Origin of the sequence: Ruminiclostridium cellobioparum DSM 1351 = ATCC 15832 (assembly GCF_000621505.1) — a bacterium.
Lineage (GTDB): Bacteria > Bacillota > Clostridia > Acetivibrionales > DSM-1351 > Ruminiclostridium > Ruminiclostridium cellobioparum.
In genome coordinates this window covers 1-57,671 of record NZ_JHYD01000003.1, presented here as the reverse complement: position 1 = coordinate 57,671, position 57,671 = coordinate 1, and the positions used below count along the sequence as shown (strand labels likewise).

55 protein-coding genes (1 of these 55 running past the window's edge) are annotated in these 57,671 nt (G+C 39.7%); 10 read left to right on the top strand and 45 right to left on the bottom strand.

The window, feature by feature from the left end; all coding sequences use genetic code 11:
- The 18 genes from T344_RS0104235 to T344_RS29605 form a co-directional block, all read right to left on the bottom strand.
- A protein-coding gene (locus T344_RS0104235) for a B12-binding domain-containing radical SAM protein (RefSeq protein WP_027627670.1) crosses the window boundary here: on the bottom strand, positions 1-1,192 show its 5' portion. It extends 110 nt beyond the left edge of the window; the window shows 1,192 of its 1,302 coding nt (coding positions 1-1,192); its start codon is at positions 1,190-1,192; the stop codon falls past the left edge of the window.
- Between the two features lie 5 nt (positions 1,193-1,197).
- Complete coding sequence (locus tag T344_RS0104230; RefSeq protein WP_162178021.1) at positions 1,198-1,713, bottom strand: beta-ketoacyl synthase N-terminal-like domain-containing protein; 516 nt, start codon at positions 1,711-1,713, stop codon at positions 1,198-1,200.
- Between the two features lie 40 nt (positions 1,714-1,753).
- Positions 1,754-2,920: a beta-ketoacyl synthase N-terminal-like domain-containing protein gene (locus T344_RS0104225; protein ID WP_027627668.1), complete on the bottom strand. Its 1,167-nt coding sequence runs from the start codon at positions 2,918-2,920 to the stop codon at positions 1,754-1,756.
- A complete protein-coding gene (locus tag T344_RS0104220) occupies positions 2,913-3,356 on the bottom strand; it encodes an ApeP family dehydratase (RefSeq protein ID WP_027627667.1) in 444 nt (147 codons plus the stop codon). The genes T344_RS0104225 and T344_RS0104220 overlap by 8 nt, the downstream gene beginning before the upstream one ends.
- On the bottom strand, positions 3,353-3,601 hold the full coding sequence (locus tag T344_RS0104215) for an acyl carrier protein (RefSeq protein WP_027627666.1): 249 nt from the start codon (positions 3,599-3,601) through the stop codon (positions 3,353-3,355). The genes T344_RS0104220 and T344_RS0104215 overlap by 4 nt, the downstream gene beginning before the upstream one ends.
- Before the next feature lie 4 nt (positions 3,602-3,605).
- Positions 3,606-4,577, bottom strand: a complete 972-nt coding sequence (locus T344_RS0104210; protein ID WP_027627665.1) for a beta-ketoacyl synthase N-terminal-like domain-containing protein — start codon at positions 4,575-4,577, stop codon at positions 3,606-3,608.
- A 2-nt stretch (positions 4,578-4,579) separates the two neighbouring features.
- Positions 4,580-5,794: a beta-ketoacyl-[acyl-carrier-protein] synthase family protein gene (locus tag T344_RS0104205; RefSeq protein WP_027627664.1), complete on the bottom strand. Its 1,215-nt coding sequence runs from the start codon at positions 5,792-5,794 to the stop codon at positions 4,580-4,582.
- A 41-nt stretch (positions 5,795-5,835) separates the two neighbouring features.
- Positions 5,836-7,005 (bottom strand): thiolase family protein, encoded by a 1,170-nt coding sequence (locus T344_RS0104200; RefSeq protein ID WP_027627663.1) that lies wholly within the window; start codon positions 7,003-7,005, stop codon positions 5,836-5,838.
- A 49-nt stretch (positions 7,006-7,054) separates the two neighbouring features.
- Complete coding sequence (locus T344_RS27565; protein WP_051571574.1) at positions 7,055-8,362, bottom strand: B12-binding domain-containing radical SAM protein; 1,308 nt, start codon at positions 8,360-8,362, stop codon at positions 7,055-7,057.
- Between the two features lie 12 nt (positions 8,363-8,374).
- Entirely contained in the window at positions 8,375-9,304 is a 930-nt protein-coding gene (locus T344_RS0104190; protein ID WP_027627662.1) for an NHL repeat-containing protein, read from the bottom strand.
- A gap of 13 nt (positions 9,305-9,317) precedes the next feature.
- Positions 9,318-10,223, bottom strand: a complete 906-nt coding sequence (locus tag T344_RS27560) for an SDR family NAD(P)-dependent oxidoreductase (RefSeq protein ID WP_051571572.1) — start codon at positions 10,221-10,223, stop codon at positions 9,318-9,320.
- A gap of 65 nt (positions 10,224-10,288) precedes the next feature.
- Entirely contained in the window at positions 10,289-10,549 is a 261-nt protein-coding gene (locus T344_RS27555; RefSeq protein WP_034860605.1) for an acyl carrier protein, read from the bottom strand.
- Positions 10,542-12,086 carry an NHL domain-containing protein gene (locus tag T344_RS29615; RefSeq protein WP_051571570.1) on the bottom strand — a complete coding sequence of 515 codons (1,545 nt, stop codon included), beginning with the start codon at positions 12,084-12,086 and terminating at the stop codon, positions 10,542-10,544. Before T344_RS29615 ends, T344_RS27555 begins: the two co-directional genes overlap by 8 nt.
- 51 nt (positions 12,087-12,137) lie before the next feature.
- Positions 12,138-14,696, bottom strand: a complete 2,559-nt coding sequence (locus tag T344_RS0104170) for a PEP/pyruvate-binding domain-containing protein (RefSeq protein ID WP_027627661.1) — start codon at positions 14,694-14,696, stop codon at positions 12,138-12,140.
- 45 nt (positions 14,697-14,741) lie between these two features.
- The gene (locus T344_RS29610) at positions 14,742-15,449 is read right to left on the bottom strand and encodes an HAD family hydrolase (RefSeq protein ID WP_051571568.1); all 708 of its coding nucleotides are present in this window, start codon (positions 15,447-15,449) and stop codon (positions 14,742-14,744) included.
- Between the two features lie 63 nt (positions 15,450-15,512).
- On the bottom strand, positions 15,513-16,325 hold the full coding sequence (locus tag T344_RS0104160; protein WP_027627660.1) for an Fpg/Nei family DNA glycosylase: 813 nt from the start codon (positions 16,323-16,325) through the stop codon (positions 15,513-15,515).
- A 539-nt stretch (positions 16,326-16,864) separates the two neighbouring features.
- A complete protein-coding gene (locus T344_RS0104155) occupies positions 16,865-17,146 on the bottom strand; it encodes a YciI family protein (RefSeq protein WP_027627659.1) in 282 nt (93 codons plus the stop codon).
- Between the two features lie 38 nt (positions 17,147-17,184).
- Complete coding sequence (locus tag T344_RS29605; protein ID WP_027627658.1) at positions 17,185-17,997, bottom strand: ankyrin repeat domain-containing protein; 813 nt, start codon at positions 17,995-17,997, stop codon at positions 17,185-17,187.
- Positions 17,998-18,223: 226 nt separating this feature from the next.
- On the opposite strand from T344_RS29605, the gene T344_RS27535 reads away from it, so the two are divergent.
- The 3 genes from T344_RS27535 (at position 18,224) to T344_RS0104135 (ending at position 20,531) form a co-directional block, all read left to right on the top strand.
- Entirely contained in the window at positions 18,224-18,640 is a 417-nt protein-coding gene (locus T344_RS27535) for a helix-turn-helix domain-containing protein (protein ID WP_027627657.1), read from the top strand.
- Positions 18,641-18,785: 145 nt separating this feature from the next.
- On the top strand, positions 18,786-19,652 hold the full coding sequence (locus T344_RS0104140) for a transglutaminase-like domain-containing protein (RefSeq protein ID WP_027627656.1): 867 nt from the start codon (positions 18,786-18,788) through the stop codon (positions 19,650-19,652).
- 12 nt (positions 19,653-19,664) lie between these two features.
- A complete protein-coding gene (locus T344_RS0104135) occupies positions 19,665-20,531 on the top strand; it encodes a helix-turn-helix domain-containing protein (RefSeq protein ID WP_027627655.1) in 867 nt (288 codons plus the stop codon).
- A gap of 286 nt (positions 20,532-20,817) precedes the next feature.
- On the opposite strand, the gene T344_RS27530 is transcribed toward T344_RS0104135, so the two are convergent.
- Complete coding sequence (locus T344_RS27530; protein ID WP_242842026.1) at positions 20,818-21,123, bottom strand: hypothetical protein; 306 nt, start codon at positions 21,121-21,123, stop codon at positions 20,818-20,820.
- 364 nt (positions 21,124-21,487) lie between these two features.
- Here T344_RS27530 and T344_RS0104125 point away from each other — a divergent pair, with 364 nt between their 5' ends.
- Positions 21,488-22,168, top strand: coding sequence for a DUF421 domain-containing protein (locus T344_RS0104125; protein WP_027627654.1), 681 nt, complete (start codon positions 21,488-21,490; stop codon positions 22,166-22,168).
- A gap of 97 nt (positions 22,169-22,265) precedes the next feature.
- On the opposite strand, the gene sufU is transcribed toward T344_RS0104125, so the two are convergent.
- The 7 genes from sufU to T344_RS0104090 all read right to left on the bottom strand — a co-directional run bounded on the left by sufU (position 22,266) and on the right by T344_RS0104090 (position 30,069).
- Positions 22,266-22,694, bottom strand: a complete 429-nt coding sequence (gene sufU, locus T344_RS0104120) for a Fe-S cluster assembly sulfur transfer protein SufU (protein ID WP_027627653.1) — start codon at positions 22,692-22,694, stop codon at positions 22,266-22,268.
- Positions 22,681-23,913, bottom strand: coding sequence for a cysteine desulfurase (locus T344_RS0104115; RefSeq protein WP_027627652.1), 1,233 nt, complete (start codon positions 23,911-23,913; stop codon positions 22,681-22,683). The genes sufU and T344_RS0104115 overlap by 14 nt, the downstream gene beginning before the upstream one ends.
- Positions 23,903-24,991 carry a SufD family Fe-S cluster assembly protein gene (locus T344_RS0104110; RefSeq protein WP_027627651.1) on the bottom strand — a complete coding sequence of 363 codons (1,089 nt, stop codon included), beginning with the start codon at positions 24,989-24,991 and terminating at the stop codon, positions 23,903-23,905. The genes T344_RS0104115 and T344_RS0104110 overlap by 11 nt, the downstream gene beginning before the upstream one ends.
- A 9-nt stretch (positions 24,992-25,000) precedes the next feature.
- Positions 25,001-26,407 carry a Fe-S cluster assembly protein SufB gene (gene sufB / locus T344_RS0104105; RefSeq protein WP_027627650.1) on the bottom strand — a complete coding sequence of 469 codons (1,407 nt, stop codon included), beginning with the start codon at positions 26,405-26,407 and terminating at the stop codon, positions 25,001-25,003.
- Positions 26,407-27,159 carry a Fe-S cluster assembly ATPase SufC gene (sufC, locus tag T344_RS27525; protein WP_084331104.1) on the bottom strand — a complete coding sequence of 251 codons (753 nt, stop codon included), beginning with the start codon at positions 27,157-27,159 and terminating at the stop codon, positions 26,407-26,409. Before sufC ends, sufB begins: the two co-directional genes overlap by 1 nt.
- A gap of 2 nt (positions 27,160-27,161) precedes the next feature.
- Positions 27,162-27,656, bottom strand: a complete 495-nt coding sequence (locus T344_RS27520) for a MarR family winged helix-turn-helix transcriptional regulator (RefSeq protein WP_162178019.1) — start codon at positions 27,654-27,656, stop codon at positions 27,162-27,164.
- A 367-nt stretch (positions 27,657-28,023) separates the two neighbouring features.
- Positions 28,024-30,069, bottom strand: coding sequence for a beta-galactosidase (locus T344_RS0104090; RefSeq protein WP_027627649.1), 2,046 nt, complete (start codon positions 30,067-30,069; stop codon positions 28,024-28,026).
- Between the two features lie 140 nt (positions 30,070-30,209).
- Here T344_RS0104090 and T344_RS29600 point away from each other — a divergent pair, with 140 nt between their 5' ends.
- The gene (locus T344_RS29600) at positions 30,210-31,037 is read left to right on the top strand and encodes an AraC family transcriptional regulator (RefSeq protein ID WP_051571564.1); all 828 of its coding nucleotides are present in this window, start codon (positions 30,210-30,212) and stop codon (positions 31,035-31,037) included.
- Positions 31,038-31,062: 25 nt separating this feature from the next.
- Here T344_RS29600 and T344_RS0104080 read toward each other — a convergent pair whose 3' ends face one another.
- From T344_RS0104080 to T344_RS0104040, 7 genes are all read right to left on the bottom strand, one after another.
- Complete coding sequence (locus tag T344_RS0104080) at positions 31,063-31,938, bottom strand: carbohydrate ABC transporter permease (RefSeq protein ID WP_340140757.1); 876 nt, start codon at positions 31,936-31,938, stop codon at positions 31,063-31,065.
- 3 nt (positions 31,939-31,941) lie between these two features.
- A complete protein-coding gene (locus T344_RS0104075; protein ID WP_027627647.1) occupies positions 31,942-32,826 on the bottom strand; it encodes a carbohydrate ABC transporter permease in 885 nt (294 codons plus the stop codon).
- A 100-nt stretch (positions 32,827-32,926) separates the two neighbouring features.
- Positions 32,927-34,273, bottom strand: coding sequence for an ABC transporter substrate-binding protein (locus T344_RS27510; RefSeq protein ID WP_051571562.1), 1,347 nt, complete (start codon positions 34,271-34,273; stop codon positions 32,927-32,929).
- 84 nt (positions 34,274-34,357) lie between these two features.
- Positions 34,358-36,043 carry a response regulator transcription factor gene (locus T344_RS0104065; protein WP_027627646.1) on the bottom strand — a complete coding sequence of 562 codons (1,686 nt, stop codon included), beginning with the start codon at positions 36,041-36,043 and terminating at the stop codon, positions 34,358-34,360.
- Entirely contained in the window at positions 36,036-37,817 is a 1,782-nt protein-coding gene (locus tag T344_RS29595) for a cache domain-containing sensor histidine kinase (protein WP_051571560.1), read from the bottom strand. The genes T344_RS0104065 and T344_RS29595 overlap by 8 nt, the downstream gene beginning before the upstream one ends.
- A 463-nt stretch (positions 37,818-38,280) precedes the next feature.
- Positions 38,281-39,207: an alpha/beta hydrolase gene (locus T344_RS0104045; protein ID WP_027627645.1), complete on the bottom strand. Its 927-nt coding sequence runs from the start codon at positions 39,205-39,207 to the stop codon at positions 38,281-38,283.
- Between the two features lie 133 nt (positions 39,208-39,340).
- Positions 39,341-39,595 carry a helix-turn-helix domain-containing protein gene (locus tag T344_RS0104040; protein WP_027627644.1) on the bottom strand — a complete coding sequence of 85 codons (255 nt, stop codon included), beginning with the start codon at positions 39,593-39,595 and terminating at the stop codon, positions 39,341-39,343.
- Between the two features lie 92 nt (positions 39,596-39,687).
- On the opposite strand from T344_RS0104040, the gene T344_RS30230 reads away from it, so the two are divergent.
- Together T344_RS30230 and T344_RS0104030 are read left to right on the top strand one after the other, a co-directional pair.
- Positions 39,688-39,909 carry a helix-turn-helix domain-containing protein gene (locus T344_RS30230; RefSeq protein ID WP_027627643.1) on the top strand — a complete coding sequence of 74 codons (222 nt, stop codon included), beginning with the start codon at positions 39,688-39,690 and terminating at the stop codon, positions 39,907-39,909.
- Positions 39,910-40,036: 127 nt separating this feature from the next.
- Positions 40,037-41,686 carry a transposase gene (locus T344_RS0104030; RefSeq protein WP_027627642.1) on the top strand — a complete coding sequence of 550 codons (1,650 nt, stop codon included), beginning with the start codon at positions 40,037-40,039 and terminating at the stop codon, positions 41,684-41,686.
- 211 nt (positions 41,687-41,897) lie between these two features.
- Here T344_RS0104030 and T344_RS0104020 read toward each other — a convergent pair whose 3' ends face one another.
- The 12 genes from T344_RS0104020 to T344_RS0103955 form a co-directional block, all read right to left on the bottom strand.
- On the bottom strand, positions 41,898-42,674 hold the full coding sequence (locus T344_RS0104020) for a DUF2310 family Zn-ribbon-containing protein (RefSeq protein WP_027627641.1): 777 nt from the start codon (positions 42,672-42,674) through the stop codon (positions 41,898-41,900).
- Between the two features lie 20 nt (positions 42,675-42,694).
- Entirely contained in the window at positions 42,695-43,036 is a 342-nt protein-coding gene (locus T344_RS0104015) for a hypothetical protein (protein WP_027627640.1), read from the bottom strand.
- A gap of 117 nt (positions 43,037-43,153) precedes the next feature.
- Positions 43,154-43,612, bottom strand: a complete 459-nt coding sequence (locus T344_RS0104010; RefSeq protein ID WP_027627639.1) for a hypothetical protein — start codon at positions 43,610-43,612, stop codon at positions 43,154-43,156.
- A gap of 103 nt (positions 43,613-43,715) precedes the next feature.
- On the bottom strand, positions 43,716-44,993 hold the full coding sequence (locus T344_RS31485) for a hypothetical protein (RefSeq protein WP_027627638.1): 1,278 nt from the start codon (positions 44,991-44,993) through the stop codon (positions 43,716-43,718).
- Between the two features lie 186 nt (positions 44,994-45,179).
- Positions 45,180-45,758 (bottom strand): hypothetical protein, encoded by a 579-nt coding sequence (locus tag T344_RS0103995; RefSeq protein WP_051571559.1) that lies wholly within the window; start codon positions 45,756-45,758, stop codon positions 45,180-45,182.
- 180 nt (positions 45,759-45,938) lie between these two features.
- Positions 45,939-47,234, bottom strand: a complete 1,296-nt coding sequence (locus tag T344_RS0103990) for a hypothetical protein (RefSeq protein ID WP_027627636.1) — start codon at positions 47,232-47,234, stop codon at positions 45,939-45,941.
- Positions 47,235-47,409: 175 nt separating this feature from the next.
- Positions 47,410-48,594 carry an RNA-splicing ligase RtcB gene (locus tag T344_RS0103980; protein WP_027627635.1) on the bottom strand — a complete coding sequence of 395 codons (1,185 nt, stop codon included), beginning with the start codon at positions 48,592-48,594 and terminating at the stop codon, positions 47,410-47,412.
- Positions 48,595-48,672: 78 nt separating this feature from the next.
- A complete protein-coding gene (locus T344_RS0103975) occupies positions 48,673-49,797 on the bottom strand; it encodes a slipin family protein (protein WP_027627634.1) in 1,125 nt (374 codons plus the stop codon).
- Between the two features lie 587 nt (positions 49,798-50,384).
- Positions 50,385-50,720: a low molecular weight protein tyrosine phosphatase family protein gene (locus T344_RS0103970; RefSeq protein WP_034860603.1), complete on the bottom strand. Its 336-nt coding sequence runs from the start codon at positions 50,718-50,720 to the stop codon at positions 50,385-50,387.
- Positions 50,720-51,781: a WYL domain-containing protein gene (locus tag T344_RS0103965; RefSeq protein WP_027627632.1), complete on the bottom strand. Its 1,062-nt coding sequence runs from the start codon at positions 51,779-51,781 to the stop codon at positions 50,720-50,722. The genes T344_RS0103970 and T344_RS0103965 overlap by 1 nt, the downstream gene beginning before the upstream one ends.
- Entirely contained in the window at positions 51,765-53,057 is a 1,293-nt protein-coding gene (locus T344_RS0103960; RefSeq protein ID WP_027627631.1) for a WYL domain-containing protein, read from the bottom strand. The genes T344_RS0103965 and T344_RS0103960 overlap by 17 nt, the downstream gene beginning before the upstream one ends.
- A gap of 117 nt (positions 53,058-53,174) precedes the next feature.
- Positions 53,175-53,756, bottom strand: coding sequence for a hypothetical protein (locus T344_RS0103955; protein ID WP_027627630.1), 582 nt, complete (start codon positions 53,754-53,756; stop codon positions 53,175-53,177).
- 237 nt (positions 53,757-53,993) lie between these two features.
- Here T344_RS0103955 and T344_RS0103950 point away from each other — a divergent pair, with 237 nt between their 5' ends.
- The 3 genes from T344_RS0103950 (at position 53,994) to T344_RS0103940 (ending at position 57,351) form a co-directional block, all read left to right on the top strand.
- Positions 53,994-54,767: a nucleotidyltransferase domain-containing protein gene (locus T344_RS0103950; protein WP_027627629.1), complete on the top strand. Its 774-nt coding sequence runs from the start codon at positions 53,994-53,996 to the stop codon at positions 54,765-54,767.
- A gap of 30 nt (positions 54,768-54,797) precedes the next feature.
- A complete protein-coding gene (locus T344_RS0103945) occupies positions 54,798-55,799 on the top strand; it encodes a nucleotidyltransferase domain-containing protein (RefSeq protein ID WP_027627628.1) in 1,002 nt (333 codons plus the stop codon).
- Positions 55,800-56,235: 436 nt separating this feature from the next.
- On the top strand, positions 56,236-57,351 hold the full coding sequence (locus T344_RS0103940) for an RNA ligase RtcB family protein (RefSeq protein ID WP_027627627.1): 1,116 nt from the start codon (positions 56,236-56,238) through the stop codon (positions 57,349-57,351).
- Positions 57,352-57,671 lie beyond the last annotated feature (320 nt).

The window sequence follows — 57,671 nt, the reverse complement described above, 5'->3', positions numbered from 1 at the left end:
CAACAGTCATCTGTGCAGGCTTTATAACAACATTCCACAGAGTATAGCTTCCCCAGTGCTTTGACAGAATTCTTTTTTCTTCTTCTAGCCTCGAATAGAATCCCGAACCCGGAAATGGTGTGGGTACGGAAATCATCGCTCCATAAAGGTTGTTATCATTTGTAAAATCAACAACCCTCTGGAACACGGATTTGTCATCGTTATCCAGTCCTACGATAAATGTTCCCCATACACCGACACCATACGATTGAATCTTTTGTATTGATTCTCCATAGGATGTCAGGCGGTTATATTTCCACTTCTCAATGTTTTTTAATGAATCCGGATTAATACTCTCAAAACCAATGACAAGCTTTCTGCACCCTGAATCAAATAATTTTCCGAGTACTTCATCATAATCGGCCAAGCTGATATCCGTGTGGGTCATCCACCGGAAGCCGCCGCCTTTCATTGCATCCAGAAGTTCCAAAGAAAAACTGCGGTTTACAAGCATATTATCATCAGTAAAATATATATGCGGATTCTTCTTTAGGCTCTTGACAATTTCTATTTCCTTCATAACTTTTTCAACACTTTTGTGACGGTACTTTGGGCCATAAACCTTGGTTGATGCACAAAACTCACAATTGTGAGGGCAGCCTCTGGAAATTTGAATAGGAATGGTTCTGTACTTGTCCATTTTTAATAATTCAAATTTTGGAGTTGGTACTGTTTCCATGTCAATAACATGAGTATTTTTATATATTTGTTTCGGATTATTTCGTTTATAGTCTTTAATAAATTCAATCCAAGTGATTTCACCTTCGCCGATAAATACGGTATCAAAGTATTGAAGTGTTTCTTCAGGAGAGTTGGTCGGATGCATTCCTCCGCACACCAGATATGATCCTCTTGCCTTAAAAATTTCTGCCAGTTCGAATGCTCTAGATGCCTGCTGAGTCATAAATGACATTGCAACAATATCATAATCGCCCTCAGATGGTATGCTTTCTATTTCCTCATCTATGTATGTGATTTCTTCAAAATAATCCTCAACAATAGCTGCAATTGTCAACAACGGCGAGTTAGCACAGGACATTAGTTCCTTTAATGACTCAATACCGTTTAAGTCCTCATATATTTCCGCAGTTGATTGGTTTTCCTTGTTCGTACCCATGGCCACGCCTTTGGGTGATATCAATGCTAATTTCATTATGTTCACCTACCGTTTCTTGTGTAACCTTTATATCGGTCAATTAATCTGAACCTTGCGGTTACACCCCTTTCCATGGCTGTTTTTTCTTTTTCCACCAGTAATCCAAAGCCGGCATATCCCTCATCAACTTTTAACACAATAACCCGGTCAGAGCTTCCTTTTGTAATTTGTATCGAAGCATACAAAATTGCTTGCGCAATGCTCCCCCTATGGTACTTGGCTACAGTAGGCCCTTTTATCTGAAATGTAGAAGCAGCTCTGGATAATGATGTACTAAGCATTATATTCGGAAACTTGCTGGGATTAATTCCAATATGCCCCTTTTCCTTCACCTGCATATTCAGTTCCCTTACTGAGGAAAAAGGCCCTGTATTGGTAGTAAGTATCATACCCGTTCTTTCATGTACATCATTTTCTGATTTTGCGTTTTTCAATAGCTGATCAACAGCAATAACCGCCATTTGGGTAAAATAATCCATTACTCTTAAATCCCTATGCACAAAATCAATATTTGTCAAATCCTTTTCCAGAATAAAGCTCATTGCTGAAATTACAATCTCATCCATGACTCTCCTCATTTATACTTTTACATATTACGACAATATTCGTTCCGCCAAATGCAAAAGCATTTACCATTACAGTGTTAATTGTCTTTTTTACCGCTTCAAAAACCAACGGAATCTCAAAATTCTCATCTATCGTTTTCAGGTTTGTAACACTGGGGACTTCACCGTATATAATGCTTCCTATAGCAGTTGCTATGCCAAAGGCCCCGGATGCCCCTCCCGTATGTCCGATTGCTCCTTTCGGAGTTGTTACATGAATATGCTCCAGTTGTTCATTAAAATAGGTCCTTATGATTGCTGATTCCACCCTGTCATTCTGTGCCGTTCCGGTACCATGTGCTACAATTAGGTCAATATCATCCTTACTCAGCCCAGACGATTGAACAGCTTCATCCATAGCCCTGATAATTTCAAGTCCGTCAGGCTTCAGCTGCACAACATGATACGCATCATTTGTCATACCAAAACCTGTAACAGCACAATACACCTTTCGGTTTTTATTCAGATCAGGGGTATTTCTTTCCATTGTGAAAAATGCGGCTCCTTCTCCAACAGATATTCCCTTTCTTTCCCTGTCAAATGGTCTGCACCCATCAGGGTCTATGGCATTCAACCTTTGAAACCCCGCATACGCTGCCTGAGACAGGATATCTAATCCTCCTGCAATCACCAGATCAGTATCAGTATATCTCAATAAGTCAACCCCGTAACAAACTGCCTGGCTCCCTGCACAACACGCATTTGCAATATAGATAATTTCACATTTAAGTCCCAGTCTTCCGCAAAGCCTTTCACCCAAAGAAGAGAGATAATGAATATCCTTGTCCTCAAAGTATAACTGGTCTGTCAGCCCCAGTCCCGAACCAAATACAAGACTTATATTACTCAGGCTGTCTGTATCCAGTCCCCTATCAGCAATTGCAGAGCGTATTGCACACTCACCCATATTGAGAATTATTTCTTCCGGCCGGTAGTCCAAAGAACACTCTTCTACCTGCATACCCTTTGGATTAACCGCCTTTAGTGAATCAAATACTTTTATATCCCGATATACGTCCGTTTTTTTTATCAGGCCGGTAAAAAAATCCTTAAGCGTCAATCCAAGCGGTGATACAAGTCCTACCCCGGTAATAACTACTTGTTCTTTTCTATTATCCATCTTTTACTACTCCAAATGATAGCTGACCTTCCGCAGCTATCTGCATATCTACAAGTATTTGTGCCTTAACCAGACACAGTTTCTGTGCCTGCTTAATTATTTCAACTTCAATCCGGATAGTATCACCCGGTCTCACCGGCTGCATAAATTGTAACCGTTGTATTCCACCAAGAGCCAGAAACTCCCCTTCAGCCATCTCACTTTGTTCACCGGATAACGTGCATAAAATGGATGCAGTCTGAGCAATACATTCAATCATAAAAATTCCGGGATATACAGAGTTTTTAGGAAAATGAAGTGCAGAAAAAAGTTCTCCTCCAGATATGCACTTGATAGCTGTAATGCGTTTACCCAACTCCATATCCAGTACCCTATCAACAAAAACAAAGGGCGTTTTCTGCTTTAAAATCCCGCATATTTCATCATACTTTATCATTCGGCCCTCACACTTGGGATATATTCCATTGAAACCTTTATAACATTATTCAGTGTGGTCATTTCCTGTAGACGCTCAGGCTCTATGGTTATCCCATACTTATTTTCGATTGCCGCAAGAATTTCCAATGCCCTTAATGAATCCATACCAAGGTCATCCATAAATGATGCATCGGGCAGCAATTCTTCCGCACTAACCCCTACAATTTCTGATACAAGCCCTTTTATTTCCTGTTCACAACTCATTGTATTACCCTCCTATTTTTTTCAATATTATTACAGAACATTTTATATCATCAATATTAATGAAAATATTGATTCTACCGTCTTCACATTTATTCTTATTCAGTGATGTTACTATCTGTATTACACCACTGGCACCCATCCAGTCGGTTTCAAGCTGTTCAAGCCTATCCTTTATATGCAAACTGTCTTGTAAACCGCCAATTAACTCATTATCCACGCTTTTGTCCAGATATGAGCCATAGTAAACCTTCTGAATATCACCAAATGTTAAATCACGTTCCTCCAGCATCCCAACAACAAGTTCTGCAATTCTATGACTTGTCTGTGAGGCTCCGATATTTATTGTTGAATATCCCAGTATTTCCGCTGCAATAGAAGAAGTATCGTTTATGGTATCTTCTGTCTCCATGACAATAAATCCACCGGCTTCCCCCTGCCTGCTTCTTCCCTTATGCATCAGCTGCTGCATCTCTGTAATCACTTCCGCACCTCCTGCTACCGCCGCAGGCACAGCCTGTGAATGTACATACAAATACCCGAGCCCCACGGCGTCCAAGCTTGACATGATGCCGCTGCAAACAGTATATATTGGACCTGATATTGCCAATTGTATACCAACCTGGCATGCCGGAGAGTTTAGTACCGTACTTGGAAAAAGGCTTGGATTTACACTTAGTGCACCAGTGGATACCGATACCATATCAAACTCATGAACACTTTCCAAAGCCCCATATATAGTACCGTAAAAAAGCCCGTATTCCCTGTCATTGTTCCTGTCCATTTTCAGATTGCATTTACCGGTTGCCGAAACTGCCGCCGCAATGGAGAGCCTGCTTACTCTGTCTACACCGCGAAGCTGCCTGCCGGAAATGGATAGTTCGTACTCTTCATCCAAAATTTTAAAATTGTTATTACTATCCGGGGTTGTTCCGGTAAAGCCTCCTACCCCTGTTATGTATACTTTTTTTCCACTCATTGCTACCACCCCTTCCGTACGATGAGACTGCTGTCCTGTCCGCCAAAAGCAAACGAATTGGACAGAATACATTCCAGCTTTGCTTCTCTTGGTTTATTGGGAACACAATCTACCGGGCATTCCGGATCAGCCTCTATAAAATTAACAGTAGGCAGTATTATTTGACGCTCAAGCATCAGAATGGAGGCTATCAATTCAAGGGCACTTGCAGCACCCATTGCGTGACCTAACATTGATTTAATGGAACTGACAGGTGGTACGTAATCCTGTCCGAAAACCTTTATAACTGCCTTTGATTCAACCTTGTCATTTGCAGGTGTACCTGTACCATGAGCAGAAATATAATCAATATCTCTCTTTGAAATACCCGCATCCCTGATTGCATTTTCCATGGCTCTGGCAGCTCCATCCCCTTCCGGGTGCGGCGCTGTCATATGATACCTGTCGGATGTAAGGCCGACACTAAGGATCTCTCCCAATACCCTGGTACCACGAGCCTTTGCATGTCTTCCCGCTTCCATTACAAACATCCCACAGCCTTCTCCCACGACAAGTCCCTTTCGATTGCTGCTGAACGGCCTGCACTGATCCGCAGTCAGAGACAATAACCGTTGAAATCCTGTAAATGCCACTCTTGAGAATACATCTACACCCCCTGCAATCACAACATCCGCAATATTCCACTCAAGCAGGCGCTTACCAAGTGCTATGGCGTAATTACCTGCGGCACATGCGGCAGGTACTACATAGACAGGTCCCGATGCACCGATTGCCTCCTTTACCGCTTGTCCGATTATATCGGTGCGATAGCTGTCTAACAATGATTGAGGAATTGCATTTATACCATCTTCATGCCTGATCTCAGAGATTTTTTCTTCTACCTGTATTTCACCCATTGTTGTTCCTATGCAAATTGCGACGCGGGCATCTGAAATATCAGACTTTGAAAGTCCTGAGTCTTTAATGGCAGAAATTGCCGTCCGTATTGCATAGCAGGATGTCCTTCCGTATTTCTCCAACATCTCACTGGTTAAATCTTTACTCCAAGATTCATCCATTATCTTCGCACCAATTTTAATCCTGAAATTCGGATTATCTTTGAAATTCTCGATTTCACCGTATGTAATCTTACCATTCATAAGGGTTTCCCAAAACTCCTCACTTCCCAAGCCTGCCGTTGATAATACTCCCATTCCCGTTATAACGCAATTGTTCATAGCCTCACCTCATGTAAATTTCTGTTTCCTATCATTCAGATTTAACTCAAGCCAAAGAGAATAGATTGACCCATACCGCCTGTTGAATTCAGTGCAACCAACCCAAATTCACTCTGGAGCCTCTGCATGGAATGTAACAGGGTAACACACATCCGCATACCGGTACATCCGCCCGGATATCCCAACCCTATACTTCCTCCCTGAATATTTAACCTGTCATCAGCAATATTCATAATATATTGGTTTGCAATCGCAATTCCCGCAAATGGCTCATTAAGTTCTACAAATTGAATATCCTTGATCTCCATTTTCAATTTCTTTAAGAGCTTACCAGCTGCAGCCGATGCACCCATGCCGATATTTTCTCTATCAACTCCGACAATGGAAGAACTAATAATTTTGGCTATGGGTTTTATACCTTCCTTACGCGCCCGATCTTCTGACATGATAATCATGGCCGCTGCACCGTCTCCGACATGTGAAGAATTAAACTGGGTAACAGTTCCATCCTTCAAGCATATTGAACCCTCATTCATCACTGCTTCAATATCTATGTTTTCAAGGATATTTTCATCTCGGCGAACCGATTTGATTACCCCTTCAAACTCAACATCAATAGGTAAAATTTCTTTATTAAAGTAACCTTTATCATATGCATGTGCCGCCTTTTGATGACTTCTGCAAGCAAACTCATCCTGCTCCCTGCGGCTTATCCCGTATTTTCTTGCTAGCACTTCCGATACAATATTAACCTGAGTTTCATCATAGTTCTCATCTATTGAATCAAAAGAAGGCAGCTGATTTCTAAGCATGGCTTTTATGTTTCGTTTCAGTATGCCGATTGAATTAGAGGATTTGCTCATACAATCCACGCCACCTACTAATACAATCTCGTGATCTCCTGTGGCGATAGCATTGGCCCCCTGTACCAAAGCCTCTGAAGAAGCATTGCAATGGCAGTTTATTGTCACCCCGGGAATAGTTTGGGGCAACCCTGCATCAAGCAAAGACTTCCGGGCAACGTTATAGCTATTAGGAGGATAGCTGCAGCCTACATACACACAATCAATAAGGCGGCTTTCGATATCTGATGAAGTAACCACCGCTTTCATACAATGTGACATAAGTCCCGCTTCACTAAAACTTGAAAAACTCCCCGGAACTCTGCCTATCGGAGTTCTCAGTGCCGAAACAACAACAGCATTTTTCATAATTACCTCCACTCCGCTGCACTAGCGACTCTACCAGCTTCATTTTGCATTATGTACTTCCTTTTATCTTATTTTTTTCATTAAGAACATTCTTAAAATAGTTTAGGACATTTGTTATTCTTTCTTTTGAATTCAAATTTTGGTAAAGTTTGAAAAATTTCTTTTCAAAATCTTCTTTTTTCATATTGTTGAAGTCAAATGTCAATTCAAACCCGTTATATCTTGACCAGTCAGTATCAAAAAGCCTGTTGATTTCTTTGTATCTTTTATATAGTCTTGTTCCCGGAAAAGGTGTAAGGATTGTAATATTTGTGGCATATAGATTTGTCTCCAATACAAATTCCTCTATTTTGTCAAATACGTCTTCCTTGTCATCGTCCAGCCCAATTACAAAGCTGCCTACTACTCCAATGCCATAAGACTGAATTGTCTCAATAATTTTTTTGTAATCCTGGCATCTTTTCATCTTCCATAAGGAAGGATTAATTTGAATAAGATTTTCAGCCGTCAGGCTTTCAAAACCAATCAAAAGCCTTGAACACCCTGATTTCGCAATTACCTCCAAAAACTCCCTGTCATCAGCTATGTGCGCATCTGTAAAGGCATACCACCGGACATTCAAGCTCCTAAGGAGGTCTAATATTCTGAGTGAATACTCCTTATCCAGGAACATATTATCATCCGTAAAAAAGATAAACGGCTTTGGCCTGACACTCAATATTGCTTCAATTTCTTTATACACCTGCTGTATGGATTTTCGCCTGTATTTTTTACCATACAGTTGTGATGAAATGCAAAATTCGCATTGGTGAGGACACCCTCTTGACAACTGTATCGGAACGCTTTTATAGTCATATGCTCCAAGCAGATCATATCTTGGAGAGGGACTTAAAGCTAAATCCGGATAAGTTTCGGCTGCATATACCTTTTTGAGTGCTCCCTTTTTCAAATCCTTTAGGAAAATAGGAAATGTTTCTTCCGATTCACCTATAAATACGGAATCCGAATGCTGTAAAGCCTCTTCCGGCAATACAGAAACATGCGGCCCTCCCATAACTACCTTCGTACCCTTTTTGCGTAGTCCGTCTGCTAAAAGATATGCCTGGTTGGCTTGAGAGGTTGAAGGTGAAAACAGCGCAAGCTCATAGTCGCCGTTTATTTCCGTGTCATAGTTCAAATCGATATAATCAATAGAAAAGCTTTGGGGCAACATACCCGCAACCGTTAAAAGGCTTAAGCTCGGACAGGACCATAGCCGTTTTCGTGATTTGAATTCCCATGTTTCCTCCCACTGGCTGTCCTCAAATTTATCACTTGAGATAATTGTATTCCTGGGTACAATCAAAGCAGTTCTCATTTTTACACATCCTTAAATAGAGTAATCTGCACTGTAGGCCATGGATTTATTTGAATCAACCCAGTAAAGCCGGCCTCTATCAGGTGTTACAAGCGCGCTAATGTAACTCAGCTCGTCATTTATGACGAAACGTTCAGAGAGCGTTTTCCATATCTCATTATCCAGAACTACCGTCTGCTCCCCTGTTTTTGCATTAATACAGTAAATACGGTTCTTCTCACTTATAAATATATTACCGTCAGGGTCGATAGTCATTGCAACCGGTGTATCCATACGAACTTCTTTGCTCTGAGGCTTTACCGTTTGAACCTTTCCGGTGACAAAGTCTATATACCGTATCAGATTATTTCCCTGATCAACAAAGTATAATTTGTCATTTCCATAGAAAACACCATAGGGTTTATTTATCTTCGCCAGCTCCAACTCACCGTCTTCATAGCCTGAATCCATATCACCGGTTAATGTTGATAGCTTTCCATCCTTATCTATTTTCCTAAGCCTGTTATTCAAAAAATCGTTTATATAAATATTATGCTCGGTATCAGTGGTCACTCCCCCAGGCATATTTAGCATGGGTTCCAAAATTTCCTTTCCTGAATCATCAATAAAGCTATTAACGCCTTTTATTACTGAAACCCACATATCGCTGCCTTCTTCCAGAAGTAATATGTCATTATTTACAATATCCGCTATCAGTATGCCTTTTTGGGGACTAATCCCTATGCCTAACGGTTGCCCTATCCTGTCTGCCTTATATGGCTGCCTTATTTGAACCGGGAGTACTCCCTTTTCTCCTGTATCCGTATTAAGCCAGCGAACATTTTGTTTACGCATATTTGCTATGTATATTTTTTTATGGACAGGTTCATAGCAGATTCCTGTCGGGAATTTCAAATCGCCTTCAAGCTCCGATAATACTCTTACCGATGACCATTTAAACATTTAAATCTCTCCTTTAACTGTTTATTTGTTTAAAAACATTACGCATAAATTTTCTTGCAGAATGTATGCTTGATGATATGTGCGTACTATTTTTCATATCAGATATTTTTTCAAGGTTTTCAGCAATATCTTCGATACTTACGGTATCATTGCTAAAATATACTCCATTACTCCAGAATATACCGATCCTTCCGTAATATCCTGCCCCTGCCGCATAAAGGCATCCTGAAAATGTACATTCCTTTGAACATAGGTAAGCGACCATGGGGGCCACCTTTTCAGGCTTAAGAAATTTGTGGAAATCAGGATTAATGGATTCGGACGTCATCTGTGTTACTGCCAATGGAGCAACCATGTTGCACTGGATATTCCTGCCTGACAATTCTTCCTTGTAGGCTTGTACCAATCCGAAAATACCAGCTTTGGCAGCGGCATAATTTGTTTGGGTTGCCACCCCATGAAGGGCAGCACTTGAGGTAATTAAAACAATTCTCCCGTAATCCTGTCTGCACATTACAGGATGTATCTCCTGAAGCAGATAGAACGACCCATACAAATGTACATTCAATACATTATTAAAAGCCTCATCCGACATCTCCAAAATTGGTCTGTCTCTGACAATGCCTGCATTGTGAACTAATGCATCAATTCTTCCGTAACGCTGTAATGTGCCTTCCACAATTCTTTTTACCGAGTCTCTCTCAGCAACCGACTCCTTAATTGATACTGCCTCTCCGCCGGAAGCTCTGATAAATTCAGCCACTTTATCTGCCAAGGCCTGTCCGTCCTCACCAAATCCTGTATCATTTACCACAACTGCTGCGCCACGCGATGCAAAAAGCTCAGCATATGCCCTTCCCAATCCCTGTCCTGCACCGGTAACTACTACGACCTGGTTCTTAAAATCAGTTTCTTTCATGTCAACCTCCACTTGTATGACCTATCAGTATTCCCTTTACTGTGCTTTACACCGATAAATACTAATCATTTTCTGTCCAAGTATAACTTTACAAGTGCTGAGAAGGATTCAATGCTCCGTAACCTGTCCATATTAAGATCTGCATCGTCAATCTCAATATCGAATTCCTCTTCTACCTCAACTAAAATAGATAATGCGAGGATTGAATCAATTCCAAGTGTAAGAAGGGGAGTACCATACTCCAGGCTCCTTGCCTTTTCCTCATCCCTTACCTTTGAAACAATAATTTTTTTAATTTTTTCCTCAATCGTCATGACTTCACTCATTTACATAACCCCCTCTATTCAATGTTAATCTGCAAATACGGCTGTTCGCTCCGTCAACAATATATAACCTGCCTTTTTTATCTGTTTTCAACCCACACGGATTTGAAAGGCGAAATCCCATTATGTCTTCTTCAACACTGCTACCTGCTGTACCGTCACCTATCAGTGTATAAATAAGGTTCCTATCTGAAGGAATCATACGTACACAACTATTTGAGCACTCAGCAATAAATATGTTTCCAGCTCCATCCACATGCACTGCCTCCGGGCGGTTAATGCTTGCTTCCCACGGCAGTCCGCCATCTCCGCTGTAGCCTGCTATTCCGGTACCAGCCACCGTCTGGACAATCCCCGTAATCCCATCAATCCTGCGGATACGATGATTACTATAATCCGCCAGATATATGTCTCCGGTTTTCCTGTCAATATCTATCCCGTAAATTTCCGAAAAGGACGTATCCAAAGCAGGTTTGCCGTCTCCGTTATAACCATGCTCTCCTGTCCCCGCATATGTTGTTATTCCGCCATTTTGATCCAGTTTTCTTATAACAAAGTTGCCGAAATCAATAATATAAAGGTTACCATATTCATCCACAGTCGCTCCGCTTGGCTTATTCAATTTCGCCCTTGTTGCCAAACCGCCGTCTCCTTCATAACCTGCCTCACCTGTGCCTGCTACTGTTGTAATAATGCCACTTCTCATATCGTACAGTCTGACAACATTATTCTGTGTATCAGAAATGTACAGTTTATTTTTATAAAAACTCAGCCCAGTGGGCTTATTCAGGCTTGCCTGTACCGCCTTGCCACCGTCTCCTGTATAGCCAAATTTTCCATTACCGATTATCCGTGTTACGTACCTTTCACCGTCATACATTAAAATTGAATGTGTATCCTGGTCAACAATGTAAATACAACCCTCATCATCAATATCAATTGCCTGAGGTTCCCATAAACGCACGGAGGATTTTTCCGCCTTGCTGTCCAAGAATCCATATTCGCCATACTGTCCCAACACCACATCTACTCTCGCATTCAAATCGAATAATATGCGACTGGAATTTCCTTTTTCCTGCCTTGGATAAAGGAATACTTTATCACGCCAGTATGCTTTTGCGAGAAAAAGTGCAACATTCGCTTTTTTGATTACCCCGTACAGGCTTTCTCCGTCTTCAGCATACATGGAAATTCCTGCACTAAAGGTCATTGAAACGTTTGCATACTCCCGCTTGCAGTTAGCTGCAAACTTTTGCCTTCGAAACTTTTTTTTCACATCGGTTATGATCGGTTCCAGCTCATATTTTGAGGTGTACGGTATACATATAAGGTATTCATCGCCGTCAGACTTCCAGATATGTGAATTGTAAGGCAAATAATTACGAAAAAATTCGTTTATATTTTCTACTATGCCATGTATTTCATCCGGTTCAAATTTTTGACAGTATCTAATCAAATTGTCAAGGTCAATTGAAATTATGCTGTAAGTTTCAGCCATTCCTATATGCTTCCTTATCTCATCCAATGGCCAGTTAATCATCGAATCTTCTACCCTTTCCACTTACAAGTCTTGTCGGCACGTTCAGTCTTTCTACACGTACTGTGCTGCTTCTCCGGTTTCAACAACCCGTATTCTCCCGTTTGTGCCGTCTATCTCAAGCCACTGGCCCTCGGTGAGCATCTTTGTAGCAACATCATTAAAAACTACCACCGGTACCTTATATTCTCTAGCAACAACAGCCCCGTGGGACAAAATATTTCCATAGTTCATAATTATTCCGCTCACAACACTCAAAACAGGCGTCCAGCTCGGATGGAAACTGGATACCACAAGAATATCTCCCTGTTCAACATTTCCCAAATCTTTGACTGAACCTACCATCCTGACCTTTCCTATCGCTTTTCCCGGACTGATACCAACCGCTTTGTAGCTTTTCTTTCCACCGGATTTCTGCAATCTATACAAATCCATACTTTTTATCAAATACGGGGGAGTAATTTTCATATTTTTTTCATAGGTTTTCTTTCTTAACGCGGTAATCCGCTTATAATCCTTTTCACAATCATTTGAACCCATGTCACAAACGGAATAAATTTCGTCGATAGTTAAGTGGAATATGTCATTTTTATCCGGAATAATGTGCTTTGTCTTCAGTCTCTCTCCAATTTCCAGCATTATTTTTCTGATGAGAACCCAGCTTTTATCAAAGTAATACCTTTGGTTTTCCCTTAATGCCATGTACTCAGCCGTAAGCCTAATCAGCCAAAGAAATTTTCTGTATTTTATATACTGCTTAAATTTACTCTTGTTTAGCTGTTTAGAATATTCAAGTACCTTTTCCCGGTAATTGCTGTTTTCTTCCGCGTTATCCTTCTTTAGTACATTTTCCTTACTATTTATTATCAAATACTGTTTAATAATCTCAATCACATAAGACGGCTCCTCCACCCAGTGCGGATAATATAAATCATCACAGCCGGTTCCGCGGTGTCCGTGCTTTTGAATGAAAGAGTCAAATTTGTCTTTAAACAATCCGTATATGCTGTTTAACACCAGCTCACCGTATATCTGATCTGCACTCTTATGTAAAAACAGCTGCAATGTGCCGCTATCACTGTGAGCCAATTCTGCCAGTTCAAAAAGCTCTTTATTTACATTTACGGTTATATTTTTTGCTTCTGCTGATTTTACCAGATCAATTATCTTTTTTCGTTCAGGCATATCATATAGTTCGCTGTCCAACAGGTTATAGCATACCTGAGCCAGCCCTAGAAACTGGTAATGATCCCTTCCGATATAATTACAAAATACATCAATTACGTTCTGGAGCTTTAGCCGTAATTCACTAATACTCATTTTTGTAAGGTTGAAATCACTAAAATTAATAATAAGCCTGTCATATTTGTTTAATCTTCTATACCAGTTTTTATATCCTAATAACATAAGCCTGATAATCTTCAGCTTCTTATATAAATTCATTAAGCCCTTCTTTTTAAACGGTACATTGTCGTAATTCTCTCTTTGAAATTTAAAATTCCAGTAAACCCGATTAAACAGGAACACTAACGGTTTTTCCTTAAAAAAGCTACCTTTATGCTTATTATAAAAACTAAGATACACATTACTCTGCCAACATTGGAGCAATGACAAATAACAGACTGTTGCGGCCTCCGAAAACCTGTCCAGCAGGCTGCATTCCAAATGATCTTCTATATTATCGTCATATAAAATATCGCTTGCCTTCTCCTCCTTTGCATACCGGCTTACCGGTCTTGTCTGCAAAATATATATATCCTCTCCTTTTATTGTCCATTCTATATCACAAGGCATTTCATATATACGCTCTATTTCTAAAGCTGTATTTGTCAGCTCCTTAATTTTCTGCTTTGTCAATACAGGTTCATACCATTGATTCTTTGAAATTGTGTCTACCTCGATATCAAATGATCTTTTACCCGCTGTATATTTCAGGGTTTTTTTCCCTATTCTATCCTCCTGTACCTCTCCTCTGCGGTTTATGAGAAAATAATCCGTTGCTGCTGCTCCGTCCACCACCCCTATATTCAACCCTTTACATGCTTCAATAACCAATTCTTCCTTATTTAATGATATTGGATTCACTGTGAAAAAGACACCGGAGCTTTCTCCTTCAACCATAACCTGCAGTATCACTCCGATACCATTAAAATTAATTTCATTATCCTTCCTGTACTTTATTGCATGATCAGAAAAATACGATGCCCAACATTTTTTTACCGCAAGCTCAGCATCACTATATGTCCTTATATTCAGAAAGCTTTCATATATGCCGGCGCATGAGGTATTATCACTATCTTCATCTATCCCGGAAGATCTCACTATAATCGGGTATTTCCCGCCAGAAGAAAGTTCTTCCCATACATTCCGAATTCCATCGCGGATATTTTCCGGAAAGTCCAACTGCAATATTTGATCCTGAATTTTTTGAGCTTGAAGATTATTTAAAGAATCAGTCCAATAAACATCATTTAATAAACCCGCAGTCAACGCATATGCATCCGGTATTCTTAACCCTTTTCTGTGCAGCTCAGCTAGACGGACTGCCTTCATACCAACATCCCTGCTATTGCTCAATGAAATTTGTCCAAGGTGAAAAATATAGTCAGTCATATTAATCATACCTCTCTGTTTCAGGTTTACCTTTTGTTATTCCACTTAATATTTTCTATGTTCTATCATTTGAAGCAGGTTATGGATATCACTTAATTTGTCTACACAGTAAAGAGGCGGTGCTATTTCCTCATTCAAAGCCTGTCCATTCCTGTTAACCCATATTGTTTCAATTCCGGAATTGCCTGCACCATAAATATCATCCACCATGGAATCTCCAATCATCAGAAGCTCATTTGGCTTCATACCTATAGACTGCATAGCATATTCAAAAAATCCGGGATCTGGCTTATAGCTCCTTGCATCTTCCGATGTACAAATAAAATCAAAGGTGAATTCATTCCTGCTTATTGACCGGTTAAGAATATAATTATCTGCATTTGTAAAGAGACCTACTTTGTATTCCGTCCTTAACTGACTCAGTATGTAATGAGAATCTTCGTACGCCTCCGGTGATGAAAAAAGACCTTCGATGAAGCATCTGAACATTTCATCAAATGGTTGTATACCAAAATACTCGCAGGTATTTTTTAGACTGATGGTATGTATATCAATACTAAGATTGAAATCAGGTTTTGTACCTAAAATTGCACGATTTCTTGTAAATTTACTATAAAATTTTTCACTGTCTACGTTAAAATGGTTATCGTTAATAAATTCGAAAATCCACTTTTTTACCATCCCATATGGCTCATCCATTCTCACCAAAGTCATATAATAATCAAAGCATATTGCCTTTTTCCCTCTATTCATAACAATCCCATTTTTAACTTTCTTCCTTAAATTTAAAACATTCCTGTGGTACTTTCATAAGTACTACCTTTGGCAATGGGGGCATATAAATGAAGCGGTCGATCCTGCTTTAATTTTTTCTATCGGAATACCGCATTTAGGGCATTCTTTTCCTTCTCTGTAGCCTACAAGAAATTCTTTAACTAACCCGTTTTTATTATAAATGTCTTTCTCATATGCCAATCCGCCCAATTCAGCAGCAGATTTCAGATAATCCATTATTACATAATGAAGGAGAACTCTCTCTTCCGGTGTAATATCAGGTATTTTCCGGTTCGGGTGTAGCCCTGCCTTAAATAGGATATCTTGAATATATACATTTCCGATACCTGCTACGTTCCTCTGATCCAGAAGAAAGGACTTGATATTTCCTCTCTTGTCGGCAAGTAACGCATTAAATCTTTCAAAGGTAAATTCTGCTTTGTCGAAAGGCGATAATCCAAGGGTGTTTGTCATTTTGTGAAAAATAAGTTCACCAGATTTTACTCCATGAATGTAGCCAAACCACCAAAAGCTTATTGTAAGATAAAAGTTGTCAGTAAAATCACATCTGAACTGATACTTTTCCGGCAATGTTTTAATATTACTGTGGTATAAAAGGTTCCCCCCCATACCAAGGTTTAACAATAAATAAGCCCCCGATTCGAACCTTACAAAAATCCATTTCCCTTTAGCTTCACAAGCCTTTACAATCTGATCGGTCAACAATATCCTTAAGTCACTGACAGAAATGTTCAAACATTTCTCCTGTCTTACTTCGAGTTCTTTTATTTTCTTACCTGTAATCTCTCGGTTTAATTGCATTGCCAGGTTATAAATCTCTGGTAATTCCGGCATATTATTACCTCATAAGTTATATTGTTTTGGGAAATATTGGCAAGAGCACTTCATTTAATCTATTAATCCAAAACCTAACGAAAGAACTTTTATTACTAAATAATTACTGATCCAAAATTTTTAGCATATTTTCCCAAAATTTTAAAAAGTATTATAATATTTGAATTTTCTTCCTTTACTTATATATATTACTATTTTCTCTCCAAAAAATCAATTTTTTTTTACATTAAATATAAACCTTGAATGAAAAACTAATTTCCACTTAGTTAATATGGCGATTTTTGAAACAAAACCTCTATTTTTTTGGTTTTTCTGTCTATTTTTATTTTTACATTTCAAAAATAGCGGCTATAAAGCTATAAATATTGTCCTTGGTTGATTATACAGTCAAGTATTTTTTATAAAATACTATATGTCATCAGAACTATACTCTCCGTGTGCCTTGAAGGAAATAAAAATACCGCCTGAATCTTGGTAGATCCATGGCGGCAGGGATATTCGCAATTGCTTTGCCGGCTGGCACTAATGGAAATGCTTTTTTACTCTTCCAACAGATAATTGTTCTCGTCATTGGCAGGCTCCAGTGTTCTGATTTCAAAAGATTTGCATCCTGAAGCTATGAAAGGATCAGACTTTGCAATATTCGTTGCTTCGGCCAAATCTTCTGCCAAAAAGATGACCATTCCTCCGGGGTAATCCGTAAAAGGTCCGCAAAATACAAGTTTAGCTTGATTCTTTAATTTTTTCAAGTGTTCCACATGGTTCTTTATGAGTTCCTTATTTATTGGCTTTACATTGTTCATCAAATATACATACGTCATTGTCCGGCCTCCTCTGATCTGAAGATTCTTTTCATCAATTACTTTTCCGCACCATATTCCTTAAGTAAATCAATAATGGCAAGACAGTCCTTTTCATCAGCAGGCGGAGTATTATACTCAGGAATGTATTTATATATTGTATCCTCGTATTCCAATAATTTCACACCATCTGAATCAGTCACATCCGGATCTGCTCCATATTTAAGCAATAGTTCCACTGCTTTTACCTCTCCCGCTCTGCATGCCCAAACAAGATATACATTCCCTGCATAATTCCTGTAATTTGGATCTGCCCCCTTTGACAGAAGTAATTCTAAAATATCATAATGACCATTACCGATAGTCTGCTCAACCGGCGTACTACGATTAGGACCCTCTCTGTCAGGATCAGCTCCATATTCAAGCAGCAGCTTAACCATATCATAATTTCCTGCGCCGCATGCCAGCCAAAGAGGTGTTGCATAACCTTCATCCGATATAAAATTTCCTCCAATCAGCTTATAATCATTGGAATCTGCAGGAACGCCCCCTTCAAGAAATTGTTTAAGAAGTTCGTAGTCCTCATTGGTTACTGCATTAGCTAAAAAGTATTTTTCCCTTCTGTCTTCCTCCAGTGAGGCCAGTCCCCCAAGAGTACAAAAAATAATTACTATGATTATCGGCATTGCCGTCATTATTGTTCCTATGCCAATCATGATCTTAGGACTTTTTTTATTTTCGCCTTTAGACTGATATTTCTTTTTCTTTATATTTCCGGCAATAAGCAGAATTATACCAATTATTAGTGAAATAAGCATCAATGCAGCTATGATCAATAATATTATAAATCCAAGAAAAAATGTAACTCCCATTTTTCCATCCTCCGTCAAATTCCGATTCGTCACTGTGTCGAGTTACTATGATCAGCCTATAAAAAAACACTCGGGTTATTCGGAATAACCATTCTAATTATACTATATTTTTCCAATATTTGCAGTATCAATATACAATCTTTGCATTTTTATGCCGGATGACATTCCGTATTGCATTTATATCCACGGGAGGATCGTCATCAACAAAAAGTTTAAATACTTTATTATGGAATTAAGAAATAAAATGGAAGAAATGCTCTGCAGGATAATAAAAACAGACCGGAAGCTGTATAAGGAGACCGGTGATAATAGCACGATAGGCTATGCCATCCGATATATGGAGAATAATTTTAACAAGGATATAAGTCTTGATATGGCTGCAAATCAGGTGTCAATGAACAGTAATTATTTCAGTTCTCTTTTCCGGAAGAAAACGGGATATTCTTTCGTCAAGTATCTCCAGAAACTAAAAATTGAGAAAGTAAAAAAGCTTCTGTCAAACCCGTTGAAGCGGAACTATGAAATTGCTGCCGAAACAGGCTTTGAAAATGACAAGTATTTCTGCAAGGTTTTCAAAGAGCTGACAGGGTTAACTCCCCTGGAATACCGAGAGCAGCTGTTCCGCAGAACCGACATGCAGTAAATCCTGCACCCAGGACTTTCTGCCGTGACTTTTTCAACCGGCGGCAGATATTTTATAAACCGCACAAAATGTCACCCATCATTATTGAATAGTACATTATAATTATATTATTGCAGAGAAAAAACGCAAAAAGGAGTGACTGTAAATGAAAGATACTCTTAAGCTTTATCAGGAGCATGATGTTATGACAGAAATTAAAACCATGAAACATATGGTTACGGATATACCAAAGGATATCGGAACTATTGTCTCTTACGTACAAAATATTCTATTGCATCAGCATTGGAGCAAAGCTTATGGCTTGGAACTCAGCGAGGAAAGAAAGAAGGAACCGTTACTGCGGAGCTTCGAAGAGAAACTTGTTTTTTTGAATGAGCTGGGTTTCATTCACGTTTCCGAGCATAGAACAAATGAAAATAAAATGGTATCCATATGCCGTGACTTTTCAGTAGCTGCTGTGGCACTTTGCCGTGAAGCCGGTATACCTGCCAGAGCAAGGTGCGGCTTCGCGAGCTACTTTGAAAAAGGCAAGTATATCGACCACTGGGTACTTGAATATTGGAATGAAGAGAAGAAAAAGTGGTTAATGGTGGATGCGCAACTGGATGTTCTTCAGCAAAAAGCTCTTGAACTGACTTTTGATCCTCTGGATGTAAGTGAGAATTATTTTATCACTGCTCCAAAAGCCTGGTTGCTGTGTCGGGAAGGAGTCTTTAATCCTGACTTGTTCGGCATTTTCAAATGGTGGGGATATGATTATTTAAGATGCAATCTAATTCTTGATGCCAATTCATTACTTAAGGTACCTATGCAGCCCTGGGATTCATGGGAAGGATATAAGAGCCTTCCCATGAAAGAATGGACAGAAAGAGACTATAAGGTTATGGATGACTTATCCATGCTTACCGTAAATGTCGACAATAATTTTGAAGCCCTGTACAAATATGTCCAAACCAATGGTAAGATTAAAGTACCTGAGAATTTTAGTGAAGTTACAATTAGCCACGGATAAGGTGATGTTTATATGTCCTATATATATTCCCTGGAAAAAGCTATAAATTATATTGAGCGTCATTTATATGAGGAAATTGATTTATCTTATATCGCAAAAGAAGCAGGCTACTCTCTTTATCACTTCCACCGTATTTTTAAAAGTGCAGTAGGAGATTCTCTCAAGGACTATATCAGGAAAAGAAGAATAACGGAGGCGGCAAAGGAGCTGGTATATACCGACAGGCCTATTATGGACATTGGTATAAAATATGGCTATGAATCAAGGGAAGCCTTCAGCAGGGCCTTTGAAAAAGTTTATGGAAGAAATCCCTCTGAAGTACGAAACAGGAAATTGCTCTACTGTATAAGGGAGCCCATGAATTTCGATTACATGATGTTTAATTATAAACTAATGAAAGAGGGGTTGTCTCCCCTATACAGGAAGCTTCCGGAGAGATACATAGCAGGCAGAAAATCAAAAATGAAGGCAGATGGGAGCAACCTTCAGGACATACCGCTGCTGTGGAATAAGTGGTATGTCGAAAAGGAAGGTGAAAAAATTACAGAGCGGAAGTTTGCAGATGAATGTATGGGCGTTTGCATATTTTCTGACGGAGAATTTTTTGAGTATATGATAGGCCATGAGGTGAATTCCACGAGCCATGTCCCTGAGAATATGGAGCTATATAGACTGGCCCCTTCGTTTTATGCTGTTTTCAAAACCCTTGGCCCAATAACCGAAAGTGTGCAAAAGACCTGGGATTATATATATTCGGTATGGCTTATTGAATCAGAATATGAGCATGCCGGTACTCACGATATTGAATATTACTATTATAATCAGGGAGTACTCACCGCAGACCTATATGTGCCAATATCCTCAAAAAACATGAAATGACTGAGGGATGACGCACTATCTATTTTTTCAGCCTATTTTTGCTCCGTTTTCACTTCAAAACCACATTTCGTCATCATTATTATTGTTTTTACGTGTGTTGAACAGTCAATAAAGATGCCTTTTGAAGCTGTGGGGCTTTAGCGGAAGGATTCATTTGTTAGTATAGTTTGAATTTATAGTAATACAGATGACGGTGAATGTGAACTCATAATAAAAATAAGCAAAGCACACTACAAAACTTGGGCGTAGGATGCCTTACTTATTCGTTGCTATATTCTAAATTTATTTACTTCGCCATTTTATGGATAAAATCAACTTCATACTGCCGTTCACCGTATTTTTTTTCGTTGTCAGTAATAGTACCCTCTGTAAGGGTGATACGCAGAACGATTGAGTTCGGATTGTCTTCGTCACCAACTTCATCGAACCAGTCGAAGATTCTTTTAAATTTCGCTCTGATTTCCGCATTCTTCTCGTCCTTGACCCAACCGAGATTTTCAGCTGTGCCATGGATATACCTGTAGATGGTGAAATTGTAATTGTTCTGGGGCAGGCAGAGGCTGCGCGGAAGATATTTGGGACACAAAAACAATTCAGAATATCACCCTTTTTAAATTCCGTATTTACATTGATTAAATCTTAGTTTCATTTTCAAAATGCATATATTAATCTCTCGTTCTCTGTAAGTTTCTATCTGAGTCTTCCAAACTGCGTAGATGAGTCGATCCAAAAGTACTGACGCGACAATAAGCAGCAACTCTAATCTTTTTATTTTCTTTTTTCATCAAAAATGTGAGGTTTCTACGATGGACATCAGTATAACTTCCAAAAACTAAAATGCTCAAGTCTGGCTAAATAGGGGACTTTAGTATAGAAACGGCAGCCGATATTGGACATTCTCAAAAGAATACCGTCGTTCCATTTTGGGCACAATCACCATTAAGAGGTGATTTATCTTGAACGAACTCTTAAACGCGGCCGCCAGAACATTAATCGGTTTCGCAATTCTATTACTGTTTACACGCCTCACGGGCAAAAAGCAACTCAGTCAGATGACCATATTCACATATATTACCGGAATCACTCTCGGCAGCATGATTGGCGAAATGGTTATTCATGGCGGTGTTGAGTTCGTGGAAGAGATTATAGGCGTGACACTCTGGGGTATTTTCAGTTTCGTAGTAGAATATGTCGGATTAAAAATCCCGTTTATGCGTGTCGTGCTGGATAGTGAACCCACCATTGTGATCAAGCGTGGTGAAATTCAAGTCAAAGAGTTACGCAAAATGCGGCTGAATATGGATGACTTAACTATGCTATTGCGTGAAAAGGATGTGTTCACTGTCCGGGATGTTTGGTATGCCATCCTGGAGCCCCACGGCGAATTGAGCATTGTTAAAAAAGCCCCTAAACAATCAGTATTATTGGAAAACATAGGTTTGCAGCCACAAAATCCATCCCATTTGCCAGGTGAGTTGATTACCGACGGAAAACTAATAACAAAAAATCTTTTGGAGTTTGGGAAAACAGAAGCATGGCTTACGCAAGAACTGTCCAAACAAGGTATTACAGCCATAAAGCAGGTGTTTTATGCTGAATTATCTGAGGATGGTACATTATTTATTCAAAAAAAGTAATTTTAGTGCGAGGCCAATATTTTATAGGTACTATAAAATATTGGCCTAAAAAATTAGCTATGAGAAGTTTGTTTCATCTAATTAATAATACTTAATACTATAAACCCTCTATGGCTGTTTCAAGGGTGTGCCACGGCATAGCTGCGCATTTGACCCGCGCGGGCAGATTTGAAACACTTTTTAACGCGGTGGCTTCCTCAAGCGGCTCCAAATCCCGGTCATTTGTTACTTTACGCTGTATCATTGCGGTAAATAATTCCGCGAGCTGCCTCGCTTCCGGTAAGGATTTACCTTTTACCAGATCAATCATCATAGAAGCCGACGCCTGTGAAATCGCGCACCCCACACCAGTAAAAGAAGCGTCCGCAATTTTCCCATCTCTGACCAGAAGCTCCAGTTCTATTTCATCGCCGCAGCTTGGATTTTTTCCCGCAAGGGTAACGCTGGCCTGCTCCAGATGCCTGCGGTTTCTCGCGGATGTGCTATGCTCGGTAATAACTTCCGTATAAATCTCATTTAAGTTCAAGTCCCAGCACCTCCCTGACTTTGCATATGGATTCTATCAGAATATCAATATCATCCCTTGTGTTGTAAAAGCAAAGGCTGACCCGGCAGGTAGCGTTCACTCCCATATGCCGCATAAGCGGGTGAGCACAATGGTGTCCTGACCGTATCGCCACATTGTCCGCACTGAGTATCGTCGATACGTCGTGCGGATGCGCTCCATCAATATTGAAGGAAATGATGCCTGCGCGGTTATTTCCGCTTTCCTTGCCATAAACTGTAACATGAGGAATGGAATGAAGCCGTGTAAGCGCATATTGTGTCAGTTTACTTTCAATCTGTCCAATCCGTTCATAGCCGATGCCTTCCAGATAATCAATGGCCGCGTGCAGGCCAACCGCGCCCTCCACATTTTGCGTACCGCCTTCAAATTTTGATGGACCTTCCGCAAAAGTTGCGGCCTGTTCACTCACATCGTCCACCATTCCGCCGCCGAAAAGAAGCGGTTGCATTTTACGCAAATGCTCTTTTTTTCCGTACAAGACGCCGATACCCGTCGGAGCGTACAATTTATGCCCCGAAAACGCCAGGAAGTCCACATCCAGTGCCCGCACATCAACCGGCATATGCGGAATGCCCTGTGCCGCGTCCAGCACGACGACCGCACCAACTTCACGGGCCCTTCTGACAATTTCCCCAAGAGGGTTGACGATTCCCAGCACATTGGAAACCTGTGTAACAGCAACGATTTTAGTGCGGGCGTTTATTTTCGCGGAGATTTCTTCCAGCGGCAGCTTTCCATTTTCATCGGTGTAAAGATACCGGAGCCGCGCGTTCCTTGTTTTTGCTACGGCCTGCCACGGAATCAAATTACTGTGATGTTCCGCAATGGAGATCAAAATTTCGTCGCCCTCCCGGATGTTATCCAGCCCGTAGGAGCTTGCCACAAGATTGAGTGATTCGGTGGTTCCTTTGGTAAATACGATTTCCTCCGGGCTGTCCGCACCGATAAACTCCGCGACCTTTTCCCGCGCAGCCTCATAAACTTCCGTTGCCTTTTCACTCAGGGGATACGCGCCGCGATGAGGATTGGCGTTGTATTGCTCGTAATATTCTTTAACAGCTTCAATTACCTGTGCGGGTTTTTGCGTGGTGGCCGCGTTGTCAAGGTATACAAGCGGCTTACCGCCCGCCGTGCTGTTTTTCAGTATTGGAAAGTCATCCATATAGTTAGTCCGCATTGTTTAACGCCTCCTGTATTGACGCGGTTATTTCTTCCCGCAGGTTTTCCGGCTCTATTTTTTCCAAAACAGAGCTGAATGATGCCAGCGCGATCAGCTTGCGCGCTTCTTTCTCGTCGATGCCGCGGCTCATCAAATAAAACAGCTTCTCCTCGTCAATCTTTCCTGTGGTGGTAGCGTGCTGGCCATCCACGTTGTCCTCACCGCATAAGAGCAGCGGCGCCGAAAGATTGACAGCCTGGGGACTGAGTGCCAGCACACTTTCTTCTTCCCGGCCTTTTGCGCCCGCCGCGCCGGAGATAAAGTCCAGTGTGCTTTTTGCCGTCTTGCGGGCGTTGTCCAGCAGCGCGCCGCGGAGTGAGATGCTCCCCTGCGTATTTTCACCCCGATATTCAATGCGATAGTTCATATCCAGTTCCCGCTCATGGTTCACAATATAAACGCTGTCCAAGTCACCGGCCGCGCTGTTTCCGGCGAGCTGCACACTACAGCCTGAAACGGATTTTTTTGCTCCAAGCTCGGCTAAAACTACAGAGGCATTTGCGCCGGCCTCCACATTTATCTCTGTCGCGTCAACGCCCATGTGATTCTCGGCCAGCATTTGCAGTTTTATCAACCGTATGCTGGAGTCCGCTTTCACGTCAAGTGTCGTATACCCGCAATGAAAGCAGTCCGAGCCTCCGTCCGACATATATCGTAAAATAATGCTCGCGCTGCTTCCGGCTTCAGCGCTGATGAATAATTCATCCGACAAAAATGCGTTGTCCCGGTCAAGATAAAAGTTCAGGATCACCGGCTCCTTCGCCGTAAACCCCTCCGGTATTGTAATATGCAATTTGTAATTGCAGAGCCTTTGCACATAGCCCAAAGTGTCACCGAGTATGGCAGGCGCACTCCCCCGAAGCTCAGCCGGGGCTTCCTTCCTGATCCGGATCCCCGCATATTCCTTTTGCAGCGGGTTCCCCGTGTAAGCGGACATCTCCTCAAATGCAATCATCACCGAGGTATCATTTATTTTCAGCGCATTCCATGTGGGAATCTGCAGCCTATTGATTTTTCCCAAAATATTTTTTTCCATTTCAGCCTCCTAACCGATGCTGCCCTCAAATTCCAACGTCACCAGCCTGTTCATTTCCACGGCGTATTCCAGCGGAAGCTCTTTGGCGATCGGTTCCACAAAACCCCGTACAATCAGCGCTTTCGCCTCATTTTCGCCAATGCCCCGCGTCATCAGGTAAAAAACCGTTTCCTCGCTGATTCGCCCGATCTTTGCCTCATGGCCGATGTCCACCTCGTCATTTCTTATATCCATGACGGGTATCGTGTCGGAGCGGCTGTCGCTGTCCAGCATAAGGGATTCGCAGCTAACGCTGGATTTGCTGTTTTTGGCCTCGGGCAGAACGGTAATGGCACTGCGGTAGATCGCCTTCCCGCCGTTTTTGGAGATAGACTTTGAACTCACCATTGAGGATGTGTTCGGCGCAGCATGGACAACTTTTGTACCGGTATCCAATTCTTGCCCGGCACTTGCGAAACTGATACCTGTAAACTCGCTCCTCGCGCCTTCTCCCCGTAAAATGCTGGTGGGGTACAGCATGGTTATGTGGGAGCCGAACGTGCCGGAAACCCACTCAATCGCACCGTTTTTTTCTACTGCCGCGCACTTGGAATTGAGGTTCATCATATTCCTCGACCAGTTTTCGATGGTGGAATACCGGAGCGTGGCGCCCTGGCCCACATAAAGCTCCACACAGCCTGCATGCAGATTCAGTACGTTGTACCTCGGAGCGGAGCAGCCTTCGATAAACTGCAGCCTTGCGCCTTCCTCCAGAATAATCAGCGTATGCTCGAACTGCCCCGCACCCGGCGCGTTCAGCCGGAAATAGGATTGCAGCGGCATACTGACTTCAACGCCTTTCGGAACATACACAAAGGAACCCCCTGACCAGACTGCTCCGTGCAGCGCCGCGAATTTGTGGGACGCGGCTGGAATCAGCTTCATGAAATGTTTTCTCACGACCTCCTCATACTCATGGAGGGCGGTGTCCATATCGGTGTAAATCACACCCTGCCGGCGCATTTCGTCCTTGATGCTATGATAGACAACCTCGGAATCATACTGCGCCCCCACGCCGGAGAGGGATAGCTTCTCCGCTTCTGGGATGCCCAGCCGGTCAAAGGTCTGCTTTATTTCGTCGGGAACCTCGTCCCAATCATTTGTCATCCCGGTGTTCGGGCGCACATAGGTTACAACCTGATCCATGTCCAGTTCATGGAGGCTCGGCCCCCAGCTTGGCAAAGAAGTCCGCCCGTAAACCTCCAGGGAACGCAAACGGTGCTCCAGCATCCAGTGCGGCTCGTTCTTTCCCAAGGAAATATCGGTGACAATTTCAGCGGTCAGACCTTTCGATACCTTGTACGCAGCGTTTTCCGGGTTCGGGGTATCATAGGCGCTGCGATTGATCTCCGCGACCTGTGTTTTTTTTCGCTCCATCACGACACCCCCTCGATTGATTTGGAGGGGGTGAGAGCCGTGAATCCGCTATGGTTCACCTCGTCAATCAACGAAGCGCCTCCATTTTTGACAATCTGACCGTCAACCAAAATGTGAACGGCGTCCACCTTAATATTTTCTAAAATTTTCGTGCTGTGAGTGATAATCAGCAACGCGTTTTTTTCATTTTTATAGCCCCGCACACCTTCTGATACCGTCTTGACTGCATCAACATCCAGTCCGGAATCGGTTTCGTCCAGGATTGCCAGCTTTGGGCGAAGCGCCAGCATTTGCAATATTTCGTTTTTCTTCTTTTCGCCGCCCGAAAACCCAATATTCAGATGCCGTGCGGCATAACTCTCGTCAAAATCCAGACGCTCCATGAGTGTCAGCAACTCTTTGTGAAAGTCCCACGCCCGTTCGCTCTTGCCCGTGACAGCAAACCTCGCCGTCCGTAAAAAGCTTTCAACTGTGATGCCGGCAACTTCTTCGGGATTTTGAAAGGTCATAAAAAGTCCCTTTTTTGCCCGCTCATCCGTTTTGGCGTCGGTGATGTCCTCACCGTCAAATACGATGCTGCCCTGTGTCACCACATAATCCGGGTGTCCCATGATGACATTGGCCAGCGTGGATTTCCCCGCGCCGTTTGGTCCCATGATGACATGAGTTTCACCGGCATTTATTGTCAAATCAAGTCCCTTAAGAATATCGTTAGCACCCACGCGGGCTTTTAATCCTGAAATTGTAAGCATGCTCATTCCTTCTTTCTCTCTACGCTGCTCCTGCAGCCAGCATCCGACCGGCAGGCAAATTCACTGACCGGCATACATTCTTTTATCTTTTCCAAAAAGTCAAAAATCACCTTGGCGTCGGCATCACTGAGAGAGCAAAAATACTGGCATAATTTTTGATTCGCTTCCTTGTGATACTCCTGATGCCCCCGCCTTATCCGCCCACCTTCCGTAGTTAGCCTGTAATACTTCTCCTTTTTGTTCCCCGGCATGGTATACTGCTCAATCAGCTTCTTTTTGAACAGCTTGCCCGTAACCTGTGTAACTGCGCCCTGTGTGATGTCCAGAATTTCCGACAGTATACGAGCATTCGCCTGGGGATTCTCATGGATTGCCTCAATCAGGTTCATCTCTGCATGATATAACAGATGGGTTTCATTATATTTTCGCGGACGTCTCTGTTCCTCCACGACAATGCCGACAATATCAAGCAAGCCGCCAATTAGTTTACATTCCATATTTTCGTCCCTTCCTCCGAATTGCTTCATCACTAAAACATATCCAAAACCATTATATTCACGGTGTTTCAATATTCATTTTAGTTTTACCTACGAATTTATTATAGCTCCTATAAAATATGCCGTCAATATACTTTAGCTACTAAAGTATATTGACGGCATATTTCCCTCGCTAATTATTCATATATGCACATTTTCCATGTATAGAATCATTCAAATATTCGAGAAAACCTGCATCAATCAGTCTATTTTCTATCCACTTTCCTGCAATTTTGGTATAACCCTCAGTTCAGCACTATTTCGTGCCTTGCTGAGAGTTATATTTTGAAGTCCTGTTACGTTATTAAGCTGAGGGGTAATACTTTTATTAAACCTTGCTCTCCAATATTGCTACACCCTTGGCCTCAAGTGTGACCGCACCTTCCATATCACTGCCCGTAATGAGATCATGGTATTTTTCATCCCAAAGGTTAACACTGACAGCATGCGGATTGTGGTTGAGAATAAAAGTATATTTAAGGTCTCCCTTAAATCTTTCTGTAATTTCCACTCCCCTTCCGGCGTCCAATGCTGATGCAATTCCGTTGTCAATACATATCTGCTTGAAAAAGCTGTCAATAAAGCCTTGTTCAGGGTCTGAGGCTATATAATAAGCCTTTCCGCTTCCAAACTCATTTTCTGTAACAACAGGCATTCCGGCGTAGAAATCCTGACCATATGAAGCTATTTCACAGGCTGTTTCAAGGTGTATAAGGTCACATAAAAGTCCGCATTCATAAGTACCGCTTATTTCGCCATAAGGCTTTTTAACAACAATTCTATTTTTATTCCCCGGGAATAAAGCATCAATCTCTTCAGCCCAGATTCCAAGTACCTCTCTTAATTCACCCGGATATCCCCCCAAGGTAACAAGATCATTTTCATTTACAATACCGCTGAAGAAGGTCGTTGCAAAAGTACCTCCCTTTTTAACAAAATCGGTTATATTATCAGCTGCTCCCGGTTTTACCATATAAAGCACGGGTGCCAGCACAACCTTATACCGTGACAGGTCAGCTGTAGGCTTTATGAAATCAACAGATATATTCATGCAATAGAAAGCCTTATAATATTTTTCTATCTGTTCAATATATTTAAGATATATGGTCGGACCGCTTGAAAACTCCACCGCCCACCAGTTATCCCAATCAAACATGATTGCAACCTGTGATTTAAGTCTTGCACCAATAAGCTTGTCACCAAGCTTTTTCAACTCTTCCCCAAGCTGGGTGCATTCTCTGAATACTCTGGTGTTTTCATGTCCTGCATGCTCTATTACAGCTCCATGATATTTTTCACAGGCACCAAAAGAACGTCTCAGCTGGAAGAACATAATTGTATCAGCACCATGAGCCATAGCCTGATAGCTCCAGAGCCTCATAACCCCCGGCCTTTTCAGGCTGTTGAAAGGCTGCCAGTTCTGCTGGCTGGGGGTCTGCTCCATCAGCATAAAAGGCTGTCCGTCTTTCAGGCCTCTCATCAGATCATGTCTTAATGCTATATTACTCTCAGGGTCATTCATTGAAGGGTAGTTATCCCAGGATACTATATCCATATTTTCTGCCCACTTATAATAATCCAATGGTTTGAAGGTTCCCATTAGATTTGTTGTAATGGGCACATTTGGGGTTATTTTTCTTATTACATCAAATTCGCCTTTATAACATGCAAGTGAAGAATCGGACATAAATCTGTTATAGTCTATGGATATTCCCTGGAAACAGGTGCTGTCCCTGGGATAACCGTTCCAGGTATCTTTGAACATTTCGTTCAGATATGAAGGCGGTACAATTTCATCCCAGTCATATACTGTATGTCCCCAGAAGCTCATGTTCCATCTCTTGTTAACTTCTTCAATTGTACCGTATCTTGCCCTTACCCATTCTCTGAACTCCTGGGCACAGTGTTCACAATAGCAGTACACACCGTATTCATTTCCGATATGCCAGATAAACAGTGCCGGATGATCTTTGTATCTCTTTGCAAGCTGCTCAGCTAGGGCAACGGAATATTTTCTGTAGGTTTTATTGTTCGGACAGAAATTAACCCTTCCGCCATGTGTTCTTTTATGACCTGTTATATCAACAGGCAGCATCTCTGGATATTTTTTTGACATCCAGGCCGGCTGAGCTGCAGTTGAGGTTGCCAGACAAACTTTCATTCCACTTCTGGCTACCAAATCCATTATTTTGTCCAGCCATCCAAAATCGTAGGTCTCTTCATTGGGTTGAAGCTTTGCCCAACTGAATACCGGCAGGGTAACAATATTTATTCCTGCTTTTTTAAAAAGTCTCATATCCTCTTCCCAGATTTCTTCAGGCCATTGGTCGGGATTATAATCCCCTCCGTACATAACTCCCGGAAAATTAAGCATAATTCTTCCTCCTTAACATTTATTATTATGAAAATAAAAAAATGAATTATAATTATATTACAAGTATATATTGTCTTAATTGCTTTATAAATCATATAATATTAATATAATATATAATTATTTTAACAGGGAGAAAACAAATGAGTGTTCTAGTTTTTCCTATTATATCTGAAAATGACAGTAAACTTCCGTTCTATATCAAAAGTGTCGGAATTCAGGACAGCCAGGAACATATAACCCGCCCGGAAGGTTATCCTGAATTTCATTATCTCCATACCTGCTCAGGAGAAGGAAAACTCATCATAGACGGGAAGGAATTTACCTTAAAACCCGGTTCGGGGTCCTTTTTCACACCCAAAGTCCCACATGAATATTATTCTGCAGGCGGGGCATGGAAGACCTATTGGATAACCTTCGAGGGTTATGCGGTAAGTGAACTGTGCCGCAACATATTCCACGGCGATTGGACCGTATTTACTCTTGGAAATCAAACTGCAGTTGAAAGTCATCTGGATAGGACCTGTGAAATTGCTGCTCTCAAAGATTTTTACAGTAATCATAATTCATCGGTTCTTCTGTATGAGTTTTTGATTTTACTGAAATCAAATATAAATGAGAGTACTTATCAGTTAAAGCCTTTTATAAAAAATCAGCTTCAGACAGTAACAGAATATATAGAAAACCATTACGGCATTTGTATCACACTGGAAGATCTCTCTTCTATTATCAATGTCACTCCCCAGCATTTGTGCAGACTGTTCAAGCAGGCTTACAACATGCGGCCCTTTGAATATGTAACCCGCTACAGGCTCAAATGTGCCAAGGAATTACTTTTAAACAGCAATGATTATACTGTCAAAACAATTGCAGAAATGGTGGGTTATAATGATACAAGTTATTTCTGTGCCACCTTTAAGGAGTATGAGGGATGTTCGCCCCTGGAATTCAAAAAGAGGCTGCGTACTTAAACAGCCTCCCGGTTCCGGATAAATATTACTCCTTTACAGCACCTGCGACAATTCCTGCAAAGATAAACTTCTGAAACACTATATAGATAAAAACCGTAGGTATGAGTACTACTATAATTGCAGCACTCAATATCTCCCAGGAACCTGCTCTTGAGCTGCTGAAATCCATCAGCGTTGTGGTCATGGTTCTTAATTTGCTTGAGGGCATATACAGATATGGAATATACATGTCGTTCATTATATCCACTGCTTTTATGATACCAAGAGTAGCGGTAGCCGGAAGCAGCAGAGGAAAGATTATTCTGAAGAATATTCCGAAATATGAGCAGCCGTCCAGCATTGCACTTTCATCTAACGATACCGAAATTTTTTCTACAAACTGAGTATAAATATAAATTTGCATAAGATCTGTTGCCGCATAAATTATAATGGGTGCAAACATGGTATTGTAAACCCCAAGTGAGTGCAGCAGCGGAAATCTTGCTATTTCGGTAACATATACAGGTATTACCATACCGATGACAAACAAGGCCATTATTACCTTTTTGAATCTGAAATTAAATCTGTTCAGTGTAAAAGCAGTCATTGAACCCAGAAAGGTATTGAGAACAAGACTTACAACCACAATTAAAACCGAATTTTTAAAACCCAGAAGGATCTTACCCCTTGTAAAAACTGTGATATAGTTCTCCAGATAGCTAAAGGAAGGCATCTTCAACGGGAAATCAATGCCGATCTGGGCCGCCGTCTTAAAAGATGCGAAAACTGTAATTATAATGGGCAAAAATACAATTACCGTGATTATGCACATTATGATGTAACTGAGAACACTAGTTATCCTGACATGTTTACCATTTATTACAGAAGGTTTTACCGTACCCACTGAATTTTGAAGCTTCATAAATTATCCCCTCCCAACTTTCTTGAATAGACCCTTTTGTATCCAGCTCAGTATTATTATCATTATCAAGAGGGTTACACCCATTGAAGAAGCCATACCAAAGTTATTGTAAGAAAATGCCGTGTCTATGGTATACAGGGTAAAGGTGCTGCTGGCGTATCCCGGTCCCCCCTGGGTAACCAGAAAGGGTATGTCAAATACCTGCAAAGCTCCTCTCATGTTCTGGAAAAGAACAAAATCAATTACAAGAGCTATGCTTGGTACAATAATTTTCGCATATTTCTGAGAAGCATTGGCACCGTCTATAACTGCGGCTTCCAATATATCCTTTGGTATGGACTGCAGTCCTGCAAGGAACAGAACTACATGGAAACCTGAAAATCTCCACAGTGATATTACAACAAGAGAAAAATTAACTATTTTCTCGTTGCTCAGCCAATTCTGCTGTGCCCATTCCAAACCCACAGCCTTAAGCATTTCATTCAACGCCCCGTTATAAGGACTATAGAAAAATGAAAATGCGTATGCTATTGCAACTCCGTTTACTACATAAGGTAAAAAAGTTATTGTTTTAAAAAAACCCTTTGCTTTAATCCTGCTGTCTAATATTATTGCGATCATAAGTTCCAAGGGTATAAACAACAAATGTACTAAGAAGTATATACCATTATTCTTTAATGATATCCATACATCTCCGGAATTAAATATCATTTCCTTGTAATTTTTAAATCCTATAAATTCTTTAGCAGCACTTATTCCATCCCAGCTGGTTAAACTGTTAATAAAAAGTTGAATTGCCGGATATACTACAAACATTAACAATAGAATGACAGGAATAAATAGAAAGCATACAATAAATATACGTTTTTGAACAGCCAAGGTGTTCATAGTGCTATCATCTCCTAACTTATATATATAAAAGGCGGCTTTGAGCTTTTTGCTTTTATCAATCAGCTCTCGGCCGCCTTTTAACAGTTATATAATCGATTTATTTACTTGCTCTGGCAGCTTTCCATGCTTTATTCAAGTCTTCCATCATTTTGTCGAGATTCTTGCCAGCCATCATTTCCTGGCCCATCTTCTTAACATCAAACTTTGTAGCAGCCTGAATTTTCTGGAAATCTGAATTACCACCGTCATAAACCACAAAGTTTACATCAGGTTCAGCATCATAAGCCTGTTGGAGTACAGGATCAAGTTCAACCTTCAAATCCTTTACAACTGAAACCAGTCCTCTGTCTTTCATGTATGCAGAATAGAAATCCTTGCTGAACAGGAAGTTTATAAATTCTTTTGAAGCTTCCAGGTTCTTTCCGTCTTTAGGTGTAGCAAAGAAGCCGTCAACTGTAGTTATAGTGTTCAGTTTATCACTTGTACTGTTCTTTACAGGCAGGAAGAAGGTACCTATATCATTTGTATCTGACACTGCCTTCTTAGCATCTCCCAGGAACCATGCTCCTGCTGCAATCATCGCACCCTTTGAACCGAACATTGTCTTAACCTGGTCAAAACCTGCTCCTAATGGATCTGAACCAAAAGGTTTTGCATCATATAACTTCTGGATCTTTGAGTAAGCTATATAGAAAGGCTTATCCTTTGAGAAGGGTTCGTCCATACCCGCCATTGTATTCCAGATTGCTCCGTCATTTGCTTCCAAAGCAGGCATATATTCATTGAAAGGATAATCAGGCCATGCATCCTTACCACCCATGAGTATCGGTATGTATTTATTGCCTGCTTTAATAGTGTTGCATACATTTATGAATTCGTCCCAGGTCTTTGGTACCTGTAAGTTGTATTCCTGGAATATGCTCTTTTTATACCATACAAATTCATTGAACATACATTCAGGAACTCCAAGGATATTTCCGTCAATTGCAAACTTGTCGGCGTACATATTAATTTTAGCAGCTTCGATATCATTCAACGGTGCCAGAGCATCCTTGAAATCGGCCAGCATGTACGCCTTCATAGGCATAATATCAGGTAATTCATTAGCAGCTTTTCTGATTTTAAGGGCATTTTCAAACTCTCCCGAGTCTTTTACCTTTTCAATTTCTACTGTAATATTGGGTTTCACTTTTTTAAAAGAACCTACAAGATCCAGCTTTGTGTAAGAATCATTTGCCTCTGTTGAGAATACCATATACTTGATAGTTACAGGTTCTCCGGTTGGAGCCGGTGCAGATTCGGAAGCCACAGCCTGTGAACCTGAAGAACTTACCGATGCAGCTGAATCTTCGGACTTGCTTCCACAGCCCGCAAGTACCGAGCTGGTAACTACACATACGGCCAACGCCATTAGAATATGCTTTTTCAAACCATTAATTTTCATATAACCTCCTCAAAATTTAATACATTTAACCCTTTTTGCAAGGCATCTTTTATGATTAAATTATATCCATTCACCATATGATAATTAATGATTAATCTTTTGATTATTTGATATTTCATTTGGTAAATCTGTTTTTTTATAATCTTTAGGACTGCAGCCTACAACTTTTTTAAAAATACGGCTGAAATGTTCGGCATTGGTATATCCTACCCGCTCACATATTTCATACAGCTTCAGATTTGTGTTGGCTATGAGTTCTTTAGCCTTATCAAGCCTGAGTCTTGTAAGGTAATCGGTAAAGGTTTCTCCCACCTCTTTGGTGAAAGTGGTACTAAAATGGCTTTCACTTAATTCAACAAATTCACTTACCATTTTCAGCGATAATCCCGAATTGGCATAATTCATTTGTATAAAATGCTTTGCGTTTGCAATTAACCGGTTTGGCTTCGAGGTTTTACATTCCTTTAAGTAATTCAGTATCCAAGAAATCATGTTTTTTATCCAGTTTTCAATTTCATCCTGGGTTTCAAATCTTAAAATCTTTTCATAAAAATCAATTTCAGTACCGAAAACAGCTTCGGTCTCCTTACCTATTTTGCTTAAATAGCTTATGGTTACAAAAATCAGTTCCATATATCCCGAATAAAGCTTCTCAATTTTATTGCTGTTGTTGAGCCTTATAACAGCAAAAAGCTTTTCCAGCTCAAAAAAGGTCTTTACTTCTTCAACAGTTCCCAGCTCTCTCAGAAAATCGGCTTCCTTTCCGATAATTGATTCCTTTCTATGATTATTCTTAATACTATTTTCATTATTTCTCCACATTATTGTATTTACTGTTTCGGGAAAAATCATTTTCCCCTTTCCCACAATAAACCTTAACTTAACGTTTTGCTTGGCCTGCTCAAACAGATTGCCTATTTTCTCATTGTTACTTCTTATATCACTGATACCCACCGAAACACTTATATTAACATAGTTTTTCAGAGAATATTGGATACGGCCTACTATTTCAACCAGTTTGTTCCGGACCTGCTTCTGGCTTGTTTCGTCAAAAGCCATAAAAAGGATAAATTCTTCAGGTGACTGACAAAGTACTTCACCGGTATTGGTGTCATTCAAAACCTGATCAATGGAGTTGATAACCGACTGTGTAAATGCCTTAAGAGAGTTATTCACATACCTATCTTTTATGGTTTGATAATCATCAATCCACAGATAGCATATTGCAATACAGTTTCTGTAAAGCTTCAGAGGTTTTTCGGAATTTTTTTCATAAAAGCTCTCTATACTGCCATTCTCCAGCAACTCCCTGAGAAAAATATCTTTTTGGAACCGTAAATCCAGTTCTCCCCTGTACCCGTCTTTTCTATTAATCAGGGAGTTCTTCCTTTTCTCTATTTTAGACGCAACACTCTTTACAATGTCCAAAATCCCTTCAGGTTCCATTTCAGTCTTCAGAATATAATCATTTACTCCAAACTTAAAGGACTTTCTTACCCAATCATAGTCATTATAGGAGCTGAGTACAATAATTTCAGTCTCAGATTTCCTTTTAACCACTTCAGATATGAATTCCAACCCATCCATTATGGGCATATTGATATCTGTAACGATTATATCTATGTTCGGATTCTCTTCAAGCAGCTTTAAGGCCTGCTTTCCGTTTGAAGCCTCATACTCTATATAGAAACCTTTTTCCTCCCAATTAATAAGTGATTTGATTGCCAGTCTGACAATGGGTTCATCCTCTACAAGCATTATTTTATACATAGGATAATTCCCCCTCTTTTTTCACCATGGCAGGTAAATGAATTGTAATTCTTGTATATGATCCGGGTTCACTTTCAATAAACAAACCAAATTCATTTCCATGATTAAGCTTGATACGCCGGTCAACATTTTTTATACCGATGCTGCTAAAGCCTTTAGAATTTGATTCACTATCCTCCAACAGCTTTTCAATTTGTTCCTGTGTCATTCCTACTCCGTTGTCCTCTATTTCAAAATACAATTTGTGTTCCTTTTTATATCCCTTTACAGTTATCAGACCCTTATTGTCCAGTTCGCTGACTCCATGAAGAATTGAATTTTCAACTATGGGCTGCAGTATAAGCCTTAGAACTGAATATCCTTTTACTTCCTCCTCGATTTCAAAAAAAGTATCAAATTTATCTCCAAATCTGACTTTCATTATGTGCAAATAACTTTCCAGATTCTCAAGCTCCTCTGAAACAGAAATAAATTTGCCTCTTTTGGCAAAGGATGCCTGAAGCAGCTTTATAAGAGCATTAGTCATATTTTTTATACTGTCTGTTTTTGCAATCATAGCCATTAACCTGATGGAGTTCAATGTATTTGACAGAAAATGAGGGTTAATCTGTGATTGAAGCACCTCAATCTCGGCCTGGTTTCTCTGGCGTTCCTTCAAATCCCTTTCAATAATCAGAAATTTAACCTGCCGCACCATTCTGTTAAAGGACTCTCCCAACTGATACAATTCATTACTGCTCTTAATTTCAATAGCCTCGTCAAAGTTTCCCTTTTCAACGTTTTTCATTTTTTTCATCAGGCTGTTTATAGGAATAATGATTTCCCTGAAAAATGTAAGGGAGAACACCATAAAGAGCAAAAGCAGTACAATAATGATGAAAACCACTGTCATTGAGGCTTTTTGAACTTCTTCGGTAAGTTCCTCATATGGCGTAATATTTATTACCTTCCAGCCAATTTTTTTTATGGATTCCGAGGAAACCAACTCTTTATTTTTATTGAGTATCAAGATACTAGTCCCTTCGGGAACATTGCTGTCAGAAAAGCCGATTTCACTAACATATTTTCCGATTATTTCGCTGTTACTTGAAGCCAGTATTTGATTTTTATTGTCTACAATCAGCATTTGACCTTTATTTGCAATTTTAATCCCTGAGTAAAAACTTTCAAGATTGTTCACACGGAATGCAAAATATATTGCATTTACATCACTGTCATCCGAATCAGGCAGACTGTATGAAGCAGATATAACATACTGGTGCAGTGAATTGTATGTAAAGCTCTTAAGGGTACCATGTACTCTAACCTGTCCCTTATTCTGCCGGGATTGCTTATACCAATCCATCTGTTTTATTTTATCTTCGGAAATTATTGGTTCATTCTTGTAATTATACATACCAGCATCATCAAAAAGGAATATAATGGTTTCGACCTGCCCTGAATTGCTGAAAAGGTAATTAAGCTTGGCATCTATCTGTTCGGAAAGATCAAACTTTTCACTTATGTCCTGAGAATTATGCCATCTGTCTACCATACTCATTATTTCATCATCATTTGATATGGTTGATGCAGTAAGTGATATCCTGGTTACCTCATTATTTACTCCGATGGATATTTGTCTGAGTGCCTGCATAAGGGCCTGGGAGGATTTATTAATAAGAGTATTCATGTAAATACTATTTATAAAGATGCCAATCAGAATTGTCGGCAAAACAAGAATTAATATAAAAGCTAAAAGATATTTAAAAGCCATACTTCTTCTTTTTATATACATATTTACCCCTGTTTGCCAAGTAGTTATTGTGATTAAGCTAAATATTTTAATTACATATAAATATAACAAATAATTAAAAAATTAGCTATAGAACCACAATTTAAGATTAAATGAAACAAGGATTTTTTTTAATGATATATTATTTTAAAATTTGATGTTTGATATTATAAAGGGATCCCTTAATACGGATAAACATACTCATTTTCCATTTTTTTGTATTCTCTACGGTATCTGCAATAATTACAGGGTTTTTTCCTGTCCTTTATAACTGTAACCTGGAGTTCAGCGGGACTTTGACCCGCCTGGTAACTGCACCGCCACGCACACACTATGAACTCCTCCTACTCCCTCTTTGGAGGAATTCTTCGAAGTATGCCCCAGCTTCGCTGGACGCACCTAAAAATAAAAACTCGCCGGTTTTCCGGCAGCCTTCAGAATAAGTGAAGATAGTGGAACTTGACAATCAAAGCTTAAAGGCTTTTTTCAAGGCCAAAATTCTTTTCGCCACACTCTGACTTACAATTTCGCTTTTTTCTGCAATCTCGAATCCGTGAACCGTTTCTGCGGTTTTATACAATTCAACATGAATTCCGCTTGACTGCAAGGCTTCTGCAAAATTTACTCCTTCGTCGTTTAAACAGTCAAATTCTGATACTTCAATATAAGAATCCGGTAAATTTTCAAAAGAAGCTGCCTCCATTGGAGATGCATATTCTCTTTTACCATACACTCCATTTCTGAGATACAATTCCCACATTTTTTTATTAAGCTTTGAATTCCACATAGGAGTATCTATGTAATTTTTAATGGATTTCGTAATCTGTCTTGCATCTGTTACAGGATAAATTAGCATTTGAAAACATATTCCAGATGCTTTTCTATCGCGGGCCATAATACTCACGGCAGCAGCAAGCGCACCACCCGCACTGTCCCCTCCGACAGCTATTTTATTTTTATCAATACCAAGCACTTCTGCGTTTTTGCAAACCCATTCAAAGGCGGCATAGCAATCTTCAACACCCACAGGGAAAGCATATTTAGGTGCCAATCTATAATCCACGAAAATCACTTTGCAGGGTGTCCTTAATGCATATTGGCAGACTAAATTCTTGTGATAAGGCGCCGCTTTGAGGGCAAAGGCTCCTCCGTGAAAATAAATAAGGCAGGGTGCGCTTTTATCGATATCCTTTGGTGCGTAAATTGTCAGCTCAATCAATCCGTTTTGATAGCCTGTAATTTTTTCCTTTGTCAATCTCACACCCTCGGCAGGTTTTATTTTATTAACGCTTTTTGACAGGAAAATATTTATAAGAGGTAAAAGCAAAGGAGATAAAGGAAGTTTCGTATTTTCATATTTTTTAAAGTCACTGTGAATATTGTATTTGCTCATGGACATTCTCCTTGTCATCAATGTTTCCGCTTATATATAATAATATAACCTTTTACGCATTAAGTTGAAACAGATAATTTTTGAGCTAATCGGCCTCATCTTTTAAATTTAGTTTCTTCGAATACTTTCATTATTAACGGAAATTATGTTCGCCGCTCGCTTTTTTATTGGTGAATATTTTATGAGGTACTATACCATAAAAGTCAGATAATTTGAATATATACTCAACTTCAAAATTCCTCCCATTTTCAATGTCTTCCAGTACATTTTTACGTATCCCCGATAATACCGACAATTCTTTTATCGACCAACCCCGTATTTCCCTCATAAATTTGAAGTTTTCACGCATGACTTGAATTTCGCTCGAATATTGTTCTTCTTGACTCATATAATCACCCCAATAACATTTTACTATAATTTGATAGTAAAATAAACACTATCTTTTGATAGTAAAATATAATTCCTTTTGAGGTGGTAAAAGTGGCTGTATACCGGAGATTAAAAGACTGTCGAGAGGATAACGATTTAACACAAACACAAGTTGCTGAATTATTAGGCATTGACCAACGTGTTTATAGCAATTATGAAACAGGAAAAAGGGAAATTCCGATCAGGTATCTAATAACCCTGGCACTACACTATAAAACAAGTATAGATTATTTGATCGGTTTAACAAATAACCCCAATCCTTATGGGCGTTAATGTGCATATCAGAGTAGGAAACAGAGTACGCTGAAAAGTAAGCGAAATCAGGCTTTTATGTAATCTTTCAGGCTAAAAATGTGGTATAATATATACATAATAATACATTCCACTACGGAGGTTTGCCATGAAATACATACAAGGCCAAAACCGCCATCAAATCGCACTATTCCCGGATTGCATAGAGAATTACATTGGAGAAGATAATCCAGTAAGAGTAATAGACGCTTTTATCGATGGCCTCGACTTATCTAAACTAGGCTTCATTCATACAACTCCAAAGGAAACAGGACGACCTGCCTATGATCCAAAAGATTTGCTCAAGCTTTATGTATACGGGTATTTCAATAGGATAAGGACCAGCAGAAAGCTTATGACGGAGTGCACAAGGAATGTTGAACTGTTTTACCTTTTAGGCAAGCTGACGCCTGATTTCCGTACGATTGCCGATTTCAGAAAAGACAATCCGAAAGCTCTTAAAAATGTTTTCAGTGCCTTTGTCAAGCTTTGCGTAAAGTTAGGACTGTACCATAAGGAGCTTCTTGCCATAGACGGTTCAAAATTTAGGGCTGTCAACAGCAAGGACAATACATATAATGCAGAGATACTAGAAAAGAAGCTAAAAAGAATAGATGAACATATAGCAGAGTACCTTTCCCAGATGGACAGCAATGACGAAGCCGAACCTAATGCGCCTTCACCGGAACAAGTTAAAGCTGCCATCCGTGAGTTGACCCTGCGCAAGGAAAAATATCAGGATTATTTAAAAGAACTTTTTGAAAGCGGAGAAACTCAGATTCTGACAACCGATCCTGAGGCTCACAGGATGCACACCAAGGACGGGTTCAATTGCTGCTACAATGTGCAAACGGCGGTAGACAAAGGAAGCCACCTGATAGCAGGATACGAGGTCACCAACAAGAACAATGACCAGGGACTTCTCAAGGAAGTTGCAGATATAGCTCGTCAGGAATTGGATGTCCAAACACTTGAGGTCACAGCAGACAAGGGGTATGAAAGCAGACAGGACATAGAAAAATGTGTAATGAATGGGATCATCCCTAATGTTGCCTTTAAGTATGACAAGACCGAAAGACTCTACAATATCGACTACGAAGAAGCTGAAATTACCGAAGATATCAAAAATTCTACAAATCCGGAAGACATGCAGAAATGCATCAAAGCTGGAGTTCTTCCCGCTTGTTATGAAAACTCGGTAATCGAAGTGGAAATTCAGGGACAGACGGTTTTAAGCTGCTTTTCACTGAATGATGACGGTACAGTCACCTGTCCTATGGGGAATATATTGACAAAGAAAAAGGTTAGAGGAAAAAATACAATCTATGGCAGCAAGGAAGCCTGCCGGCAATGTCCTAACCGGTGCACAGACTCAAGAAAGCCGAAAGAGGTAAGCTTTGGGCCTGAAACTAAATACGTCCCTGTTAAAATGTACGGACATATAAAGCATAAACTCAATTCAATTCCTGCTGAAGTTCCCATCAATCCTTTCAATCATACTCTAGACAGAAAAAATTATGCGGCGGCAGCAAAAGTAGTCCTCAGGATAAAGAAAGATACCAGCAAGATGAAAGAGCGAATGTGCCTGTCGGAGCATCCCTTCGGGACAGTCAAGTGGTATCATGGAGCACACTATCTTCTATGTAAGGGAAAAGAAAAAGCCACAGCCGAGATTGGCCTTGGTTTTCTTGCCTACAATATTAAAAGGGCAATAAATATCATAGGAACAAAGAAATTAATAGAAGCAATGCAGGTATAAACAAGAGGAAACTCTTTTTTATTGGAAAATTATAATGAAAAAAGCCCGCAAACGCACTAAAATTTTATGTATAAAACGCCAAAAAGCCTGATAAAATCAGGCTTTTCAGACAAATTTTGGTGGAGCATAGGGGACTTGAACCCCTTACCTCTTGACTGCCAGTCAAGCGCTCTCCCGATACATCGGGTGTGCTACCCCAAGGCACATTACTTCATCGATTACGATTAACAACATCAGCTACCAGTCTACAATTATCACACCGGTAGTCAATAAAAGTAGTATTATCTTCATCAAGCCTCCATTCACTGCCGCATATTGGACAATTCTGTTTTTTAGTAGAATAATACCGGGCATAATAGCGGAATAGATAGTAGTAAAAAGGCTTTCCAGTTTTATTTTCAAACGCTTGGCAAATTTCCCTTCCCTCTTTTGATAAATCCGATTCAGGTTTTGAAAGCCGATTATATGCCATTCGTTCAGCTATACCCTCTAGAAACAAGTTGTCACATGCATTATATGCACGTTGCCAACCGAGGACTGTATAATACTCATCTTCTCCAAGAATTTTGGGTAATTTGTAAAGCGGCACAGTTCGTCCGCAATCTCCACATACAATAGGGGATTCAGTAATTGTATGGTCCGAGTATAGCATATACCAACTTGGAGATACACAATTACAAGACAGTTCAAAATCAGATGATCTGCCTACAATTCTTATTTCAGGCTCACGTATACATAAGTTCATCAACTTCATATAGAACTCGTTAACATATTTATTAGCATACTTACTATCTAGCGAATCCTGTTCAGGTGCCAACAGGAAGGTCTTATATGTATCATCTTCAAATACGGTATTACAACTACTGATAAGAATTTGACCATTCTTTGATAAAGCACCGAAATACCAATCCTGCTCTCCTCTAAATTCCTCATAGCCATCTTTTTTATTTTGCTCGTTTGGAAACATTGTTACTGTAAATAGATACATAATATTCCCCCGTCAATTTTTTATTCCTCATTAAAATACTCTTTATAGGCTTTTCTATCTTCTGGGTTTAAGCCTTCAGCATCACAGATGAAATAAAACCAAGGTAGACCTTGCTTTTCTAAAAATGGTTCACATGGTTCATACCAGTCCTTATCTCCGGAACAGCTTTTATCCCTCTTACAACTTCCAAATGAGCATCCGCACTTGCTTTCTTCATTTAATTCTAAACCGCCTAATGCTTTCTCCAGATTCTCATGAATCCCAAATGCATAATAGCCTCCCTTTATCCTCCAGTGAAAGCAAAACTCCTGAGGGCAAAAATCTCGAGGCGGTTTTATTCCCGGTTTCCACTCTACTATCATATCTCCATCTATTCCATCCTTCTTTTTAAATGTTCTTTAATATCAGTCATACTTTAAACCTAACAACCACTTTACTTATGCTAGTAGAATTCATTTGTAGATTGAAACGTTCCCGGCTTATATTAGCCTGTAAGCCTCTCCAATTATTCTTTCTATTAGCTCTTCATCATTCATCTGGTATATGCCGTTATATACTCTTTCGTCAATATAATCGTCTATTTCCAGCCAAGCAATCAAATCCTCGGGATATTTTAATTCCCTGACATAAGTATATATTTCATGCGCCCCTTTAATTGGCTCAAGTGAACCATCAAGAATTTTCTCTGCTAAATGCTTAATGCACATTCTTGCATTTTCAGTAAATGGTGGAAATCTCCATCCCAGCTCATCTAATGATTTGTGAAAGTACTCCTCTAATTCTGGCTTATAAAGGGGCTTCATAAAGGATGATAGAATTTTTACGGATGGTGTCTCAGCGCCTTTAACCAACTGTTCAATAGCCCAATCAACATATTCTGATGCCTCTGCTTCGCCTTTTGAAATTCTTGAACAAAAATAATATGTTGTAATATCCATCGTAACCTCACATCCTGTCGCAAAGCAAATTTATTAACTTTCTTACAATTCCTTGTGTAATATTATTGTAAACATATAACCGCTAAAACGTTTAGTTAACGAACTAAGTCTGTTGGTAGTGTGTTGCTGCAATTTTACATTCTTTACAAATAAATGCATAGTAAATACCCTCACCATATTCCTGGAAATCAGGACAGTCAAGCTGTCCTATAAATTTCATGTATTTTGAACATTCTGGGCAAATAGGATATTCTGCATCCTGAATCCAGGTAGGATGACCTCCAACCTCTGAACCAGGCACTTCCAACACCCATCTTGCCGCATAGTATGGGTCTCTCTTTGTTTTAGATAATACTAATGGTTTCGTTACTTCTAAAGCCTCTTCCTCAGGATTTGCGATATTAGGAAGGAAACTTGGCTTTTTATTTGCTTCATGCCACTTGGAATAACCATTAAAATCAAGCTTAGTAAAAATATATCCATAGCAAGTACAGATATGACAGGTTGATATTCTTAATCTTTCACCTTTGAAATTAAAAAAATTAAATACCGGATTCGTTAAGTCAAAATCAAACAAAACAGTCATCTGGGATCTGCACCAAGGGCATTTATCTTCATGACTCTTAATAATGCTTAAAGGTTCCGTCTCACAAGTCGCAGTATGTACTAGCGGATAAGAATCTGTGTAAAACATGTTCCTCCGATTTCCATCATCAGTCAAAGTCCAGCCTGATTCAAAAGAATAATCCTCGGCAGGAATATACAGCTCATTCTTCCAGGAAGGCGGATACTTACGCCATTGGTTGAATAATTCACTTACCCTTATATCTCCGATCCATGATAAGGCAAGAAGAATATGATTCCGGTTCTCTACCTCTTTATCAATCTGGCTAATCAGAATATCTCTTATCTTATGTGAAGCTCCTTTGAATAATACTCCGGGATAATAGTGGTCCTTATTTATTAAGAGTTCTAAACAATCATCAATTCCAGAGTTAGTAAAACAGACTATTCGTGACAATATTTCTTCTGCAGTATCTATATCATTGTCATTAATAAGCTGGATTGCATATTCTTCTAATCTTTTAATATCATTCCTCGAAAGTGAGTTATATATTTCTTCCTGTGTCCGTGGATATTCGATATATCTTATTAAAGGGTCATAGTTTCTCTGGGAATACATTATTTTAAGGATTTCAAAAGGGTCATCAATACCTTCATAAAGATTAACGTCCTTTTGATTTTTACGGATATATTCTTCCTCTTCCTTTCGCTTAACTGATTGAAAGCAAGGCATACACAATCCGCCCGTTTTTTCGGCAGTCGACAGCAAAATAGTCCCTTTACAATTTTCATTTTTACATGGTATTCTATTCTCCATAAAGATCACTCTTTCCTGAAAATTTATAACAATATATCACTTCTTGCCCACTAAGTGCAAGAATGTTATTATAAGGCATATTCATCCTATTTGCTTCAAAAGTCCTGCTGGACATCCCATCGATATCTCTTTTCATATATAGACACTCGTTTCTTCATATATCCATCAAGGAATTAACTTTCACTGTTAAAATACCTTCAAGTTTTTCAAAATGTTTGAGATTTGATTCAACTCAATTTCAAAATAGTCATTAATAGAGTTTTCCATCATTTTTTGATATGCCACTCTTTGGCTTTTAACTTTATAGAATAAAACTATATGCCCTGCTTTATCAACAGTTTCTATTGATAGGGAGAACTCCTCAGGGCTCATGCTTTCTAAAAATGCATCGCCCTTTCCAGCCTTATCAAACTCAGTCAAAGCCTTTAAGAATCCGTCTAATGCATCTTTTTCAAACCAAATAGACTTTTTTAATACTTCAGTTCCATTTTTCTTAATCTCTATCTTGAAACAAATGCTTGGGTAACGTTCGGCTTCAGCCTCAATAAAATCGAAATCCATCCAACTTTTATTATCAAATGAGATTATTTTTAAGTCATGATGAATATCAATCATTAGTTCTCTTTTTCCTACATTCCATGGACAGCTCGGATCATCACATGGTTCATCGGGGTCATAATTGCTATGCTCAAATTCCAAGTGAAAACATAGCCAGTGCATTTGTTCGAATACCTCATATTCATCAAAAAATTTCTTAACAGGCAACCCACATCTCCTACAGATTTTGTCCATACTTCTCAATCTCTTTCTACAAAAGTTTTAATAGCATCACCCATATTATACCATTATGTTTCGAATAAAAGGTAACCGATTAAAAATATCGGTCAAGGTTTGAAAATTGCTTCGCCCTCCAGCCAAATGTCATATGTAATTGAATCAAAAATGCTAAACTTTGTTTACTCTGAAATAATCATCTGCTATTTTTGTCAATTCGCGTCTTATCTTATCGTCATTTATAAGAAAATCAATAAAGAATTGCTCTACTTCTTCATCCCTATAGCAGGAAAGGTATTTCATAACACTCTCCCACATAAATAAATATCTTTCGGATTTTCCCAGCTTCAAAGCAAGTTTCTTAGCTCTATTCTTATCCTTTACAGTTAAGGCATTAAAAGCCATATCTAAATCATCTTCGTAATCTCTTCTTTCTAGTGTAAGTAATTCCTCAATTCTTTCATCGGATAAATCTCCAGCCATTTGAATAGAAGCCAGCCCTTCTACGGTCGGAAAATACTTAGCCTTTTGATTGAATTCATCTGCCCATACATAATTATCCCATATATCATTAATTTGTGCCAAGTATTCCTCAACACCTTTAGTACCAAGCTTTATCGACTTTATAAAATTGTCGTAAGCTTTTTTCCTTACCCTTCCGTCGATATCGTCGGCATTTATACTATAACCACCAAACATAGCATATTCCTTATTTTCCTGTACATATCTTGCCCAACCGTTCATGGGTACAATTGTCATGCAGCTAAATTCTTTACCTTCTAAAAGGCAGGCAGTCGCTCTATGGTGTCCATCTAATAACGCACAAAGGTATCCATCTATGTATACAGCTAATCCACACAATGTTTCGCCAGCTCGTAATTTTTCTCTGTAGAACTCAACCTGTTTTTCATTGAAACATTTTGGTGTCTGAGTAGGTAACAAATAAGCAGGATAACCAGTGGAAACATGTAGTTGATAATATGTATCGCAGGTGCTCCATAAGCTCTTAGGTTTATTTTTAACGTCCCAAAAGAAACCACCTACACCATTTGTAGGATATAAGGTAATCTTTGATGCGATATAAATATTTTCTTCCAGCAGCCTTAAAATAGGGGTTATCTCAAGTATGTTTTCTTCAATGGTTGTATTGTTGCCTCTTATACCTTTTATCATCTCTAATGTTTTGGGATCAACAGTATCAATACCGTACCCAGCAGAAATAAGCTTCTCACAGGTTGGGCAGCAATAATCATCTTCATGCCACTTTACTAAAGGTATATCATTTAATAAAAGAAATTTCTTTACTAAACCCTTTTCGGTTTTACCATTTACCAATTTCAGTTTTCCCAGCCCCGATTCTATATACAGCAAAATGGCTTCACTATCCCACGGTACATCTTTGGAAGCAATATGTTTTAATATATTGATCGTCGGTGATTCTGAAAATAATCCATCAAATATTTTCATTAATGAGTTCTTTCCCTCCTTTGAATCCTTCCCTAATCTCTCCAAAGAAAATGCTGCAAATCCCCTCCAGGAACATTGATAATGCTCCTAGAAGTGAATTGCATGGAGTTTATCTTTCAATAGCCCCCACTTTAAATATAAAATGAAGGTTGTTTATTCAGCCCATATTCAAAAATCAATCATCAGAAGCCTTAAAGTTGTAAACAGGTTTGATTATTTTACTGATTTCTACAGCATCCTGAATATTAGCAATGATCTCATCCAGAGGCTTATAAGCAAATGGAGCCTCATCCAGAGTATCCATGGACAGTGAGGTTGTATAGATGCCATCCATTGATTTTTTAAACTCCTCCAGTGACAGGCTGCGCTTTGCCTGCTTCCTGCTCATCAACCGGCCGGCTCCATGAGGCGCCGACTGATTCCAGTCATCATTTCCTTTTCCTGTTGCAATGATGCTTCCATCCCTCATATTTATCGGAATGATTACAACTTCACCCTTTTTCGCAGAAATTGCACCTTTTCTCAGAATCATTTCATCCAGATCGATATAGTTATGTATAGTCGTAAAACTATCTGCCACATTAAAGCCCATTTCACGGATAATAACCTCAGCAATAGCCTTCCTGTTGTATTCGGCAAATTTCTGAGCTATACGCATATCATGAATGTAATCATCAAAGGTTTGGCCTTCTACATAAGCCAAGGCACTGTTCATTTTGGCTTTTTCTTTTTCTATTTCTGCCTGGATCTCTTTTGCCTTTCCTTTCGACTTCAATTCAGCAATAATAACGTCATTGCTTTTCCTTACAATCTCTTTCGCTGCTCTGTCCTGATAATACTCAGCAATTTGTTTCCCTAAATGTCGGCTTCCTGAATGCACTACCAAATATATATTCTCATTCTCATCTTCATTCATTTCAATGAAGTGATTCCCCCCTCCCAGGGTACCGATGCTTAAGGATGCCCTTTTCAGGTCAACGTGCTCCTTGCATCTTAAACTGTCAAGGTCTATAAACCCCTTGTATTCATGCGGCGTTTCACGAACATCAAATCCGCATGGAACATAGCTTCTTATAACCTTATCCAGCCTATCGAAATCAACCTTTGTTTTTTCGAGCATACTGACAAACATCCCGCAGCCAATATCAACACCAACCAGATTAGGGACAATCTTATCTTTTATGGTCATCGTTGTTCCAATTGTACATCCTGCGCCAGCATGAGTATCGGGCATGATTCTGATCCGGCTGTCTTTCACAAACTCCTGACTGCAAAGCTCCAGTATTTGACCTGCTGCTTTTTCTTCCACATTATCAGTGAATACTTTTGCTATGTTATATTTCCCTTTGATTTCTATCATACTCTCACCTCTCATATAGCAAATCTCCCTTGCCAAAAATTAATAGCAAAGGAGACCGCTGACACTATGTTTATAATCTCACACTCCGCATTTTTTGTCACCGACTTTATTAGACAGCAGAGTATTTAGCTGTTCAAGCAGGCTTCCCCCGCCTGTCAGTGAAACATTGCCGACTTTCTCGCAAATTTTCTCCAGGAATTCAAGCTCTTTCAGCCTGTAAAGCGTCTGGTTTTCCTCCATTAGCTTTGCAGTATTCAAAAGACTCCTTGTTGAGGCAATTTCTTCCCTCCTGGTAATAACATTTGCCTGTGCTTTCTTTTCAGCTATCAGTACAGTGTTCAATATATCCTTTATATCTCCGGGCAATATGATGTCCTTCAAACCGGCGAATAGAAATTCTACACCGTAACTATTGCTTTTATCCTTCAGTTTTTCAAGAACATAGCTCCCAATTTCCTGTTTCTTCAAAAGAAGGTCATCCAGCCTTAAAGCTCCGACATACTCCCTCAGGATCAGCTGCAGAACTATATAGAGCTGTTCCTCAAAGGATTTTACCTCAACGACCTTCAAAGGCTCTGTTATCCTGTAATGGCATACGAAGTTCAGCCTCAATGTGATTTTGTCCTCCGTCATGATTTCCTGGCCGGCCATATCCAACTGTTGCTGCCTCAGATCTACATTCTTTACTGCAACAAGAACAGGGCTCTTCCAGAAGAAATACCTGCCGGGTTCCAGAGTCTTTTGTATCACATTGTTGTAGTAAAGTATTCCTTTTTCATGGTTTGCAACCTCATAATAGCCGACAAAGCCCGTGAGCTTGGAGCTGTTATATGTAGATGCATCAATATCGGGACTCACTTCAGGATTCCTGATATCAACAACTTTGAAGCTATGCTTCTTCAGGACATTCCAGAATGCATACTTGCCGGATTTCAAAACATCCATCAGCTTGCCGTCTTCAAAATGAATGGCGATTTCATAATCCTGGACATCCAGCACTGTAAGCTCTTTTAACAGCTCCTCATCTCCAAGAAACAAGTTTATATTTTTCCCGGCCGCATCAAAAGCCTTGTTAACATCAGATACAACAACACTATATTTTACAAATGGATTAAGTGAGTGTTTTTCAGGCATCAAACATTTTACGTAGTTGCCGTCCCTGAATAACAAACCTCTTTCATCATTTTTAATAATTACCTTCATTCTGATCCATCCTTTCAATAAAAATTACTTTTTGAATCCTTTTCAAGAATCCTCCCGCAGCATTGGCGGAGTGCTGCTTTAGGCTACTGCTTACAAGTCATTGCATATGCGCCATTTAAACTTCAGGCTCTGCCTGATAATTTAATCTTAACTTCATATACAAGGACCAGCTTGCCATATCCGGTATCCGCGCACTTCAGGGCTTAAGCTCCGGTGCTTTTGCAAACTATCTGCAAAAGCCTGAGGATTCTCTCCAAAGATTCCTGTGAAGTATCTCGAGTGACCGTCGAGTGCTAAACCATAGCTTCAGATCCTTCATCTGATGGGGATTCGAACCCCTTTTCCTTGCCTTATGCTCTACCCCTGAGCTAATTACTTTGCAGTAATGGAGGAATCGAACCTCCGGCACTAAGGTTTTTGAGTCCCAGCTTTCCCGGTATACCTCTGACGACGAAGTAAAAGGCACCGCAAGACCATTCAGAAATCTTTGCATTGGGAAGAGGAACAATTTTAGTATAAGGGAATGGATTACCAGTTTACAGACAAAAAGTTTGCAACCTTTGTCATGTCACAAACTTTTTAATATTTCAGATTAAATCGATATATTCAGAAACTTGAGACTTCAGTATTTCAATCAATTCCTCATCCATAAAAGTATAATCATCTGATATACCCAGAATAATTACTTTTTTATCTCTAAGAATATCTCCAAATTTTTCTTGAATCCTTCTCAAGTGTTTTTTCTCCATTACAAAGATCATGTCCGCCCAACCGATATGCCCGCCTGTCACTTTAATTCTGGCGTTGTTTTCTGTTCCGGCCGATCTTACTTCGTGACCATTAACCCCATTAAAAATCTTCTCAGCAGTAAGACTTCTCCATTGATTCCTACTACATAAAAATAGTATCTTTATCTTAATCACTACCCATTCTTTTCATTGTACATTTCTATGGACTTTTTTACTCTTCTTATAACCTCATCAGCAATTCTTTGTGGAGAGGCTACTTTCACATAAGGTCCGAGTGAAATTATATTCCGAATCAGGTTTTCTTCCTCAAAAAGATAATAATTGAGCCGTATTTCGTATTTATTATCTCCCAAGTCTCTAGCGGTCCTTTCCATCCCGGAAAAGCACATAAAGCATCTTTCCATTGCTGCCTTTCTGTCTGTGACCTCCAGAATTACAGGCTCCTCGGAATATTTTTGTTCAAACAGCAGCTGCTTCGCAGTTTCTCTATCTAGGCCAACTTCCTCATCAACGATCCTTAAATCCGAAAGTGTAAAAATATTGGCCATTATAGGACGTTTATCATCTATAGAATACATCGAGACTCTGAATCTACCATCTCTCATGGAGTATTCTATAGCAACAGGCAAAGCAAGCATGTTCTCGTAAACCTTACCCTTCCTGTCGGTATTGCTGTATCTTATAGGCTTTTCCTGTATAAGTGCTTTCAGCAGGAGACTGAAGTTCTTTTCATATGCTTCCCGCTGAGTAATCTCCGGCAGTTTTATGGTATTTGTCAGTTCAAAATATTCACGTTTTATTGGACTGTTAAATCCATCAAGCTCCTTTTGCAACTTCTCCAATGTTTTATTACCGAGCGCCATTCTTATTTCCGGTTCCCCCAGCAAGGCTTTCAGCCATGCTTTTTCAATCTTTGTAAAACGAACCGGCAGAGGCGGCAGGTCATTTTGCTTCGCTTCATTACTTGCCATGCATCCCGGCTGTCCGGTACTTTCAACAGCCGGATAGAACCTGCCCTCTTTTTCTGTCAAAAGATTCAGATTCTCATCTTCATTACACCTATTCAAAATAAGGTCTGCGAAAGACTGTTGATTCTTTCCTATAACCTTTTGCTCAAATTCACCTTCGTCGATAATCCTTACGATATCACTTTTGGCCTTTCCATCCGTACATTCATTGATAACCCTGAATACCAGCTGGAAGTATCTATTTTTCACTTCATTGAACAATTCCATAAGAAATAAGCATCTCCTTCCAGTCCTTCAGAAGTCTTTCTGCCAATTGCGGACTTTCCAGAACCCTGACATAGCCTGCATACCCTCTGATCCAGGGAATAAGCTCACCGCTGTCATTGATCTGAAAACTTACATGATAAAGTCCATTATCAATTTTCTCCAGAGCTCCATCGGGTATTTCATTCATAATCTTATCTATGATATAACCCTCGGTTAATTCATCAACAACTACTTCAAGCTTTACATTCTCAGGCGCTTTCGCTTCATCAAGGGATACGCTGGACCAGCTGCAGCACATTTGTTTTTGGTACACTTCAACAAAATCGCTTCTCTGAAATATTTCATCCAATATTTCAACGTTTTCAATTCTATCCAGCCTGGACACAATGCATTTGCCATAGTTACTGAATGAAATCAGATAGAACCTTCCATGCCGCACATCATACCTGATTTTATACGGACTTAATACTTTGCTTGAGCCGCCCCCGGTCTGGCTCTTTGGCGAATGATAATTCAGCTTTACTTTCCTTCCTTGATGAACAGCATATAAAATCTCCCACAATATCTGCTCTTCGATTACCGGATGGAAATGTACATGCCTGTAGTTAAAGAAGTCAATTTTTTCAGCGCTTGCATGTCTCTCATAATTAAGATAATCCTTGATTGTCTGTTCACAATAATAACCGGCGGTCACAGGGAACATGACGTTTTTGTATAAGCTGACGGCTATTAACAGCTCCTTCAGCTCATCGTTATTAAGTTGACTTAAAATATCAGGAGCTACAGAATAATATTTTGTTCTCTTAATTGTTTCATATGACAGTACCCCTATACTTTCAGACATTTCGGCAAGCTTTCTTTCAATAGTCTTGCTGCTAATTCTGTCAAAGGATAAACAACCTTCCTGGGCCAAGCTATTTTCTATTGTATTTGATGAACAGGCATCCTTTTGCGATTGAATAAATAAAAGTATGAAGAAATATGTGTGCAAGTCAGTCCGTGTGAAGCTCCTAGTCATATATGTATTGACAAGAAAATTATCAGTATGCCTTAAAAAATCATAGGTCAGGCTTAAGAGCTTATATCGTCCGTCCTTGTCTATTTTAATATATTTGTCTTCCACATACTGTTGAATTCGCCGCATTTCATAGCTGACCTTCCTTGAGCTGACATTCCTTTTGCTTTCAAGTCCATCTCTCGAAAAGCATCCATACAGGAAACAATCTCTGAGAATATCTCTAATTATGTTGTAATGTTTTATAAAGTCATTAAACATGTAATATTCCTCACAAGCGTCTATCTTCTTATCATATCATAAACAATATGGCAGCAAAATACAAAACCGGCAAAACTATTCACCGGCTTGAATCCATGTTAATGTAAGACATTGAAATCACTTTGTATTTTTCATATATTGTTTCCTGATTTTCAGCCTCTTCCAATTCTTTTCGGTATGAACATCATAATCGTCCCAGGCCGGAGAAATATGTGATACTTTTCGCTTTCCCCGTATAAACTGGTTATATTCTGGGATTGCATTATTTCTCTTTTCGTTTGCAGTTTTAGCATAACGGAAGTAATGTCTGGATTTATTTCCAAAACGTGCTTTTGGTTCTATCGCAGCTTTTGTATCAGTGAATCCGGATTTAAATCCGATATGTGAATTAAAATTTCTGATCCAGCTTAAAGGATCGATCCTTATACTCAGAATCTTTTCCTTGTAGATCCTCGGATCAACAATCCTGCCGAATTCATCGTAAACCATGTATATCCTGGAAACGAGAACATTTTCGCTATAATAGAAATCATATTTAAGCTTCTTGTCGTTGTTGTTCATTGCTATGTTTTCGAGCAGCAAATTTCGCTTTTCTTTTGCAATCCTGCAATTGTAGGATGCAATATATGAAATCATCTCCTCCTTTCCGTTGCATATCTCAACCCTGCCTGTAGATTTGTTGACTATGTAATACAACATTTTAAATACCTCCTTGTAAATAATCTACAAGAAGTCCATCATCTTTTTCATAGACACTCACCCCCGTCTCAGCTTTTGGTATGCGCGAATGGAATTTATTGTATTGAGTATATGGTATTGTCCTTTTAAGTTACAGACAAAAAGTTTGCAATCTATCCGTTTTTAATTTCTCACTGATCAAAAAAAATAAAGATATGGTATAATCTTGAATACAAGTAAATTCAGGAGAAACAAGATATGCAGGATGCTATACTAAACAAGCTTAATGCTATTGAAAGGGAAAACAACATCAAGATCCTCTATGCCGTTGAGTCCGGCAGCAGGGGCTGGGGCTTTGCATCCAAGGACAGTGATTATGATGCACGTTTCATATATATCCGTCCAACTGACTGGTACCTGTCCATAGAAGATAAAAAGGATTTTATTGAAGTCCCCATCAATGACCTATTGGACATTAACGGTTGGGATATTAAGAAAGCATTGCTGCAGTATAAAAAGTCAAACCCCACCTTGCTGGAGTGGCTCAGTTCTCCTATCATATATATGGAGAATTATTGTGCAGCACAAAAAATGCGAGACCTCTTGCCTGCTTACTTCTCCCCGGTGCCTACAATATATCATTATCTTCATATAGCCAGAAACAAATTTGAAGAAGTCATGGGTACAGATCAGGTTAAGATCAAGCGGTATTTCTATATATTAAGGCCTATACTTGCATGCATGTGGATAGAAAAGAACAGTAGCATGCCTCCAATGGAGTTCAGCAAGCTCATGGCCGACCAGCAGCTGGATTGTACCCTCGTTAACGAAATCAACAAATTACTTGAAAAAAAAACTACCGGTCTGGAAATTGACATTGAACCAAAAAGCCCGGTAATCATTGATTTTCTTAGAAGTAAGATAGACTATTATGAGCAATATCTTAAGACTGTTAAAAAAGGAAAAACTTCAGATTACGAGGCTTTAAATACCCTATTCCGCGAAACGCTCAAGGAAGTCTGGGATGAATAAGATATGTCCCCCCAAAAAAGGAGCAAACACATGGATATGCAGTATATAAAAGATAAACTAAATACAAGCGAATACGGGTTTCTACGGACAGAACCATACCTTGGCAGGAATATATTAATCCTTACAACAGCAGGCTCTATCGCCTATGGAACGAATGTTGAGACCAGCGATATCGACGTCAGGGGCGTTACATTGGAAACAAAACAGGTTATTATGGGATTATCAAGCTTCGAGCAATTCGAAGACAGAAAAACGGATACTGTAATTTATGGGCTTAAAAAATTTATTAATCTATGCCTGAATAGCAACCCCAATGTTCTGGAGATCCTGGGCAGTAGACCTGAACATCTTCTTATTATAACGAAAGAAGGCCAGCTTTTAAGGGATCATGTTGATTTGTTCTTATCTAAAAAAGCAATCCAGAGCTTTGGCAATTATGCAACAGCCCAGCTTAGAAGGCTGCAGAATGCCCTTGCCAGAGATAACTACCCTCAGGCAGAGAAGGAACAGCATATCCTGAACAGCATTTCAGGTCAAATGGATCACCTAAAAAGGACCTACAAAAGCTTTACAGATAACGAAATCAGCCTGTATATTGATCAATCCGACAAGGAGGAAATGGATACAGAAATATTTATTGATATAAACCTGAAGCACTATCCATTAAGAGACTTCAAAAATATCTATTCGGATATGAACAACATTGTGAAGGATTACTCCAAGCTGAACCACAGGAACAGCAAGAAGGATGAGCTTCACCTTAACAAGCACGCCATGCACTTAATCCGTCTCCTGGTTACGGGCACGGAAATCCTTGAGGGTAAAGGAGTCAACACGTATAGGGAAAAGGAACAAAGGCTTTTCCTTGATATACGTAACGGTAAGTACAGCTATAATGAGGTATTCGAGATGGTTGACGAGTATGAACGAAGGTTCAAATCGGCAGCTGAAAATACTTCCCTTGCAGAAGAACCGGATTATAAGCGTGTTGAAGAATTAATGATAGAGATTTATGGCAAAATATTGTTATAGTGTTATATTCTTATTTCAATTTAATTACAGATATTGACTTCAAGTTTTGTCTATGTATATTATTTTAGGGTAAGATTTATATAAACCTATCAGGTGGCTGGTCGTTAATTCCATCAACTGCTCGCCTATGCATCCTAGAAAGGAGTGTTGGAAATGACAGCAATAATAAATTATGAGGTGCTTAGTTTATAATTGAATATTGTGACCAAAAGAGCAATGCATGAGGCAAATTAGTCTCTTTGTTCGGCGTGCTTTTTGTGGTCAACCTTTAAAGTAACCTTCACCTGTTAGTAAACAAATATGCTATTACAGAATGCACGATGGGTTATCGTGTTTTTTTATTGTCAAAAAGCCGTGGTTACTGTATCACGGTATTTTTATGCCCTTTAAGGGATTAAGGAGCTAGTTGAACATAGAAGGAGAGAACAAATTATATATGAGTAATGTAACAATCATTTCATCTGAAAAGAATTGGCTTGAACAGGCTGCAGTTAACCAGCTTAATCATATCAGCACACTGCCGGGCGTTGTAAAAGCAGTTGGTCTGCCTGACCTCCACCCCGGCAAGACTCCTGTTGGTGCAGTCATTATAACTGAAAATATTATTTATCCGCACCTGGTAGGAAATGATATCGGCTGTGGAATGGCCATGTTCATGACAGAGCTTGAAAAGAAAAAGATTAAGTCGGAAAGACTTATTAAAAAGGCTGAAGGCCTGGAAAATCTGAAACTAATTCCTTTGCCGGAATCTGAATATGAAGAAATTGCTTCTTCCCCATTGGGCTCAAGTCTTGGCACAATCGGAGGCGGCAATCATTTTGCAGAGCTACAGGAAGCAGAAACTGTATTTAATGAAGAAGCCTTCAGCCATCTTGGCTTTGATAAAAATCAGATTATGCTGCTGGTTCACAGCGGATCACGAGGATATGGCCAAGCTATTCTTGATGACAGTATCAAGCTTTATCAAGCACAAAACGGTCTGCAGCAAACCTCTCAGGCGGCTAGGGAATATTTTGCAAGACACGATAATGCCGTCCATTGGGCTGCTATCAACAGAGAGTTGGTAGCATACCGGATTCTAAAGGCACTTGGGGTAAGTACGCAGACAGCCAAGCTGCATGACAGCTCCCATAATAGTGTAAGCATAAGAGAATGTGATAATAAATTTGTATATATTCACAGAAAGGGGGCTTCACCCAGTGACAGAGGAGCTGTTGTAATACCCGGCTCAAGAGGCTCACTCACCTACCTTGTGATACCAACGGATAAAACTGAAGACTCAGGTTTTTCTTTGGCACACGGTGCAGGCCGGAAATGGGAACGAAGCATGTGCAGGTCAAGGCTTGAAAACAAATACACAAAGGAAACAATCAGGTATACCAGGCTTAAGGGCAGGGTCATTTGCAATGATGTCAACCTTCTTTACGAAGAAGCTCCGGAGGCATATAAGAATATCGATACAGTGATTCAAAGCTTGATTGAGTTCGGATTGATAAACATAATTGCAACCTTTAAACCCATTTTAACTTATAAGAATACTCTCGAAAAGTAATTGGTAATTTCGAGAAAAACCAATACTTCACTCCATTTTCTTTGTGAAATGGAGCTATTTGTAGAAAAAGCATTGTACCTTGAGAAATTAATAGTTGTGTAATTTTGAGCCCAGATTTTTTGGGACAGCAAATAAACCTTTGAAATTCAAAGATTTTTAAATGCTGTTTGAAAAGTTCTTGTACTATTGCAATAGACTCAGAATACTAAAGGATTTGTGTTTGATCCAAGCATCCAGATGTATATTAGCAGCAGCGAAAGTGGCTCTTGCAAAACGGTGCTTTGAGCTCCTTGTTTTACCAGCTTCGATGTCATAGTCCA

Bases quoted from the DNA above. Each gene is read 5' to 3' on its own strand.
- T344_RS0104225 (WP_027627668.1), bottom strand. From the start codon at position 2,920: ATGGATAATAGAAAAGAACAAGTAGTTATTACCGGGGTAGGACTTGTA.
- T344_RS0104220 (WP_027627667.1), bottom strand. From the start codon at position 3,356: ATGATAAAGTATGATGAAATATGCGGGATTTTAAAGCAGAAAACGCCC.
- T344_RS0104215 (WP_027627666.1), bottom strand. From the start codon at position 3,601: ATGAGTTGTGAACAGGAAATAAAAGGGCTTGTATCAGAAATTGTAGGG.
- T344_RS0104210 (WP_027627665.1), bottom strand. From the start codon at position 4,577: ATGAGTGGAAAAAAAGTATACATAACAGGGGTAGGAGGCTTTACCGGA.
- T344_RS0104205 (WP_027627664.1), bottom strand. From the start codon at position 5,794: ATGAACAATTGCGTTATAACGGGAATGGGAGTATTATCAACGGCAGGC.
- T344_RS0104200 (WP_027627663.1), bottom strand. From the start codon at position 7,005: ATGAAAAATGCTGTTGTTGTTTCGGCACTGAGAACTCCGATAGGCAGA.
- T344_RS27565 (WP_051571574.1), bottom strand. From the start codon at position 8,362: ATGAGAACTGCTTTGATTGTACCCAGGAATACAATTATCTCAAGTGAT.
- T344_RS0104190 (WP_027627662.1), bottom strand. From the start codon at position 9,304: ATGTTTAAATGGTCATCGGTAAGAGTATTATCGGAGCTTGAAGGCGAT.
- T344_RS27560 (WP_051571572.1), bottom strand. From the start codon at position 10,223: ATGAAAGAAACTGATTTTAAGAACCAGGTCGTAGTAGTTACCGGTGCA.
- T344_RS27555 (WP_034860605.1), bottom strand. From the start codon at position 10,549: ATGAGTGAAGTCATGACGATTGAGGAAAAAATTAAAAAAATTATTGTT.
- T344_RS29615 (WP_051571570.1), bottom strand. From the start codon at position 12,086: ATGATTAACTGGCCATTGGATGAGATAAGGAAGCATATAGGAATGGCT.
- T344_RS0104170 (WP_027627661.1), bottom strand. From the start codon at position 14,696: ATGACTGACTATATTTTTCACCTTGGACAAATTTCATTGAGCAATAGC.
- T344_RS29610 (WP_051571568.1), bottom strand. From the start codon at position 15,449: ATGAATAGAGGGAAAAAGGCAATATGCTTTGATTATTATATGACTTTG.
- T344_RS0104160 (WP_027627660.1), bottom strand. From the start codon at position 16,325: ATGCCGGAATTACCAGAGATTTATAACCTGGCAATGCAATTAAACCGA.
- T344_RS0104155 (WP_027627659.1), bottom strand. From the start codon at position 17,146: ATGACGTATGTATATTTGATGAACAATGTAAAGCCAATAAATAAGGAA.
- T344_RS29605 (WP_027627658.1), bottom strand. From the start codon at position 17,997: ATGGGAGTTACATTTTTTCTTGGATTTATAATATTATTGATCATAGCT.
- T344_RS27535 (WP_027627657.1), top strand. From the start codon at position 18,224: ATGGAATTAAGAAATAAAATGGAAGAAATGCTCTGCAGGATAATAAAA.
- T344_RS0104140 (WP_027627656.1), top strand. From the start codon at position 18,786: ATGAAAGATACTCTTAAGCTTTATCAGGAGCATGATGTTATGACAGAA.
- T344_RS0104135 (WP_027627655.1), top strand. From the start codon at position 19,665: ATGTCCTATATATATTCCCTGGAAAAAGCTATAAATTATATTGAGCGT.
- T344_RS0104115 (WP_027627652.1), bottom strand. From the start codon at position 23,913: ATGCGGACTAACTATATGGATGACTTTCCAATACTGAAAAACAGCACG.
- T344_RS0104110 (WP_027627651.1), bottom strand. From the start codon at position 24,991: ATGGAAAAAAATATTTTGGGAAAAATCAATAGGCTGCAGATTCCCACA.
- sufB (WP_027627650.1), bottom strand. From the start codon at position 26,407: ATGGAGCGAAAAAAAACACAGGTCGCGGAGATCAATCGCAGCGCCTAT.
- sufC (WP_084331104.1), bottom strand. From the start codon at position 27,159: ATGCTTACAATTTCAGGATTAAAAGCCCGCGTGGGTGCTAACGATATT.
- T344_RS27520 (WP_162178019.1), bottom strand. From the start codon at position 27,656: ATGGAATGTAAACTAATTGGCGGCTTGCTTGATATTGTCGGCATTGTC.
- T344_RS0104090 (WP_027627649.1), bottom strand. From the start codon at position 30,069: ATGCTTAATTTTCCGGGAGTTATGTACGGAGGGGATTATAATCCCGAC.
- T344_RS29600 (WP_051571564.1), top strand. From the start codon at position 30,210: ATGAGTGTTCTAGTTTTTCCTATTATATCTGAAAATGACAGTAAACTT.
- T344_RS0104080 (WP_340140757.1), bottom strand. From the start codon at position 31,938: ATGAAGCTTCAAAATTCAGTGGGTACGGTAAAACCTTCTGTAATAAAT.
- T344_RS0104075 (WP_027627647.1), bottom strand. From the start codon at position 32,826: ATGAACACCTTGGCTGTTCAAAAACGTATATTTATTGTATGCTTTCTA.
- T344_RS27510 (WP_051571562.1), bottom strand. From the start codon at position 34,273: ATGAAAATTAATGGTTTGAAAAAGCATATTCTAATGGCGTTGGCCGTA.
- T344_RS0104065 (WP_027627646.1), bottom strand. From the start codon at position 36,043: ATGTATAAAATAATGCTTGTAGAGGATGAACCCATTGTCAGACTGGCA.
- T344_RS29595 (WP_051571560.1), bottom strand. From the start codon at position 37,817: ATGTATATAAAAAGAAGAAGTATGGCTTTTAAATATCTTTTAGCTTTT.
- T344_RS0104045 (WP_027627645.1), bottom strand. From the start codon at position 39,207: ATGAGCAAATACAATATTCACAGTGACTTTAAAAAATATGAAAATACG.
- T344_RS0104040 (WP_027627644.1), bottom strand. From the start codon at position 39,595: ATGAGTCAAGAAGAACAATATTCGAGCGAAATTCAAGTCATGCGTGAA.
- T344_RS0104030 (WP_027627642.1), top strand. From the start codon at position 40,037: ATGAAATACATACAAGGCCAAAACCGCCATCAAATCGCACTATTCCCG.
- T344_RS0104020 (WP_027627641.1), bottom strand. From the start codon at position 42,674: ATGTATCTATTTACAGTAACAATGTTTCCAAACGAGCAAAATAAAAAA.
- T344_RS0104015 (WP_027627640.1), bottom strand. From the start codon at position 43,036: ATGATAGTAGAGTGGAAACCGGGAATAAAACCGCCTCGAGATTTTTGC.
- T344_RS0104010 (WP_027627639.1), bottom strand. From the start codon at position 43,612: ATGGATATTACAACATATTATTTTTGTTCAAGAATTTCAAAAGGCGAA.
- T344_RS31485 (WP_027627638.1), bottom strand. From the start codon at position 44,993: ATGGAGAATAGAATACCATGTAAAAATGAAAATTGTAAAGGGACTATT.
- T344_RS0103990 (WP_027627636.1), bottom strand. From the start codon at position 47,234: ATGAAAATATTTGATGGATTATTTTCAGAATCACCGACGATCAATATA.
- T344_RS0103980 (WP_027627635.1), bottom strand. From the start codon at position 48,594: ATGATAGAAATCAAAGGGAAATATAACATAGCAAAAGTATTCACTGAT.
- T344_RS0103975 (WP_027627634.1), bottom strand. From the start codon at position 49,797: ATGAAGGTAATTATTAAAAATGATGAAAGAGGTTTGTTATTCAGGGAC.
- T344_RS0103965 (WP_027627632.1), bottom strand. From the start codon at position 51,781: ATGGAATTGTTCAATGAAGTGAAAAATAGATACTTCCAGCTGGTATTC.
- T344_RS0103960 (WP_027627631.1), bottom strand. From the start codon at position 53,057: ATGTTTAATGACTTTATAAAACATTACAACATAATTAGAGATATTCTC.
- T344_RS0103955 (WP_027627630.1), bottom strand. From the start codon at position 53,756: ATGTTGTATTACATAGTCAACAAATCTACAGGCAGGGTTGAGATATGC.
- T344_RS0103950 (WP_027627629.1), top strand. From the start codon at position 53,994: ATGCAGGATGCTATACTAAACAAGCTTAATGCTATTGAAAGGGAAAAC.
- T344_RS0103945 (WP_027627628.1), top strand. From the start codon at position 54,798: ATGGATATGCAGTATATAAAAGATAAACTAAATACAAGCGAATACGGG.
- T344_RS0103940 (WP_027627627.1), top strand. From the start codon at position 56,236: ATGAGTAATGTAACAATCATTTCATCTGAAAAGAATTGGCTTGAACAG.